At 71.3% G+C, this 56,174-nt stretch carries 50 protein-coding genes and 3 pseudogenes; 17 read left to right on the top strand and 36 right to left on the bottom strand.

Annotation, left to right across the window (positions count from 1 at the left end):
- The first annotated feature begins 212 nt into the window (after nt 1–212).
- Together AB8A24_RS07600 and AB8A24_RS07605 are read left to right on the top strand one after the other, a co-directional pair.
- Nucleotides 213–983, top strand: a complete 771-nt coding sequence (locus AB8A24_RS07600) for a DUF4239 domain-containing protein (RefSeq protein ID WP_266393074.1) — start codon at nt 213–215, stop codon at nt 981–983.
- Between the two features lie 198 nt (nt 984–1,181).
- Nucleotides 1,182–1,760 carry a hypothetical protein gene (locus AB8A24_RS07605; RefSeq protein ID WP_328960588.1) on the top strand — a complete coding sequence of 193 codons (579 nt, stop codon included), beginning with the start codon at nt 1,182–1,184 and terminating at the stop codon, nt 1,758–1,760.
- A 99-nt stretch (nt 1,761–1,859) separates the two neighbouring features.
- Here AB8A24_RS07605 and AB8A24_RS07610 read toward each other — a convergent pair whose 3' ends face one another.
- The gene (locus AB8A24_RS07610; protein WP_328960589.1) at nt 1,860–2,378 is read right to left on the bottom strand and encodes a hypothetical protein; all 519 of its coding nucleotides are present in this window, start codon (nt 2,376–2,378) and stop codon (nt 1,860–1,862) included.
- Nucleotides 2,379–2,742: 364 nt separating this feature from the next.
- On the opposite strand from AB8A24_RS07610, the gene AB8A24_RS07615 reads away from it, so the two are divergent.
- Nucleotides 2,743–3,405, top strand: a complete 663-nt coding sequence (locus tag AB8A24_RS07615) for a class F sortase (protein ID WP_030716444.1) — start codon at nt 2,743–2,745, stop codon at nt 3,403–3,405.
- A 58-nt stretch (nt 3,406–3,463) separates the two neighbouring features.
- Here AB8A24_RS07615 and AB8A24_RS07620 read toward each other — a convergent pair whose 3' ends face one another.
- Nucleotides 3,464–4,357 (bottom strand): polysaccharide deacetylase family protein, encoded by an 894-nt coding sequence (locus AB8A24_RS07620; protein ID WP_328960590.1) that lies wholly within the window; start codon nt 4,355–4,357, stop codon nt 3,464–3,466.
- A 141-nt stretch (nt 4,358–4,498) separates the two neighbouring features.
- Between AB8A24_RS07620 and AB8A24_RS07625 the strand changes: the two genes are divergently transcribed.
- Nucleotides 4,499–4,939 (top strand): DUF6086 family protein, encoded by a 441-nt coding sequence (locus tag AB8A24_RS07625; RefSeq protein WP_328960591.1) that lies wholly within the window; start codon nt 4,499–4,501, stop codon nt 4,937–4,939.
- Nucleotides 4,940–4,979: 40 nt separating this feature from the next.
- Here AB8A24_RS07625 and lysX read toward each other — a convergent pair whose 3' ends face one another.
- Entirely contained in the window at nt 4,980–8,300 is a 3,321-nt protein-coding gene (gene lysX, locus AB8A24_RS07630) for a bifunctional lysylphosphatidylglycerol synthetase/lysine--tRNA ligase LysX (RefSeq protein ID WP_369475198.1), read from the bottom strand.
- Nucleotides 8,301–8,415: 115 nt separating this feature from the next.
- Here lysX and AB8A24_RS07635 point away from each other — a divergent pair, with 115 nt between their 5' ends.
- A complete protein-coding gene (locus AB8A24_RS07635) occupies nt 8,416–8,877 on the top strand; it encodes a universal stress protein (protein ID WP_030716454.1) in 462 nt (153 codons plus the stop codon).
- A gap of 63 nt (nt 8,878–8,940) precedes the next feature.
- Here AB8A24_RS07635 and AB8A24_RS07640 read toward each other — a convergent pair whose 3' ends face one another.
- Nucleotides 8,941–10,140: a CapA family protein gene (locus AB8A24_RS07640; protein WP_369475199.1), complete on the bottom strand. Its 1,200-nt coding sequence runs from the start codon at nt 10,138–10,140 to the stop codon at nt 8,941–8,943.
- Between the two features lie 397 nt (nt 10,141–10,537).
- On the opposite strand from AB8A24_RS07640, the gene AB8A24_RS07645 reads away from it, so the two are divergent.
- From AB8A24_RS07645 to AB8A24_RS07655, 3 genes are all read left to right on the top strand, one after another.
- Nucleotides 10,538–11,077, top strand: a complete 540-nt coding sequence (locus tag AB8A24_RS07645; protein WP_030716460.1) for a sigma-70 family RNA polymerase sigma factor — start codon at nt 10,538–10,540, stop codon at nt 11,075–11,077.
- A gap of 228 nt (nt 11,078–11,305) precedes the next feature.
- Entirely contained in the window at nt 11,306–11,770 is a 465-nt protein-coding gene (locus AB8A24_RS07650) for a hypothetical protein (RefSeq protein ID WP_314246989.1), read from the top strand.
- A gap of 84 nt (nt 11,771–11,854) precedes the next feature.
- Complete coding sequence (locus AB8A24_RS07655; protein WP_369475200.1) at nt 11,855–12,559, top strand: DUF4913 domain-containing protein; 705 nt, start codon at nt 11,855–11,857, stop codon at nt 12,557–12,559.
- A gap of 149 nt (nt 12,560–12,708) precedes the next feature.
- Here the strand turns inward: AB8A24_RS07655 and AB8A24_RS07660 are convergent.
- Both AB8A24_RS07660 and AB8A24_RS07665 read right to left on the bottom strand, forming a co-directional pair.
- Nucleotides 12,709–12,798 (bottom strand): annotated as a pseudogene (locus AB8A24_RS07660) (IS5/IS1182 family transposase); the annotation flags it as partial.
- A gap of 61 nt (nt 12,799–12,859) precedes the next feature.
- Complete coding sequence (locus AB8A24_RS07665; protein WP_328960596.1) at nt 12,860–13,495, bottom strand: VOC family protein; 636 nt, start codon at nt 13,493–13,495, stop codon at nt 12,860–12,862.
- 320 nt (nt 13,496–13,815) lie between these two features.
- Between AB8A24_RS07665 and AB8A24_RS07670 the strand changes: the two genes are divergently transcribed.
- Nucleotides 13,816–14,226 carry a RidA family protein gene (locus tag AB8A24_RS07670; protein WP_229315252.1) on the top strand — a complete coding sequence of 137 codons (411 nt, stop codon included), beginning with the start codon at nt 13,816–13,818 and terminating at the stop codon, nt 14,224–14,226.
- A gap of 56 nt (nt 14,227–14,282) precedes the next feature.
- Here AB8A24_RS07670 and AB8A24_RS07675 read toward each other — a convergent pair.
- The 8 genes and pseudogenes from AB8A24_RS07675 to AB8A24_RS07710 all read right to left on the bottom strand — a co-directional run.
- A pseudogene (locus AB8A24_RS07675) lies at nt 14,283–14,580 on the bottom strand (IS5/IS1182 family transposase); the annotation flags it as partial.
- A 259-nt stretch (nt 14,581–14,839) separates the two neighbouring features.
- Complete coding sequence (locus AB8A24_RS07680; protein ID WP_328960597.1) at nt 14,840–15,319, bottom strand: hypothetical protein; 480 nt, start codon at nt 15,317–15,319, stop codon at nt 14,840–14,842.
- Between the two features lie 154 nt (nt 15,320–15,473).
- Entirely contained in the window at nt 15,474–15,887 is a 414-nt protein-coding gene (locus AB8A24_RS07685; protein WP_328960598.1) for a hypothetical protein, read from the bottom strand.
- Nucleotides 15,888–15,913: 26 nt separating this feature from the next.
- On the bottom strand, nt 15,914–16,774 hold the full coding sequence (locus tag AB8A24_RS07690; protein ID WP_328960599.1) for a DNA-formamidopyrimidine glycosylase family protein: 861 nt from the start codon (nt 16,772–16,774) through the stop codon (nt 15,914–15,916).
- Nucleotides 16,775–16,794: 20 nt separating this feature from the next.
- Nucleotides 16,795–18,048 carry a hypothetical protein gene (locus tag AB8A24_RS07695; RefSeq protein WP_369475201.1) on the bottom strand — a complete coding sequence of 418 codons (1,254 nt, stop codon included), beginning with the start codon at nt 18,046–18,048 and terminating at the stop codon, nt 16,795–16,797.
- Nucleotides 18,049–18,166: 118 nt separating this feature from the next.
- Nucleotides 18,167–18,823 carry a class I SAM-dependent methyltransferase gene (locus tag AB8A24_RS07700; RefSeq protein WP_328960601.1) on the bottom strand — a complete coding sequence of 219 codons (657 nt, stop codon included), beginning with the start codon at nt 18,821–18,823 and terminating at the stop codon, nt 18,167–18,169.
- Nucleotides 18,824–18,926: 103 nt separating this feature from the next.
- Nucleotides 18,927–20,990: a SpoIIE family protein phosphatase gene (locus AB8A24_RS07705; protein ID WP_328960602.1), complete on the bottom strand. Its 2,064-nt coding sequence runs from the start codon at nt 20,988–20,990 to the stop codon at nt 18,927–18,929.
- 7 nt (nt 20,991–20,997) lie between these two features.
- Entirely contained in the window at nt 20,998–22,308 is a 1,311-nt protein-coding gene (locus tag AB8A24_RS07710; RefSeq protein ID WP_369475202.1) for a DUF6777 domain-containing protein, read from the bottom strand.
- 162 nt (nt 22,309–22,470) lie between these two features.
- On the opposite strand from AB8A24_RS07710, the gene AB8A24_RS07715 reads away from it, so the two are divergent.
- From AB8A24_RS07715 to AB8A24_RS07725, 3 genes are read left to right on the top strand one after another with little or no spacing between them, the layout of a single operon-like run.
- On the top strand, nt 22,471–23,418 hold the full coding sequence (locus AB8A24_RS07715) for a YndJ family protein (protein WP_328960604.1): 948 nt from the start codon (nt 22,471–22,473) through the stop codon (nt 23,416–23,418).
- Nucleotides 23,415–23,948, top strand: coding sequence for a DUF1990 domain-containing protein (locus tag AB8A24_RS07720; protein ID WP_328960605.1), 534 nt, complete (start codon nt 23,415–23,417; stop codon nt 23,946–23,948). Before AB8A24_RS07715 ends, AB8A24_RS07720 begins: the two co-directional genes overlap by 4 nt.
- Nucleotides 23,949–23,968: 20 nt before the next feature.
- Nucleotides 23,969–25,408, top strand: coding sequence for a lipase maturation factor family protein (locus AB8A24_RS07725; RefSeq protein WP_328960606.1), 1,440 nt, complete (start codon nt 23,969–23,971; stop codon nt 25,406–25,408).
- Here the strand turns inward: AB8A24_RS07725 and AB8A24_RS07730 are convergent.
- Nucleotides 25,394–26,377, bottom strand: a complete 984-nt coding sequence (locus AB8A24_RS07730) for an NAD-dependent epimerase/dehydratase family protein (protein WP_328960607.1) — start codon at nt 26,375–26,377, stop codon at nt 25,394–25,396. The genes AB8A24_RS07725 and AB8A24_RS07730 overlap by 15 nt on opposite strands.
- Before the next feature lie 180 nt (nt 26,378–26,557).
- Entirely contained in the window at nt 26,558–26,731 is a 174-nt protein-coding gene (locus tag AB8A24_RS07735; RefSeq protein WP_162498480.1) for a hypothetical protein, read from the bottom strand.
- Nucleotides 26,732–27,060: 329 nt separating this feature from the next.
- Here AB8A24_RS07735 and AB8A24_RS07740 point away from each other — a divergent pair, with 329 nt between their 5' ends.
- A complete protein-coding gene (locus AB8A24_RS07740) occupies nt 27,061–27,543 on the top strand; it encodes a metal-dependent phosphohydrolase (protein ID WP_369475203.1) in 483 nt (160 codons plus the stop codon).
- 19 nt (nt 27,544–27,562) lie between these two features.
- Here AB8A24_RS07740 and AB8A24_RS07745 read toward each other — a convergent pair whose 3' ends face one another.
- Entirely contained in the window at nt 27,563–29,050 is a 1,488-nt protein-coding gene (locus AB8A24_RS07745; RefSeq protein ID WP_328960609.1) for an SDR family NAD(P)-dependent oxidoreductase, read from the bottom strand.
- A 290-nt stretch (nt 29,051–29,340) separates the two neighbouring features.
- Between AB8A24_RS07745 and AB8A24_RS07750 the strand changes: the two are divergent.
- Nucleotides 29,341–30,153: pseudogene (locus AB8A24_RS07750) on the top strand (DMT family transporter); the annotation flags it as partial.
- Nucleotides 30,154–30,177: 24 nt separating this feature from the next.
- Here AB8A24_RS07750 and AB8A24_RS07755 read toward each other — a convergent pair.
- Nucleotides 30,178–31,452, bottom strand: coding sequence for a transglycosylase family protein (locus AB8A24_RS07755; RefSeq protein WP_369475204.1), 1,275 nt, complete (start codon nt 31,450–31,452; stop codon nt 30,178–30,180).
- A 196-nt stretch (nt 31,453–31,648) separates the two neighbouring features.
- Between AB8A24_RS07755 and gndA the strand changes: the two genes are divergently transcribed.
- Nucleotides 31,649–33,094 (top strand): NADP-dependent phosphogluconate dehydrogenase, encoded by a 1,446-nt coding sequence (gene gndA, locus AB8A24_RS07760; protein ID WP_328960611.1) that lies wholly within the window; start codon nt 31,649–31,651, stop codon nt 33,092–33,094.
- 13 nt (nt 33,095–33,107) lie between these two features.
- On the opposite strand, the gene AB8A24_RS07765 is transcribed toward gndA, so the two are convergent.
- From AB8A24_RS07765 to AB8A24_RS07825, 13 genes are all read right to left on the bottom strand, one after another.
- On the bottom strand, nt 33,108–33,287 hold the full coding sequence (locus AB8A24_RS07765; RefSeq protein WP_266376544.1) for a hypothetical protein: 180 nt from the start codon (nt 33,285–33,287) through the stop codon (nt 33,108–33,110).
- Between the two features lie 48 nt (nt 33,288–33,335).
- A complete protein-coding gene (locus tag AB8A24_RS07770; RefSeq protein ID WP_328965791.1) occupies nt 33,336–33,965 on the bottom strand; it encodes an aspartate/glutamate racemase family protein in 630 nt (209 codons plus the stop codon).
- Nucleotides 33,959–34,300, bottom strand: coding sequence for a GNAT family N-acetyltransferase (locus AB8A24_RS07775; RefSeq protein ID WP_328960612.1), 342 nt, complete (start codon nt 34,298–34,300; stop codon nt 33,959–33,961). Before AB8A24_RS07775 ends, AB8A24_RS07770 begins: the two co-directional genes overlap by 7 nt.
- A gap of 15 nt (nt 34,301–34,315) precedes the next feature.
- Nucleotides 34,316–34,735, bottom strand: coding sequence for an aspartate 1-decarboxylase (gene panD / locus AB8A24_RS07780; RefSeq protein ID WP_369475205.1), 420 nt, complete (start codon nt 34,733–34,735; stop codon nt 34,316–34,318).
- A 297-nt stretch (nt 34,736–35,032) separates the two neighbouring features.
- Nucleotides 35,033–35,626, bottom strand: a complete 594-nt coding sequence (locus AB8A24_RS07785; RefSeq protein ID WP_328960623.1) for a sarcosine oxidase subunit gamma family protein — start codon at nt 35,624–35,626, stop codon at nt 35,033–35,035.
- The gene (locus tag AB8A24_RS07790; RefSeq protein WP_369475206.1) at nt 35,619–38,927 is read right to left on the bottom strand and encodes a sarcosine oxidase subunit delta family protein; all 3,309 of its coding nucleotides are present in this window, start codon (nt 38,925–38,927) and stop codon (nt 35,619–35,621) included. Before AB8A24_RS07790 ends, AB8A24_RS07785 begins: the two co-directional genes overlap by 8 nt.
- A gap of 12 nt (nt 38,928–38,939) precedes the next feature.
- Nucleotides 38,940–40,172, bottom strand: a complete 1,233-nt coding sequence (locus AB8A24_RS07795; protein ID WP_369475207.1) for a sarcosine oxidase subunit beta family protein — start codon at nt 40,170–40,172, stop codon at nt 38,940–38,942.
- A complete protein-coding gene (locus AB8A24_RS07800; protein ID WP_369475208.1) occupies nt 40,169–40,321 on the bottom strand; it encodes a hypothetical protein in 153 nt (50 codons plus the stop codon). Before AB8A24_RS07800 ends, AB8A24_RS07795 begins: the two co-directional genes overlap by 4 nt.
- 117 nt (nt 40,322–40,438) lie before the next feature.
- Complete coding sequence (locus AB8A24_RS07805; protein ID WP_369475209.1) at nt 40,439–42,877, bottom strand: FAD-dependent oxidoreductase; 2,439 nt, start codon at nt 42,875–42,877, stop codon at nt 40,439–40,441.
- Between the two features lie 221 nt (nt 42,878–43,098).
- On the bottom strand, nt 43,099–44,085 hold the full coding sequence (locus AB8A24_RS07810) for an ABC transporter substrate-binding protein (protein WP_328960628.1): 987 nt from the start codon (nt 44,083–44,085) through the stop codon (nt 43,099–43,101).
- A gap of 62 nt (nt 44,086–44,147) precedes the next feature.
- Nucleotides 44,148–46,139 carry an ABC transporter permease gene (locus tag AB8A24_RS07815; protein WP_369475210.1) on the bottom strand — a complete coding sequence of 664 codons (1,992 nt, stop codon included), beginning with the start codon at nt 46,137–46,139 and terminating at the stop codon, nt 44,148–44,150.
- Nucleotides 46,139–47,227 (bottom strand): glycine betaine/L-proline ABC transporter ATP-binding protein, encoded by a 1,089-nt coding sequence (locus AB8A24_RS07820; RefSeq protein ID WP_328960630.1) that lies wholly within the window; start codon nt 47,225–47,227, stop codon nt 46,139–46,141. Before AB8A24_RS07820 ends, AB8A24_RS07815 begins: the two co-directional genes overlap by 1 nt.
- A 20-nt stretch (nt 47,228–47,247) precedes the next feature.
- Entirely contained in the window at nt 47,248–48,717 is a 1,470-nt protein-coding gene (locus AB8A24_RS07825; RefSeq protein ID WP_328960631.1) for an aldehyde dehydrogenase family protein, read from the bottom strand.
- A gap of 219 nt (nt 48,718–48,936) precedes the next feature.
- Between AB8A24_RS07825 and purU the strand changes: the two genes are divergently transcribed.
- Complete coding sequence (purU, locus tag AB8A24_RS07830; protein WP_328960632.1) at nt 48,937–49,809, top strand: formyltetrahydrofolate deformylase; 873 nt, start codon at nt 48,937–48,939, stop codon at nt 49,807–49,809.
- A 112-nt stretch (nt 49,810–49,921) separates the two neighbouring features.
- On the opposite strand, the gene AB8A24_RS07835 is transcribed toward purU, so the two are convergent.
- Together AB8A24_RS07835 and betA are read right to left on the bottom strand one after the other, a co-directional pair.
- Nucleotides 49,922–50,746 (bottom strand): 5,10-methylenetetrahydrofolate reductase, encoded by an 825-nt coding sequence (locus tag AB8A24_RS07835; RefSeq protein ID WP_328960633.1) that lies wholly within the window; start codon nt 50,744–50,746, stop codon nt 49,922–49,924.
- Nucleotides 50,743–52,401, bottom strand: coding sequence for a choline dehydrogenase (betA, locus tag AB8A24_RS07840; protein WP_328960634.1), 1,659 nt, complete (start codon nt 52,399–52,401; stop codon nt 50,743–50,745). The genes AB8A24_RS07835 and betA overlap by 4 nt, the downstream gene beginning before the upstream one ends.
- A 153-nt stretch (nt 52,402–52,554) precedes the next feature.
- On the opposite strand from betA, the gene AB8A24_RS07845 reads away from it, so the two are divergent.
- Entirely contained in the window at nt 52,555–53,352 is a 798-nt protein-coding gene (locus tag AB8A24_RS07845; protein ID WP_328960635.1) for an IclR family transcriptional regulator, read from the top strand.
- 42 nt (nt 53,353–53,394) lie between these two features.
- Here AB8A24_RS07845 and AB8A24_RS07850 read toward each other — a convergent pair whose 3' ends face one another.
- From AB8A24_RS07850 to AB8A24_RS07860, 3 genes are all read right to left on the bottom strand, one after another.
- Nucleotides 53,395–54,528 (bottom strand): aromatic ring-hydroxylating dioxygenase subunit alpha, encoded by a 1,134-nt coding sequence (locus AB8A24_RS07850; RefSeq protein ID WP_328960636.1) that lies wholly within the window; start codon nt 54,526–54,528, stop codon nt 53,395–53,397.
- Between the two features lie 103 nt (nt 54,529–54,631).
- Complete coding sequence (locus AB8A24_RS07855) at nt 54,632–55,798, bottom strand: NAD(P)/FAD-dependent oxidoreductase (RefSeq protein WP_369475211.1); 1,167 nt, start codon at nt 55,796–55,798, stop codon at nt 54,632–54,634.
- The gene (locus AB8A24_RS07860; protein WP_328960638.1) at nt 55,795–56,154 is read right to left on the bottom strand and encodes a bifunctional 3-phenylpropionate/cinnamic acid dioxygenase ferredoxin subunit; all 360 of its coding nucleotides are present in this window, start codon (nt 56,152–56,154) and stop codon (nt 55,795–55,797) included. The genes AB8A24_RS07855 and AB8A24_RS07860 overlap by 4 nt, the downstream gene beginning before the upstream one ends.
- Nucleotides 56,155–56,174: the final 20 nt, after the last annotated feature.

A 56,174-nucleotide genomic window follows, 5' to 3' on the forward strand; every position in this document is an offset into this window, starting at 1 on the left:
CAGCGCCACCACCCGCCCCAGAGGTGAAACCCGCACCGCCGAAACCCGTGGCCCGACCCGCCTATCACGCGGCGGCCCGCAAACCCGCCGAGCACCACATCTCGCCGGTGACTTTCACCTTGATGACCGCCGCTCCCGCGGTGCTCGCGATCGTCGCGCTGCGCCCGCGCTAGCGCTTCTTCCGCCCCACCAGTAAACGATTGGGAGTCATCTTGTCGGAATGGCTCGTCCTGTCCATCGCGATGGCCGCGGCCTGTGCCGTGGTGCTGTCCATCGCCTTCCTCAACCACAGGAGGATCGGCGACGACGACGATCCGAACGAGACCCCGGACGTCATCGAGTACATGACGATGATGATCGGGGTGATCTACGCGATCGTGCTCGGCCTGGCGATCGCCGGCGTCTGGGAGGGCCGCGGGGCCGCCCAGGAATACGTGCGCCAGGAGGCCCAGGCCCTGCACGAGATCAGTGTCCGCTCCGAGGTCTACCCGGCCGAGGTGCGCAAGCGGATCCGCTCCGATGTCGACGCGTACGTGACCTACGTCGTGGACACGGAGTGGAAGCGGATGGCCGACCACGGCGAGCTCAGCGAGCACGGCGGGGAGCTGCTGGAACGTATCCGCCGGGACGTCACCGACTACGAGCCGCAGACCGACCACGAGGGGCAGGCCTACCAGCCGCTGGTCGACCAGGTCGCGGTGGTGGACGACGCCCGCAGCGCACGCGGTTCGAGTGCCGGGGCCACCATGCCGGGGGTGGTGTGGTTCGGGCTGATCGTCGGCGCCCTGGTGACCGTGGGGCTGATCTTCACCCTGCAGATCAGGCGGTCGTTCCGCGAGATGCTGCTGGCCGGCCTGTTCAGCGCCCTGATCGCGTTCCTGCTGTTCCTGATCTGGGACTTCGACGCGCCGTTCGGGCGAGGCATCTCCGCCACCGCCGAACCGTTCCTCGCCCAGTTCCCCCACCTGGACCTCGAGGGCTAGGGGATCTCGGGATCTCGCCGCTCGCAAACCGGGGACGGGCCTCCCGTCCCCGGTTCGGCCCATGGCCATGCCCCATTCGCCCGTTCCTGATCGCGGGTCACCGCACCCCGACCTAGCGTGTCGGACATCGAGGCGCACGACCCCCCACGTGCGGAAAACCGTTCCGCGGCTGCTCCTCGGGGATCCGGAGAACCAACCATGGGTGCGATACGTACCTCTGCCACCGCCCTGCTGAGCGCCGGCGCCACCGGCGCCGTACTCGCGCTCGGCGCCTTCGGCGTGCCCGCCGCGACCGCGGCCGAGGCCCGGCCCACGATCACCTCGTTCGGGTTCACCCTCACACCTTCGACCGTCGCCCCCGGGGGGCAGACGGTCCTCGCCGTCAGTCGATGCAACGCCGCCTACGCCACCGCCTCGTCCGGGGTCTTCGACACCGTGAGCATCGCGCGCGGTCAGACCGTACGGGTCACCGTGGACCGGGACGCCCGGCGCGGAGCCGTCTACTCCGTCTCCTTCACCTGCAACGGTGAGACCGGCTCGGCCGATCTGACGATCGCCGGCGGCAGCACCGGACCCACCACGAGCTCCACGCGGACCGGCACCGGCGCGACCCTCTACCCGACCCCGTCCTCCGCCCTCGGTGTCCGCGGCGGTCTGGGCGGCAGCATCGCCGGTATGGATCCCCTGGAGCTCGGCGCCGGCGCCGGACTGTTCCTCGCCGCCGCGGGCGGCACCGTGTTCGCCCTGCGCCGCCGGGGGTCCGACCGTAGCCACTGAATCCGCCGGACATCCCCCCGCTACCGCCGATCGCCCCGAGTCCTGACGAGGACTCGGGGCGATCGGCGGTAGCGGGGGATCTGCGTCCGGGGAGACCGGTCAGGCCCGGCTGCGGAGCGGACGGCGACGGCGCACCACGTGGGCGCCGGCCCCCAAGGCCGCGGCGCCGACGAGGCTCGCGCCGATGGCGGTCTCGGCGGTGGACGGACCGAACGATCCGCCGATGCCGCCCTGCGAGGGGTTGCCCTCGAGGATCGTGAAGCGGTGCGTGGCGACCAGATTGCTGTCGTTGCACTTGACCGACAGCGTGTGGTGACCGGGCGAGGCGTGGTTGAAGACCCGGACGGTCGCGAAGCCGATCGAGCCGGCGGACAGGTTGGCGGGCGGAAAGTTGCCGGGCGAGGCGACGGTACCGCCGTGTCCGCAGCCCGCCGCGCTCACCTGCATCGTGGATCCCTGGTGCACGGAGTACGGGTTGACGGAGATGTTGCTGGGGCCGTTCCCACCCCCGTTCCCACCCCGGCCCCCGGGATCCTGGTTCGCGGAGGCGAATGGGGCACTGAGGCCGATCGCGGCGCAGGCTGCCGCCGCCACGGTAAGAGCGCGCACAACACGCATGGTGGAACCTCCAGCGGAAAGCGCCCCGGAGCGTCGGCCCCGGATGATCGACGAGAACGCCTCCCACGTCGAACCCTCAGGTCGTCCCGCAACCTCCGCATTTCCGGCTTTGGGCCGCCCGGTTGAGCGACACGCCGAAGCGCGGACGACGCGGCTGACGGATCCGCAGGTCACGACCCGTCAGGCATTTATGTGACGATTACCTGGATGGGCGCACCCCTTCCGGCCCCCTCCGGGTGGCGGCCACCCGTTCGCCCTTTCCCCCTCGCCGTCCTGCCGGCTCGGCCTTAGCGTGCGTGAAGTAGGGCGTACAGGGGCGGGACAGGAACGCGGGTCGGGACCCCCGCGTCGGGAAGGGAGAACGATGGGCGAGGACGAGACCGGGCAGAAACGCAGATACTCGCCATGGGGCGTGCTCGCCCTGGTCATGCTCACCGGCCTCGCCATGGTGCGAAACGGTGTGAACGTCGGCGACGGGCCGCCACAGCCCACCGCGGCCTCGGCCGTCGCGGTGACGTCCGACCAGTTGCCGGCGAATCCGCCCACGCCCCCGGCGGACATGGAGGTGCTGGAGCACTCGTCGGTCCAGCGCATCCGGATCCCCACGATCAACGTGGACGCGCCGGTGATGACGGTCGGACTGGACGCGGAGGGCTGGATCGACGCGCCGCCCCCGCAGGACCGCAATCTCGCCGGCTGGTACCTCAACGGCATCTCGCCGGGCCAGCGGGGCTCGGCGGTGATCGTGGGCCACGTGGACAACGCGCAGGGCCCCGCGGTCTTCTACGGCCTGGGCTCGGTCAAGCCGGGCAACCACATCGAGGTGGAGCGGTACGACGGGCGCACGGCGGTGTTCGAGGTCTACGGCGTGGAGGTGTTCTCCAAGGAGGCCTTCCCCGGGGCCCGGGTGTACGGGGACACCGGGCACCCGGAGCTCCGGGTGATCACCTGCGGCGGCGGATACTCGAAGGCCCGCGGCTACGACGGCAACGTGGTCGTCTTCGCCCGCATGGTGGAGGCCCGCTGAGCCCGGGAGCGGCCGGGCCCGGGGGCGGCCGCCGCGGCCGCCGCGGCCGGGTCCCGGTTCAGCGGGGCGGCAGCACCGGGAGGGTCATCCGGTAGCCCCGGGCCAGCAGTTGGGGAAGGTACGAGGAGATCGCCTGGACGCTCTGCGACCGGTTGCCGCCGGCGTCGTGCGACAGGACGATCACGCCGGGGGCCGCGCCGCCCAGTACCCGGGAGATGATCGTCGGGGTCCCCGGTTCCTTCCAGTCCAAGGTGTCCACGGTCCAGGCGAGCGGCTCCATGCCGAGTTCCGCCCCGATCTCGAAGGCGGCCCGGTTCCAGGCTCCGTAGGGGGCCCGGAACCACAACGGCGCCTCACCGACGGTCTGCTGCACGACCTCGCTCGTGCGGCCGATCTCGGAGGCGAGGGCGGGCCGGCTGAGTTGCGGGATGAGCGGGTGGGTCCAGGTGTGGTTGCCGATGACGTGGCCCTCGTCGACCATCCGGCGCAGCAGGTTCCGGTTCTCGGTGGCCATCTCCCCGCAGACGAAGAACATGGCGCGCACGCCGTACCGGGCGAGGGTGTCGAGGATGGCGGGGGTGTAGCGGGGGTCCGGGCCGTCGTCGAAGGTGAGCACCATGCCGCCCGACGCGGCGGCGTCGGCGGGGAGTTCCAGGATGGGCCGGGTCCGTACGGCCGGCTTCGCGGCCGCCGCGCGCACCGGCGCGTCGGCGGTCATCGGTTGCAGCCGGTACGACTTCTCGGGCAGCGCCCGCGCTCGCAACCCCGGCGCACCCGCCGCGGGTGGCGCCCCCGGCCCTGCCGGTGCTCCGGACCCGCCCGGCCCCGGTCCGGGGGCTCCGCTGCCGCTCTCACCACTGACGCTGAGCAGTCCGGAGGCGGCCGCGACCCCGAGGAAGACGGCGGTACGCAGGACCGTGCGCCGCCCTACTGTCGGCTCGTCATTTTTCATTATTACTACGTATCAACGACATCGCCGAAGTTGTCGAGAGGCGCGGAGGCACCCTCTTCCCCTCACCCGGTCGGCGCACGCCCGCGGTGTTGATCATGCTGTCTACACTGGTCCGTCGGGATGAGCCGGAGGGGGCCGACGATGAGTCAGTACTTCGACATGGGCGATGTGACGCTGTGGAACCCGTCCAACGGGGCCTCCCGGATGTTCCGGCGCCAGGTGGCGGTCTTCGAGGCGGAGCTGGGGCTCGGTTCGGGCATCGGGCCGATGGAGAACGACGAGTGCCAGGTCGACCCGATCGCCTTCGCGGCCTTCGTCGACGCCCTGCTGGTCCAGCACCGCAGGACGAGCCACGCCATCGTGCTCGCGCTTTCGGAGGGCTTCACCGCCACCGTGGTCGTGCTCGCGGAGCGTGCCGGGATCCGGTTGGACCGGGAGCGGCTCGGCGCCGCCCCGGACGGCCCTCGCGAGGACGTACAGGTGTCCGCCGCGGGAATGGCCGCTCCGCCGCCCGGCCGTAGTTGGTCGACGGGGCTGCGCGAGCAGGCGGCGCGGCTGGAACGGCGTATGCCGAGGCAATGAGGGCCCGCCACGGCGACGACGAGGTGCCCCTTCGGGGCGGTCAGCCGCGGCGGACCAGGGGGAAGGGGAGGGTCTCGCGGATCGTCAGGCCCGTGAGGAACATGACCAGGCGGTCCACGCCGATGCCGAGGCCGCCGGTGGGCGGCATCGCGTACTCCAGGGCGTCCAGGAAGTCGTTGTCGAGCTCCATGGCCTCCGGGTCACCGCCCGCCGCGAGCAGGGACTGCGCGGTGAGCCGGCGGCGCTGTTCCACCGGGTCGGTCAGCTCCGAGTAGGCGGTGCCCAGTTCGGTGCCGAAGGCGACCAGGTCCCAGCGTTCGGCGAGCCGGGGGTCCCTGCGGTGCTGGCGGGTGAGCGGGGAGACGTCGGTGGGGAAGTCCTTGTAGAAGGTGGGCAGCTTGGTGCGCTCCTCGACGAGGCGCTCGTACATCTCCAGCACCACGTCGCCGCGGGTGTCCTCGGGGGCGTGCGGGACCGACGCCCGGTCGCACAGCCGGCGCAGCACCTGCTCCTCGGTGTCGGCGTCGACCTCCTCGCCGAGGGCCTCGCTGATGGCCCCGTACATGGTCTTGACCGGCCAGGTTCCGGAGATGTCGTGGACGACGAGCTTCCCGTCCGGGCCCGCCTTGTGGGCGATGGGCGAGCCGAAGGCGGCGGTGGCCGCGCCCTGGATCAGTTCGCGGGTGAGGTCGAGCATCACGTCGTAGTCGGCGAAGGCCTGGTAGGCCTCCAGCATCGTGAACTCGGGATTGTGCTTGTAGGAGACGCCCTCGTTGCGGAAGGTGCGGCCCATTTCGAAGACCTTCTCCATGCCGCCGACGCAGAGCCGCTTGAGGTACAGCTCGGGCGCGATGCGCAGGTACAGGTCGAGGTCGTAGGCGTTGATGTGGGTGCGGAAGGGCCGGGCGTTGGCGCCGCCGTGGATCTGCTGGAGCATCGGGGTCTCGACCTCCAGGTAGCCGCGGTCGAGGAGTCCCTGGCGCAGGGCCTGGACCGCGCTGGAGCGGGCCCGTACGACGTCCCGGGCCTCGGGGCTCGCGACGAGGTCGAGGTAGCGGCGCCGGACCCGGGCCTCGGGGTCGGCGAGGCCCTTGCGCTTGTCCGGGAGGGGGCGCAGGCACTTGCCGGTGAGCTGCCAGGAGCGGACCACGAGGGACGGTTCGCCGGCCTTGCTGGCGCCGACCTCGCCGCTGACCAGCACGTGGTCACCGAAGTCGACCTGGGAGGTGAAGGAGTCCAGCACCTCGGCCCCGGCCTCGTCGCGGGTGAGCATGAGCTGTATGTCCCCGGACCAGTCGCGCAGGACGGCGAAGACCACGCCGCCGAGGTCGCGTACGACCATCACGCGTCCGGCGAGGGTGGCCTCGGCGCCGGTCCGGGCGCCGGGCGGGTGGTCGGGGTGGGCCGCCTTCAGTTCCGCGACGGTGTGGGTGCGCGCGCGGATCCCCACGGGGTAGGGGTCGGTGCCGGCCGCCCGGATGCGGTCCAGTTTGGCGTGGCGGACGCGGACCTGTTCGGGCAGCCGCTCGGCCGGGGCACCCGCGTCCGCCTGCTCGACCGCGTCCAGGCCGAGGGAGTCGATGGCGGGCAGGCCCTCGGTGTTGACGGGGGCGGTGAGGCCCTTGGGATGGCCGTTGCCCCACAGGGTGCGCAGGCTGGGTACGGAGACGAAGCCCTCGGCGATGCCGGAGGCGAGGCTGACCCGGGCGAGCGAGCCGGCGTCCTGGTAGCAGAGGAAGCGCGGGTACCACTCGGGGCCGTACTTGACGTTCGAGCGGTACAGCGCCTCCAACTGCCACCAGCGGGAGAAGAAGAGGAGCAGTTTGCGCCACAGCTTCAGGACGGGGCCGGCGCCGATCCGGCCGCCCTCCTCGAAGGCGGAGCGGAAGACGGCGAAGTTGAGGGAGATCCGGCGTACGCCGAGACCGGGGGCGGCGGCGCAGAGCTGCGCGACCATGAACTCCATCACCCCGTTGGGGGCGGTGCGGTCGCGGCGCATCAGGTCGAGGGAGATGCCGTCCTTGCCCCAGGGGACGAAGGAGAGCAGGGCGATCAGCTCGCCCTGGTCGTCGAAGGCCTCGACCAGCAGGCAGTCCCCGTCCTCGCGGTCGCCGAGCCGGTCCAGGGCCATGGAGAAGCCGCGTTCGGTCTCGGTGTCGCGCCATTTGTCGGCGTTTTCCACGATCCTCTGCATCTCGTCCTGGGAGAGGGCGGAGTGGCGGCGGACGACGGTGGTGGCGCCGGTGCGCCGGACCCGGTTGACGGCTTGGCGGGTCACGCGCATGTCGCGGCCGTCGAGGTCGAAGTGGGCCACGTGCAGGATCGCCTCGTCGCCCAGTTGCAGGGCGCCGAGCCCGGAGCGGCCGTAGGCGGTGGCGCCGTCCTCGGAGGCTCCCATGACGGCGGGCTGCCAACCGTAGCGGCGGGCCACGGCCAACCAGGCGTCGATGGCGGCGGTCCAGGAGGCGGGGTCACCGACCGGGTCCCCGCTGGCGAGGCAGACGCCGGCCTCGACGCGGTAGGTGACGCCGGCCTTGCCGTTGGGGGCGAAGACGACGGCCTTGTCGCGCCGGGTGGCGAAGTAGCCGAGGGAGTCGTTGCGTCCGTAGGCGCCGAGGAGGGCGCGGATACGCGGCTCCTCGTCGCCGTGCAGGGCGGCGGTCAGGCGCTGGGAGCGGAAGAGGGTCATGGCCGCGTTCAGCAGGGCGGCGGCGCCGAAGAGGCCGAGCAGGAAGGACAGCGGGCGGGGTGGGTGGCCGTCGAACTCCCGGGCCGAGAAGAGGCCGCCGAAGACCTCTTTGGCGGCCCAGTCCAGCCACTGGCCCTTGGGCAGGGTGCCGGGGAAGAGGGCGACGAGCGCCCAGCCCGCGAGTACGGCGGCGAGCAGGCCGAGGCCGAGCACGAGCAGGGCGTGCCACAGGGCCCCGGGGCGCGAGGCGGCGTAGAACTCGTCGCGGGCGGCGATCAGTACGGCCATCGCGGCGACGGCGATGACCATGGAGGGGACGCCGATCCAGTACTCGCCGACGGCCATCTCCAGCACGTCGTCGACGATCAGCAGGGCCAAATAGGTGATGACGATCCACCAGGCGACCTTCTTGCGGGTGCCGAGGGCCGCGGCGAGGAGGAAGAGGAAGACGGCGTAGGCGAGGTTCGCGCTGACGGGGACGACGATCAGGTCGAGGAACCGCACGATGTGCCGTAGGAGCCGGCGCAGCGTGGGAGAGAGTGCGAGCAGGGCGCACAGCAGGCCGAGCGCTCCGAAGAACGCGCCGAACCCGTCGGGTACCCGGTTCAGGAAGCGGTTCCGGGTTCCGTGCTTCGCCTCCACGGTGGCACTGGTGGCACTGGTGGCACTCATGGTTCGCACTGTAGGGAGGGCGGCCCCGGTGCGCGCGCCGAACGGGAGGAGCGTTCCCCGGGCGCTCCCCGGGCCGGGCCCCGGGCGTCCCTGCGCACGGCCTATCCTCGGCAGGGTGACGGAGCACGTGAACACGGAATTCGAACGCGGTACCGACGGCCCGAAGGTGATCCTGGCCGGGGTCGACGGATCGGAGTCCTCGCTGCGGGCCGCGGCCTACGCGGCGGGACTGGCCCGGCGACAGAACGCCCTGCTGGCCCTGGTGTACGTCCAGCCGGTGATCCCGGCCGGCGCCGCGCTGGGCGCGCCGGTGGCGGACACCACCGGGGAGATCGCGGAGGGGCTGGTGGCCGAGATCCGCGCGTCGGCGGAGCGGCTCAAGGGGATCTACGAGGTGCGCTGGCAGTTCCACACCTTCCGCGGCGACCCGTACGCCGGGCTGGTGAGCGCGGCGGACGAGCTGATGGCGGACGCGGTGGTGGTCGGCGCCTCCGAGCAGGCGGGCCACCGCATCGTGGGGTCGGTGGCGATCCGCCTGGTCAAGGCGGGCCGCTGGCCCGTCACCGTGGTTCCGTAGGTTCTGCAGGTCCCGGATCGGTCCAGGGTCCTCGAGGTCGGGCGACCCCGAGGACGCCCCGGGCTACTTGCCCATGGTCAGGCCGTCCTTGGCGGCGCCGCGGCTGAGGACGGCCTCGCCGATGGCGTCCCGCGCGCTCTCGTAGTCCTCGCGGCCGGGGTTCTCGGCGAGGGCGTCGGGCAGGTGGACGACCCGGCCCACGGACAGGTCCATCATCTGCGGCACGAACTCGGCCTTGGTGACCTGCCAGCGTTGCCCGGCTGCGGCCGGCGGGGCGAAGGTGAAGCGGCCGATCGAGCCGTAGTTGCCCCGCATGTCGCGCGCGCCGGTGTGGTTGAACATCTCGCCGGCGACCTGGTCGCCCATGCCGTAGACGATCCAGGTCCCGTTGACCTTCTCGTAGGGCTGCGGGATGTGCGCGTGCGTGCCGAGGATCATGTCGATGTCGGGGCGGCCGCCGGTCTGCGAGGCGGTCAGCGCCTTGCCGAGCGAGAGCTGGGTGTCGTCCGGTTCGGTCTCCCATTCCGTACCCCAGTGCACGCTCACCAGCACCACGTCCGCGCCCGCCTTCCGGGCCGCCCGCGCATCCGCGATGATCTTGTCCTGCTTCATCAGGTTGACCGCCCACGGCTGACCCTCGGGCAGGGGGTAGCCGTTGGTGTCGTAGGTGTAGGCGAGGTGCGCCACCTTGGCGGAGCCCGCCGTGTACGTGGTCACCGCGGCCGCCTCGGCGGCCGTACGGGCCGAGCCGGCGTGCCGCAGGCCGACCTTGTCGAAGCGGTCCAGCGTACGGCGCAGGCCCGCTCCCCCGTCGTCGAGGGTGTGGTTCGAGGCCGTGGAGCAGCCGTCGTACCCGGTGTCCTTCAGCCCGTCCGCGACCTCCGGCGGGGACTTGAAGGCGGGATAGCCGGAGAAGGGGCCGCCTTCCTCCCCGTAGATGGTCTCCATGTGGCAGAGGGCGAGGTCGGCTCCGGAGACCACGGCCTTGACGCCGGAGAACATCGGCCTGAAGTCGTACCCGTCGCCGTCCGCGTCGTTCGCGGCGCGCTGGATGACGGAGGTGTGCGGCAGTACGTCGCCGCTCGCGACCAGGGTGAAGCCCTTGGCGGCGGGCGATCCGGCGGCACTGGAGGGGGTGGCCGGGGCGCCGGAGTCGCCGAGGCGGGCCGGTGCGGAGCTCCCGGTGGCCGAACATCCGGCGACGGCGGACAGCAGCACGGCCGACAGGAGGGCGAGCACCTGCGGCCGGATTCGCGTGGTCATGTGCCCTGCTCTCATTAATACGATTATCTGACGTGTGATCACATGCAATCCACATAACTACACGCCGTAAGTCAAGAGACGGGTCCGCCGCGCGGGCACACGCCCACCCGAACGGCGGACACGACCGACAGCGGGTGTGGGTGTGGGCGACGGCGGGTGTGGGTGTGGGCGACGGCGGGCGTGCGGGACGCCGGCCGCGGGGGCCGACCGCAGGGGGGCACCGTCTGCCGTTCGCCGCGCCGTTCGACCGTTCACCGACCGGCACGGCCGCCCGGCGGACGACCCGGGTGCTTGGGCGCACCACCGGGGCCGGACGGTTCCAGCTCGGCTCCGTGCAGGTCAGGGTGGACGTGTCGCCGCCTCCACGGCCCCCCGCGCACCCCGGAAGGAGCCCCTCGTGCCGCTCTCCCCCACCCTCCCGCGTACGGATCCCGAGGCACTCGCCGAACTCCAGCGTGACCACGGGCGGGCCCTGTTCGGATTCCTGCTCGGCCTGACGGCAGGAGACGCCCAGCGCGCCGAGGACCTCGTACAGGAGACCCTCGTGCGGGTCTGGCAACACCCGGAGGCCCTCTCCAGCGGGCACGACTCCATGCGGCCCTGGCTGTTCACGGTGGCCCGGCGCCTCGCGATCGACGCCCGCCGGGCCCGGCTGTCACGGCCCTTGGAGGTGGATCCGGAGGGACTGGAACACGCACCCGAGCCCCAGGACGCGGTGGCCGGATCGGTCACGGCGATCGACGTCCGGCGGGCCGTGGGATCCCTGGGACCGGAGCACCGCGAGGTGCTGATGCAGGTCTACTTCCGCGACCGCTCGGTGGCCGAGGCCGCCGCCGAGCTCGGAATCCCGGCCGGAACCGTCAAGTCCCGCACGTACTACGCCCTGCGCGCCCTGAAGAAGGGCCTCCAGGGGTACGGGTACGGCCTCGGCGCCTGAGTCGGCGGCACCGCGACGGATCGGGTAACGCCGTGAATGGATGCGGACCGGACATAAAACGCGTCGATTTCGGCACCAGAGCGTGCAAGTTGAGTAAACAACCCCCGCTCCGCGAGCCGCTCGGTGAAGGCTCAGGACTGACGACGGGACGCTCGAAGCGCGGGAGAAGGTGGAACGGTGCAGCCCGAGGGTAGTAACGGCACCAGTGACGGCGGGCTCGCGGTGCCCATGGCCTGGCTGTACGCCGAGTACATCGCGGACGAACTGCTGCGTACGGGCCGGCTCATCCCGGTCAGCACCCTGGAGTTCAGGGCCGGACGGGACACGCTCGCCCTGACGATCTACCTCTCGGACGCGGCCGGCGAGCTCTCCGGCATCCGGGTGGTCTCGCAGCTCGACGAGTGGTTGTCGCTCACGGCGTACGGACACCCGTGGCGCGACTGGGTGCACACGCGGTTCCTCGCACTCGGCGAGGAGGCCCGGGAGCGCGGCGACGGCGGGGACCCCGACCTGGAACTGGCCCGGGCGGCCTGGCGGTGGCTGGACGGCACCGAGCTGTTCGCCACCAACCTCGACCCCGGGCGGCCCGACCACACCGACATCCCGCCGGGACTGGACGAGAACGCGCGCGTATGGACCCCGGCCTGGCAACTCGGACTACCCCTGGGTCACTTGGCGATGCACCTGTTCTGACGAAGCCGCGAGCACGGGCACGGGACGCTGAACTCATATGATCAGCGCACTCCTTACCTGGCTCGAAAGGCGCTCATCAGTTCCATGGACAGCAAAGCGATCGAGAACGCGCAACGGGTGGCAGCGCGGGTGACGGCCGATGCCGATGGTGACGCCTGGAAGGAACACCAATGGGCGGTGGCGCGCTTCCTGTCCGGGTCCCGGACCGCCGTCGAGGAGGAGCGCTGGAGGAAGCGGCTGAACGAGTGGCGGGAGCGGATCGTCGCGTCCCTCGCGGCGGACGCCTACGCCGAGGTCGCCGAGTCCCAGGACCTCCTCCTGGGCTGGCTCCTGACGGAGCTTCGACGCGGCGACGACGCCCTCGGCACGCTGCTCGCGCTGTACCCGCTGCCCAGGCCGGAGCCGGAGCCGCTTTCCACCTCCGGCACACCGACGCAGCAAGCCACGGGCGAGTTGGCCGAGTTCTACTTCGCCGACGTCTTCACCTTCGTCACCGACTACCTGGCGGTCATGATCCGCCGACCCCTGGACGGTACGTCCGCGACCTGGTGTCCGGCCTGGTGGGAACACCCCGAGGCGGGGGCCCGACTGTCCGCGCTCTGGCTGGCCTGGGAGCACCTGCGGCACGATGCCGCCCTCGGCATGACGACGTGGTGGATCCAGCACGCCGATCCGCACCTCAAGGTCCTGATGGACCCCCGGCAGGGCCCGTTCGCCGCCTGCTCGCCCGAGGGCCACGCACAGGACCCGCTCGGCCCGCTCCCGGTGGAACCGTACGAGCCGACCTAGGTTCTGTCCCTTCGGTCAGCGTCGTGCCCGGATGGGGATGGCGTCGAGGTGGAGTGCTGCCTGGTAGGCGATGGCGAGTTCGTCGCATCGTGTGGCCAGGCCGCGCCACTGCTCGAGGCGGTCGATGCGGCGTTCGACGCTGTTCCGCTGCCCGCGGTGACGGTCAGGGCCAAGGGCCGTGCACGGTCGTCGGCGGCCAGGTGGACCTTGGTGCTCAGGCCGCCGCGTGAGCGTCCGAGGGCGTGGTCGGCGGGCTCGCTGCGGCCTTCGGCCCTTTCTTGCGGGGCAGCCGGGCCCTGGTCAGATCGTGACCGGGCCGTGGGCGGTGGCGAACTCGACCGAGACCAGGCCCGGCTCCTCATCCTCGACCCAGGTGACGTCGATCTGGTCGAGGGGGTGGTCGGCCGGTTCGCCGAGGAATTCGGCGATGGAGGCGGCGTCGCCGGCGATGGAGACCCCGTGGATGGTGCTGGAGGTGCGCGGGTCGGCGCTCGGGCGCTCCTCGGTGGGAACCAACCACTGAAGGAAGTAGGGCAGTTGTGGCTCCTCCAGCAGCTCCAGCAGGCCGATCTGCTTCCACCTCAGGTCGAACCCGTCGGGGCGGACACGGTGGCCCTCGGCCGAGGTGCGGCCGAGGCGGGCCTCGACCGGGGCGATGTCGTCGACGGAGACCACCCACCCGAGCCAGCCGCCGCCCTCGGCGGCGCGGCGCGCGACCGCCTGGCCGAAGGGTGCGCGGTCGGCGGCGGGGTGGTCGAGTGTGGTGACCACCTCGACGTAGGTGCCGCCGCTCAGCGGGAGAATGAAATTGCGGGTGCCGAATCGCGGGTGTACGCCCCCGTCGACGAACCCGCCGCCGAGGGCCGATCCGATCCACTGGACGGTCGAGACGAAGCTGTCGCGGGCCACCGCATAGGACACGTGATCAAGTCGCACCGCGCCATCATCACCCGACAACCCACACAAATCCCGACGCCACGCCCGCCGCCCCGGCCGCGTCCGCCCACGACCCGCCCGATCGCCCGCTGCGGGGCGAGCGCTGCTGCCACAGGATTTCGATCCGGCATGCAGCCCCATGGGCACCGCACTTCCAAGAGACGACCTGGGGGGGGTGTCTCTTCGATCACGTGAGATCCATTGGGCGGCTGACTGCAGTGGCCCATCACGGGAGTCGGCGGGCCAGGAAAATGTGTCGAACGCGGAGTCGACCTTTGAGAAGGTCCTGAGTGTCCCGGAACTGCTGCGAAAGGAAGCCCGTGCCGCGTGCTGTCACATTGATTCGCTCTGCCTCCCTGTCCGATGTTGCGGAGTACGCCTACGCGGCCACGGCCCCGGCCGAGTCGCGACTGATCTTCCTGGCCGGAGCGTGTCCTCTGAATGAGGATGGCTCCACTGCGGCGATCGGGGACGTCGCGGGGCAGGCGGCCAGGGCTGTGGAGAACATGCGGACTGCCCTGACGGACTCGGGCGCGTCACTGCACGATGTCATCAGCACCCGTGTTCTCGTTGCCTCTCACCGGCGGGAGGACCTGGTGACGGCGTGGGAGGTTGTCCGGGACGCGTTCGGTGACCACGACGTGCCCAGCACATTGATGGGTGTCACCGTGCTCGGCTATGACGGCCAGCTCGTAGAGATCGAAGCCGTCGCCGCCGTGCTTGATTCCTGAGCCGACGGGCCATCCCTGCCGAGGGACCAACCGCCCCGCCCGGGTTTTGGCTCCGGTCACGATCGGGGCCGAACGAGGAGGGCGGCAGCGGTGACGGTGCCGAGATGGACGTACCCGCGCTCGTCGTATCGCGTGGCGACGGCTCTGAACTGTTCGAGCTTTCCGATGGCCCGCTCCACCGTGTTGCGATCTTCGTACCGGTCCTTGTTGAAGCCCGGGGGTCATGTGGTCCTTCTTCTCCGGGATCACGTGCCGGATACCGCGCCTGCGGAGGTGGACGCGGATCTTGTCCATGACCGGCTCGAACTGGGTGTGGTCCGCCCGTTGTCCCGGGGTGACGAGCAGGGACAGCGGCCAGGGGTTTCACCTGGCGCACCGCCTCCTCCAGCGGGAGCCCCAGGGTGATGTGCGCACGCAGCAGAATTGATCTACGCAGAGCCTCTTCTGAGGAGCTGGGTGGTGCGGGCGGCGGGTTCTTGGGTGCGCCGGCGGCGTGCTGGTGAGCCCGGCAGGAGGTGGAGTCCACGCTCGCCATGCTCCGGTCGAGCCGTTCGGCCTCGTTCGTCACATCGCCCCGCCCCCTGCCGGGCACGACGGGCCCGACATGGAGAAGTCACATGATCCGCCGGACAGAACCCTGGCCGCTGGTCTCACCCTGCCGCACGGGGTGCAGGACGGGATCGATCGCCGCCAGGTCCGCGAGCAGCCGGCGGGCCCCCTCGGCGATACGCGCGTCGGCGTCCCGCGTCAGCCCCTCACAGACGCTCAGTGCCTCGTCCCGCTCCGTGGCGTAGATGCCGAAGACGTCGAGGACGGCCGTGTGGATCCAGTCGCTGTGCTGCGCGTCTGCCACCGCCGTCGCGGACGCGACGACCGACAGTCCGGCCCTGTCCATACGCCGCAACAGGCTCTGGACGGTGTGCCGGGTGATGAGGGTGTCGCCCGCCACGAGCTCGAGCAGCGGCCCGACCGCCTCCGGCATCTCGGCGAACGCCGCCAGGCCGTGCCCGGCATCCGCCCGGTCGCGCCAGTCGTCGCTGCGCGCGAGCGCGCCGAGCGCCCGCACCGCCGCGCGCCTCTGATCACTGCCCATGTCCCCGCCCGCCCCCTCGTTCTATCCGCGCTCATGAGCGTACGGGGCGGGACGCCGAGGAACGGCCCAGGTCGTCTCTTTCGGATCTTGCCGGTCGAGCCCGCGTCGTCCGGTGCCGTGCATCGCAAGGCGGAGGGGCGCCCGTGGGGGAGGATCAGGCAAGATCCGGAAGGGACGGCCTGGGGAGGGTGTCGGCCGGGTCCATCACCAGGCCGGTGAAATCGGCCTCGTTGCGCTCCGCCCGGGTCACATACCACCGGGCGATGAGCCACATCACCGGGTACACCAGTACGCCGAGCGCCACCCAGACCAGCGGCCCCGACGCGTCGCGCGAGAGCGCGAACACCAGCGGCAGGGTTCCGATCAGCGCCACGAGCCCAGCCAACGACCCGAGAGCCACGCGCAGTTGGCTGCGCATCAGGGCCCTGACGTAGGTGGCCCCGAGGGTGGTCTGCTCGGAGATCTCCGAGCGGGCCGGGGTGTGCGCGGGCGGCCGGCGACGGGCGCCCCGGGGGACCCCGGTGACGATCTCGCGCCGGGGCGGCGACTGCTGCTGCTCCTCGGCCATGGTGCCGGAGTCTATGCGGCGACCGGCTATTTGAGGAGGCGCGAGAGCCGCCGATCGGCGAGGGGCTTACCGCCGGTCTGGCAGGTGGGGCAGTACTCCAGCGAGGAGTCGGCGAAGGACACCGAGCGTACGGTGTCCCCGCACACCGGGCACGGTTCACCGGCCCGGCCGTGCACCCGCAGGCCGCTCTTCTTCTCCGCCTTGAGTTTTCCCGCGGCCACCCCGTGGGCCCGGCCGACGGCCTCGCCCAGGGTGCTCCGCACGGCCTCGTGGAGCTGGGTGACCTGCTCCTCCGTGAAGGAGGCGGCGAGCTTGAACGGCGAGACCTTGGCGGCGTGCAGGATCTCGTCGCTGTAGGCGTTGCCGATTCCCGCGATCACGCTCTGGTCCCGCAGCACGCCCTTGATCTGGCGCCGCTCCCCCGCGAGCAGCGCGGCGAAGGCGTCCCGGTCGAAGCCCTCGGCGAGCGGATCGGGGCCGAGGCGGGCGATGCCGGGTACCTCCTGCGGGTCGTGGACCACGTACACGGCGAGGCGTTTTTGCGTACCGGCCTCGGTGAGGTCGAAGCCTCCGCCGCCGACGAGGGAGACGCGCAGTGCGAGCGGGCCCTTGCCGGGGCGCGGCGGCTGCGCGGGCAGGGTGTCCTGCCAGCGCAGCCAACCGGCTCGGGCCAGGTGCGTGACGAGGTGGAGCTCGCCGACCGGCAGGGCCAGGAACTTGCCGTACCGGGCGGTGGCGCCGGCCCGCTGCCCTTCGAGGGCGGTCAGCGGCGGGTCGTAGGTCTTGAGCACGCTCACCGCGAGTGGGAGGACGCGCTCGACCACCCGCCCGGTGAGGTGCTCGTCGAGGTATTCCCGCAGGGCCTCGACCTCGGGCAGCTCCGGCATGGTCCCAGCCTGCCGCCGCCTCAGGCGAAGCGCGAGCTGGGCACCGGGCCTGGCGAGGCGACGCGGTCGCGGGGCGAGGTGAGCCAGCCGTCGCGGACGGCGGTCACGAAGGCCCGGAAGGCCTCGTCCGGATCGGGCGGGGTGGCACCGTCGCCCCCGTCCGGACCGGCGGCGGCCCGCGCGACGTCCTGGGCGATCTCCTCCTCGGGCCTCTCGTCGTCCTTCCACGGCGGGGCCACGAACTGGCACAGCAGCGTGCTGAAGTCCGCGCTCACCGCGGGCGGATCGGTCCAGCAGGTGGCGTGCTCGGACAGGATCTGGCCGTCGGCGCGCGCGTGCAGGGTACGCAGGAGGTCCGGGTCGGTCGCGTTCAGGTCGTAGGCGACGACGAGGGTGTCCGTGCGTGTCGGCTCGTACGGTACGGCGGGCAGCCCGAGCACCTGCGCGGCGGCGAGCCCGAGGATCCGGTCGGACCGGCCGGGCAGAGTTGAGACCGTGCCGGGGCGGCGCCCGGCGGCCTCCAGGGCGAGTGCCAGGCGGGCCAGGCCGCGGCGGCACGTCTCGTGGGTGTCCCCGAGGTAGGCGAACCGGCCGGTCATCCCGGCGTCCCAGCCGTACCCGGAGAGGGTGCCCAGGAGTCCGCCGGTCAGGCCGTAGTGCCAGCCGCGCAGGTCGGTGCGGCCCAGCGGATCGGCATGGCCGGTCGCGCTCTGGGCCCGGCGCGCCTGGCCGGTGCGGTGCAGCCGGAGCGTCTGGCGGGTGTGGGCGCCGGACCACTGCGGGTCGTCGGGGGCGGGGAGGGCGCCGCCGATGCGCGCGGCGGTGTCCAGGTCCCCGGCCAGCAGGGTGTGGTGCACGAGGAGGTACGTCTCGGGCCAGGCGGGCAGCCCCGGGCCGCGGCCCGAGAGCAGGTCGACCACTTCGGCGTGCCGGTTCTCGTCCTCCAGGGCGGACACCAGCTCGGCGAGGAGTGCCCGCGAGTCGGGGAGCAGCCGGAGTCCCTCGCGCAGGGGTGCGACGGCGAGGAAGGCTATGCCGCGCTCGACGCAGGCGTAGCCGAAGTCGTAGAGGGCCTGGGGCTCGCCGGGCCGCTTGGCGGCGGCCTTGGCGGCGCCGGCCAGGTCCTTGAACCCGGCGGCGTCGGCCAGGGCCCGGGTGGCCTTGGCGAGTTCGGCGATCGATGCCGTCTCGGCGTGCGGCCGCAGCGACCGTACCGCTCCGGGCAGATCGTCCTTCTTGAGGAATCGGCGTACTTCATCTATGGCGTTGGTCATCGCCCCCGATCCTCACGGAGCCGCGCCGGTCCCGCAACGGACTTTCCCGGGCCGGTGACCGCGGGGCCGGTCCGCCGGCCCCGCGGCCCGACCCCGCCGCCCGACCCCGCCGCCCGGGTCAGGTCCGGGCGATCAGCGCGTAGCGCTCGTCGCCGACGGGGCCGCCCCACAACTCGGCTTCGCCGCTGAGCGGTTCGATGCGCAGGTCGGACACCAGGGGCCGGACCGCTGCGGCCAGGTCCTCGGCGGTGATCCCGCCGTACCAGGGGAGCGATTCGGCTCCGGCGACATAGGGGACGCCGCTCTCGCCGGCTTCCCGCCACCGCCCCTCGACGAGAACCAGCCGTCCTGCCGGGCCGAGCCGCGCGACCCAGGCGCGGAGCGCGGCCCCGGGATCGGGCAGGGTCCACAACAGGTGGCGGCAGAGCAGGACGTCGTACCGCTCCTGCCCGGTCGGCGGGTCCGCGGCGTCGCCGACGAGGAACCGTCCCGCCAGGCCCGCGGCCGCGAGTTTGGCCTCGGCCCGCTCCACCATCCGGGGCGCGAGGTCCACCCCGGTGACCCGGTGCCCGGCCTCGGCCAGCAGCAGGGACAGCGAGCCGGTGCCGCAGCCGACGTCGAGGACGTCGGCGGGCCCGCCGGGCAGCCAGGATCTCAGCAGCCGGGACCACGCGGCACGGGTGTGCTCCTGGCGTAGGCCGTGGTCCGGCTCGTCGTCGAACGCGGCCGCGGCGGCGTCCCAGTACTCGGTGATGGCGTGGGTGGGTTCGGACATGACGGTGATCCTGCCGGAGGCCACCGACAACGGGCCGGACAGGGCGGGGTGGGGCCGGGCGGGACCGGGCGGGGCCGGGCGGGGCCGGGTGGGGCCGGACGGCTCAGCCCATCACGAACTCGCACCACACGCATTTGCCGCCGCCCCGCGGCTCCACGCCCCAGACGTCCGCCAAGCGGTCCACCAGCATCAGGCCCCGCCCCGAGACGCCCGACTCCCCCGCCTCGCGGCGCCGCGGCAGTGCGCTGGAGCGGTCCTCGACCTCCACCCGGAGGCGACGCTGGGGGCCCGCCAGGACCCGTAGGGTCACGATCGCCGGGCCGTCCGTGTGCATCAGGGCGTTCACGATCAGCTCGTCCGCGACCAGTTCGATCTCGTCGGCGCGCTCCCGCGCGCCCCAGGCCCGTACCGCCGCCCCGATCATGTGCCGGGCGGCCACCAGGGCCTCCGGGTCGCCCGGTGCCACGTGCTGCTGGAGGCGGCCGCCGCCTTCCTGGGCGGCGACCACGTGGCGGCGCAGCAGGAGCAGCGCCATGTCGTCGTCCCCGCCCCGTTCGTCGACGATCTCGCACAGCAGGTCCGCCAGGAGCGGCAGGTCGGCCGGTCCGCGGCGGATGTGGGAGGTCAGGAGCTGGATTCCGTCGTCGAGGTCGGCGCCAGGCTGTTCCACGAGGCCGTCGGTGCACAGCAGGATCGTTTCTCCCGGGTCCAGCTCCACCGTGGTCACCGGGTACTCCAGGCGGCCGAACTCCGCCGAGAGGCCCAGCGGCATCCCGCCCGCCACCGGGAGCCGGTGGCAGTCCCCGTCGCGGGTCCGCAGCAGTGGGTCGATGTGGCCCGCCCGGACCACCTGGAGGACGCCCGTAGCGAGGTCGGCCTCCACGTACGTGCAGGTCGCGAACCTGTCGGTGTCCAGCTCGTGCAGGAAGACGGAGGCGCGGGCCATGACCGTGCCCGGCGAGTGGCCCTCGGCGGCGTACGCGCGCAGCACGATCCGCAGTTGGCCCATGACGGCCGCCGCGTGCGTGTCGTGGCCCTGGACGTCGCCGATGACCGCGCCGACCCGGCCGCCCGGCAGCGGGATGACGTCGTACCAGTCGCCGCCGATGTCCTGGCCCATCCGGGCGGAGCGGTAGCGTACGGCGATCTCCCCACCGGCCACCGAGGGGATCCGCCGCGGCAGCATGGCCTGCTGGAGGCCCTCGGCCAGGTCGTGCTCCTGCTCCAGCAGCATGGCCCGCTGGAGGCTCTGCGCGATGCTGCTGCCGAGGGCGACGAGCAGGTTGCGCTCCTCCTGGGTGAAGCCGTCCTTGTCCTGGTAGAGCAGTCCGATCGCGCCGATCGGCCGGGCCTGGGCGATGAGCGGCAGGTAGGCGGCGGCCGAGATCCGCATGTACGAGATCCTCGCCCAGAGCCCGGGGTAGTCCCGGGCGAATTCCTGCGCCGAGTCGAGGAAGCGCGGCTCCAGCGAGCGGACGACCTCGCTCATCGGGTACTGCTCGTCGATCCGGGTGTAGCGGGTGCCGGGGACGAAACTGTCCTCCGGGCCCTCGGCGACCAGGTGGATCCGGCCGGCTTCGACGAGGCCCATCACCATGCCCATCGAGCCGAGCCGTTCCAGTCCGTGGGCGTCGCCGATGACGTCGATGACGTCCCGCACGGTGCGGGCGTGCGCGAGGGCGGCGGTGGTGGACTCGACCACCGAGGTCTGGCGGCGCCGCTCCTCGTCCAGGCCGAGCCGCTCCGCCGAGTGGCTGAGCTCGTCGGTGGCGTCCCGGACGATGCCGATGATCCGGTACGGGCGGCCGTCCTGGTTGCGCATGACGCGGCCCTGGGTGTGCGTCCAGCGCAGCCGCCCGTCGTGGCAGCGGATACGGAAGTAGGCGCCGTAGCTGTCCTCGCGGCTCTTCAGGGCGGAGGAGACGAGGGCGTCCAGCCGGGTCGCCTCGGTGGCGGGAACGCGCGGGTCGAGCGACTCCGGCCGGCCGTCGTACTCGTCGGGAGTCGTGTCGAAGACGTCGAGGGCGGCTTCGTCCATGTGCATGAGACCGGTGACCAGGTCCCAGTCGAAACTGCCCATGCGGTTCAGCGAGAGCGACCGGTCCGGGTGTGCGGGCCAGTCGTCCGGCAGCGATACGGTGGTCGGCACCGATCCACCATGACACACGGGCCGGTCAGGCGCTCTCCAGCGGAGAGCTCCCGTCGGAGGACTGCGGCCGCAGGGCCGGGTCCGGGACCGCGTGGGGATCGCTCGCGTTCGGGTCGTAAGGAGCGTTGGGGTCGGACCCGCTGTTCGGGTCGTACGGATCCACGAGGTCACCGGGCAGCGCGGCCGATCCGTCGGGATCCAGGGGAAGCGTCTGCTCGCCGGGGGCCGGCGGCGGCATGTCGGTGGTGCCGTCCCAGGGATTGGCGGACGGCGGCTGCTGCGGCTGTTCCGGCTGCCGCGGCCGGGTGGACGGGTTCGACTGCGTGCCCGGGTTCTGGGGCTGGTTCCCGCCGGGCGCGTTCTGCGCGGCCTGCGGGTCCTGTGCGCAGTCCGTCGCCCCGGGCGTCGGCGCCGCCGGGGCGTTCGGCGAGGCCGGGGCGGCCGGTGCGACTGGTGCGGCCTGGTTCGGCGGGCAGGGGTCGCCGGACGCGGCCCCGGGCGGGGTGACGGGCCCGTCCGGGATACCGGCGGACGGGTCGTACGGGGGCAGCGCCTTCGGGGGCCGGTCCTGCGCTCCGTCGTCACCCCGCTTGCGCTCGATCCAGGTGTTGTCGGCGATGTTGACGATCACCAAACTGTTGATCACGTGGGCGGTGGGTTCGATGACGACGACCTGGTTGGCCTGGTAGCCGCTCCACGGGTCGCCCTTGTGCTGCGGCGACCCCTTGGCGGTGCGCGGGGAGGCCAGCGGGTTTCCGCAGCCGCAGCGGACCCGGGGCATGCCGTGCTCGTCCACGAGGACGGCGGTGCCGGCCTGGAGGACGGACTGGAAGCCGTCGGCGGCGCCGTCGCGGAAGGCGTGGTTGGTGACCCGGGTGTCGGCGCGCAGGACGACGGGCGTCAGGCCGCGCAGGAAGTCGGGGATCTTCTCCTCTTCGATGTTCGAGGCCTCGGCGAAGGCGCGGGACTTGTCCTTGTCCGCGGTCAGGAAGGCGACCTGCTGTTCCACGTCGCAGCTGCCGAGCCGCTGGGTGCCTCCGTACAGGCCGGGGGTGGCCGCGTTGACGGTGCGGATGCCCTGGCCGGTCGCGTTGGGCAGCGGGGGCTGTACGGGGGCGGACTCGGCGGTGGCCGAGGAGGCGGTGAAGGGGTCGGGGCCGGCGGAGGCCACGGGCTGGAGGTAGACCTCCTGGCTCTCGGCTCCGGGTGCGCCCTTCGGCTCCTCCGCGCTGCCGCACGCCGCGGCGAGCAGGCCGAGGAGGGCGAAGAGGGCGGCTCCGGCGGGTGCATGACGACGCGACGCCTGACGTGGTGTCGGAAGTGACGATCCGTTCACTTGAATCTCCCTGTTCGCCCCGATTGCTCCCTCCTGTCTGCCGCATCCGCGCAGGAGCCGCAACCGGAGCGTTCCTTGAACATGTTCAAGGAACGTCGTAGGCTCACCACCGTGAGTTGAACGCGTTCAAGGCGTTGACCGCAGCGTTGGGGGGAGTCCAGGGTGACGGCACTGGTGAACGTGATCGTCACCCTGGGCATGCTCTACGTCGTCCCGGCCGGCCTGCGGCTCATCGACCCGGTCCACCTCCTGCGCACGGCCCGCCTCTGGCCGCTCGCGGCCGTACCCGGTGCGCTGTGCCTGTGGCTGCCCCGCGGACTGCCCGCCACCGCGCTCGCCGCGCTGTATGCGGCGGCCTGCCTGACGCTCGCCGCCCGGGCCCCGATCCGGCTGCTGCGCGCCCGTTCCCTCACCCCGCCCGCGATCGCCGTCGCCACCGCGCTGGTCTCGCCGTCGATCGCCGCCACCGCCCTGGTCTGCGAGCGTGCCGGGTACCGGCTCTTCGGCTTCGACCTCGACATCCTGGCGCTGACCGTGCCCCACTTCCACTTCGCCGGGTTCACCGCGGCCCTGGTCGCCGGGCTGGTGTGCCGCGCCGTGGACGGCCGCGCCGGGACCGGCGGCCTCGCGCGCCGGGCCGCCTGCAGCGTCCCCGCGGGCACCCTGCTCGTCCTCCTCGGCTACTTCGTCGACGACTGGGCCGAGCTGCTGGGCGCGGTGGTCCTGACCGGCGGAATGTGGGCGGTGGCCCTGCTCACCTGGCGGGAGATCCGGCCCGCCGGCCCGGACCGGACCACGCGGACCCTGCTCGCCACCTCGGCGGCCGTGCTCGTGGCCACCATGCTGCTCGCCCTGTGGTGGGCGGCCGGCGAGGCCGCCGGGATCACGCACCCCACCCTGACCTGGATGGCCGCCACCCACGGCCTCGGCAACGCCCTCGGGTTCGCCCTGTGCTCGGTACTCGCCTGGCGCCGGCTGACCGCCGAAACCCGCACCGCCGAAGCCCGCACCGCCCAGGTCCGAACGGCGGACCGTCCGGACCGCCGACCCGGCGACCGCCCCGCGCCTCGACCACGTACCACCTCCGACCGAGTGGAGCTCTCGCCATGACCCGCCTCATCAGCGCCGGCCGGGACACCGTCAACTACCCCGACCGGGGCGCGACGGCCCACCGGCCGCTGCCCGCCGGCTACAACCACCTGCACCACCGCACCCGGCTCGGACACGGCCGGGCCGTCTTCGAGGCCGCCGGAACCGCGGTCACCACCTTCCACGCCCACCGCACCTCGGGCATGCGGGTACGGGCCGATGACGGCGCGGTCCGGCCCGGCGGCCGGGTGACCGTGGGGATCGGCCTCGGGCCGCTGCGCGTCGACGCTCCGTGCGAGGTGATCTGGACCGCGTACGAGCCCGCCCGCATCGGTTTCGCCTACGGAACCCTGGCCGGGCACCCGGAGTGCGGCGAGGAGTCCTTCATCGTGGACATGGACCCGGACGGCACGGTGTGGTTCACGGTCACCGCCTTCAGCCGCCCGAACGCCTGGTACACCCGCCTCGCCGGGCCGGTGGTCCCCTTCCTCCAGCTGAGCTACGCCCGCCTGCTCGGTCACCACCTGCGCAAGCTGGCCGCCACCGGCTGACCGGTCCGATACTGGAGGCGATGGACTGGTTCACGGCGCCCGGGTACTGGCTCGCCCGGCTGGTCTTCCAGCGGGCCCTGGCCGGGGTCTACCTCGTCGCCTTCCTCGGGGCCGCCCTGCAGTTCAAGGCTCTGATCGGGGCGCACGGCATGACGCCCGTACCGCGCTACGTACGGTACGTGCCCTTCCGGCGCGCCCCGAGCCTGTTCCAACTGCGCTACTCCGACCGGCTCTTCGCAGGCTGCGCCGGGGTCGGCGCGGCGCTCGCCGCGGCACTGGCCGCGGGGGCCGGCGACGAGGTGCCCCTGGCCGCGGCCATGGCGATGTGGGCCGTGCTGTGGTTGCTCTACCTCTCGATCGTGAACGTGGGGCAGACCTGGTACTCCTTCGGCTGGGAGTCGCTGCTGCTGGAGGTGGGCTTCCTCGCCGTCTTCCTCGGCAACGCGCGCGCCGGTCCGCCCGTGCTGGTGCTGTGGCTGCTGCGCTGGGTCCTCTTCCGCGTGGAATTCGGGGCCGGGCTGATCAAGATGCGTGGGGACCCCTGCTGGCGCAAGCTGACCTGCCTGTACTTCCACCACGAGACGCAGCCGATGGCCGGGCCGCTGAGCTGGTTCTTCCACCATCTGCCGAAACCGCTGCACCGGGTGGAGTGCGCGGCCAACCACGTGACCCAACTGATCGTCCCGGTGCTGCTGTTCACCCCGCAGCCGGTGGCCTCGTACGCCGCCGGGATCATCATCGCCACGCAGCTGTGGCTGGTGCTCTCGGGCAATTTCGCCTGGCTGAACTGGCTGACGATCACCCTGGCCGTGTCGGCCGTGGACTTCTCCGGCCTCGTGGGCGCGCCCCCGGCGGCCGCCTCGCGTACCGGTCCGGTGTGGTTCGTGGTCCTGGTGTGCGCGGTGACCGTGCTCGTCCTGTTCCTCAGCCGGCACCCGGTGCTCAACATGGTCTCGCGCCGCCAGGTGATGAACCGCTCCTTCGACGCGCTGCACCTGGTCAACACCTACGGGGCCTTCGGCTCGGTCGGCCGGGTCCGGATGGAGGTGGCGGTGGAGGGCACCGCGGACCGGGTGCCGCGCGCGGACGGGGACTGGCGCGAGTACGGCTTCAAGGGCAAGCCGGGTGAACCGAACCGGATCCCGCGCCAGTTCGCCCCCTACCACCTGCGGCTGGACTGGCTGATGTGGTTCGCCGCGATCTCCCCCGACTACGCGCGGGACTGGTTCGGGCCGTTCGTGGAGCGGCTGCTGGCGGGTGACCGGGACACGCTGCGGCTGCTGCGCGCCAACCCCTTCCCGGACGCCCCGCCCGTTCATGTCCGTGCCCTGCTCTACCGCTACCGGTTCACCACCCGGCGGGAGCGGCGCGAGACGGGGGCCTGGTGGCACCGCACGCTCGTGCGCGAGTACCTCCCGCCGACCCGCCTCGCGGACGCGCACCGCTCAGAGCCCGAGTAGCGCGGCCTCCCGCTCCGCGGAGATGCCCTTGGCCGGTACGTCGGGGCGCAACGGGGCGGCCCCGCCGAGGCTGCGCAGCCAGCTCCAGGTGTCGGCCACGGTCTCCTCGACGGGCCGGCACGTCAGGCCGGCGGCCAGCGCCTTGGAGACGTCCCCGCGGTGCATGTGGTCGTGGGCCTCGCCCTCGGGAACCCAGACGGGGAGCTCGGTCCAGGGCTCCACGCCCGCCGCCAGGAGCCGGTCCGGGTCGGTCCAGCGCAGTTCGGCGCCGCCCCCGGTGGTGGCGGCGCAGGCTTCGAGGAGCCCTCCCATCGTGGTGTGTCCGGACGGGGAGACCAGGTTGTAGGCGCCCGCGCGCCCCGCCTCGGCCGCGTCCAGGGTCCAGCGGGCGAGGTCGCGTACGTCGATGTATTGGATCGGGAGTTCGCGCGGTCCCGGGGCGAGCACCGGGCCGCCGCGGGCGGTGCGCTCCAGCCACCACGGCAGGCGGCCGACGTTCTCGTAGGGGCCGAGGATCAGCCCGGCGCGTGCGAGCAGGGCGCGGTCCCCGAAGGCGTCGAGGGCGGCGAGTTCGCCGCCCCGCTTGTCCTCGGCGTAGTCGGTCGACCCGGCGTCCGGCGAGCCCTCGACCAGGGTTGCGTCCTCGGCGAGGCCGGCCGGGGCGGGGTACGCGTAGACCGAGCGGCTGGAGACGTACGCGTACCGCGCTGCCCGGTCGCGCAGCAGGCGGCTGCTGTCGCGTACGGCCGTGGGGGCGCCGCCCCAGGTGTCGACGACCAGGTCCCACTCCCCCGTGCCGAGGGCCGCCAGCCCACTCGGGGCGGTGCGGTCCCCGTGGAGGGCGGAGGTGCCCGGCGGGGGCGTGTGGTGTCCGCGGTGGAAGACGGTCACCTCCCAGCCCCGGGTCAGGGCGTCCTCGGTGATCGCGCGTCCGACGAATTCGGTACCACCCAGCATCAGCAGCTTCATGCCCGCCAGCCTGCCGGGGCGGGCGGGGCTGCGGAAGCGGTGATCGCCGTGGGCGATGACGCTCAGGGCGTAGCCGGGCGGGGAACCTCACCGGGGCCGGCCGTGGTGGCCTTACGTCCGGGCAGGGCAGCGCCCCCGGTGCCCGTGGGCACGAGGGGGCGCTTGGCACCGCTGTGGGGACTAGTCGATACCGGGCAGGATGTGCGCCTCCGCCAGATCGTCCTCGTACCCGGCCAGCCGGATCGGGGCGGATCGGGCCCAGACCTCAAGGCTTCCGAGTTCGTCGGTTCGGGGCTTCGCCCGCGTTCCCGTCCGCTCCATCGCCGTCGGTTCGGGCTTCGTCTTCTCAGTCACCGCGCACTCCTTTGTGTCGCGTAACCCGGCAAGCGGACCGCGCGCCGGGCAAGGGATGAAAGGTTTCCGGACGCGGTGGCGCCTTAGTGGAGCGCGGCCCGGATGGGGGCCGTCTTGATGCCCCAGAGTACACATATGAGCGGACCTCCGCTCGATAGGAAGGCAAAATCCGCTGCGCCCTCTTACTTTCGCTCCCAGTTCAGCAAGTCGTAGGTCTGCGGGTACGTGACGGGTGATCTGCTCGACCCCGGACGCGCGGGGTGTGACGGAGGGGGTCGGCGGTGGCGAGGTCCGAAGTGCCCGAGGCTCAAGTCCCTTACGTCACAAGCGTGCTGGAGCTGATGGAGCTGTTGCGCGCCGACCTCGACGACCGGGGCCTGCGCACCGCGGCCCTGTTGCGCCGCTCACACCCCTTCGACAAGGAACTGCAGATCGCGGGCTTGTTGCACTGCCTGGGAAGTTTGCTCCGTCTGAGTGACGGAGCGGTTACGGTGGGAGTGGCGGCGGAGTCGATCCGCCCGTTGCTGGGCGAGCGGGTGGCCCGGCTGGTACGGCTGCAGGCGCCGCACCGGCCCACCGACGCGCACGCCGGCCGCCGCGCCGGCGACGACGCCGAGGCCGAGGCGGTGGCCACCCTGTGTCAGGCCCGGGACTCGGCCGCCGCGGCCGGCCTGGACGCGGGCGTGCTGGAGGACTGGCGGCCGCTGCTGGAGCTGGTCGCGGCCGGTGCCTGCCGGGCCGGGTCCCCCGGGAACGCACGCGACCCCCTCGGTTCGCCGAGGGGGTCGAGCGGGCCGTACAGGACCTCGTAGGAGCCGGGCTCCGGGCTGGTTACCAGTTCGCCGGGGCGTAGTCCTTGAGGAAGACGCCGAACAGGTCCTCGCCGGTCTCGCCGCGGACGATCGGGTCGTAGACCCGGGCCGCGCCGTCGACCAGGTCGAGCGGGGCGTGGAAGCCCTCCTCGGCCAGGCGCAGCTTGTCGAAGTGAGGACGCTCGTCGGTGATCCAGCCGGTGTCGACCGAGGTCATCAGGATGCGGTCGGTCTGGAACATCTCCTGGCCGCTGGTCCGCGTCACCATGTTCATCGCGGCCTTGGCGGCGTTGGTGTTCGGGTGCCCCGCGCCCTTGTAGCCGCGGCTGAAGACGCCCTCCATCGCGGAGACGTTGACGATGTAGGCCCGACCGTTGGCCGCCTTGCGGGCGGCCTCCGCCATGGCGGGCCGGAGCGCGCTGATCAGGATGAACGGCGAGGTGTAGTTGCACAGCTGGGTCTCGAGCAGCTCCACCGGGGAGATCTGGTCGATGGTCTGCACCCAGGTGTTGCTCTCGACGACGTCGGGCAGCAGGCCGCCCGCGTCGATGGCGGTGCCGGCGAGGTGCCGCTCCAGGCTGGCGTTGCCCGCGACGAGGGCGAGGTCGGCGACCTTCTGCGCCTCGAGCCCGCTCACGCCGACGGGCAGCGCCGCCAGGCCGTCGACCGCGCCGGAGTTGAAGGCGCCGATGACGTGGTGGGCGGGGAGCTCACCGGCGGGCAGCGGGGCGCCCTCCCCCTCGACCAGCGCCGCGTAGGCGCTGGGGAGGCGGCGCACGGTCTGCGTGGCGTTGTTGATCAGGATGTCGAGCGGACCGGCCCCGGCCACCTGCTCGGCGAGGGCCACGGACTGGGCCGGGTCGCGCAGGTCGATGCCGACGACCTCCAGGCGGTGCATCCACTCCGCGGAGTCCTCCATCGCCTTGAAGCGGCGGATGGCGTCCTTGGGGAAGCGCGTGGTGATCGTGGTGTGGGCGCCGTCGCGCAGCAGCCTCAGCGCGATGTACATGCCGATCTTGGCCCGGCCGCCGGTGAGCAGCGCGCGCTTGCCGGTCAGGTCGGCGCGGGCCTCGCGCCTGGTCCGGTTCTCGACGGCGCAGGGCGGGCAGAGCTGGTGGTAGAAGTAGTCGACCTCGACGTAGCGCGTCTTGCAGATGTAGCAGGAGCGCGGGCGCTGGAGTATCCCGGCGATCCGGCCGGCCTCCGTGACCGAGGAGGGCAGGATGCCCTCGGTCTCGTCGTCGATGCGCTCGGCGGAGCCGGTGGCGGTGGCCTCGGTGACGGCCTTGTCGTTGGCGGTCTTGGCGGCGCGGCGCTCCTGGCGGCGGCGCTGCTTGACCGTGCGGTAGAGGCCGGCGGTGGCGCGGCGTACGGTGATCGCGTCGGGGTGGTCGACGTCGAGCTTGTCCAGCTCGTCGAGCACGCTGAGGCAAAGGGCCAGCCGGTCGGGGTCGATACCGGGCCCGAAGGCGTGTCCGTAGTCCTGGCTGTCTTCGGTCACCGTCATCGCCGCTGCCGTTCCTTGATCACTCGTCCGCATCCGCCTGCTGCGGAAGTCCTCAAAAGGGCAACTGTACGGATGCCACGCGCCCGGAGCCAAACCCGCTCCCGCCGCCCTCACACATCGCACGCGCAGCGTCACCGTGCGCGGTGGATCGGTGACGTCGGGGCACGACGGAGGTCGCCTTCCGCTGCCCGAGGGGCCACGGTGCGTACTCCCGTACTACGCCGGGAGTATGACTGATCACCACCTGTGGACGGAGGAATAGCGCAGGTGGGTCGGGCATTGTGGAGCTTATGAGTGCACTGGCGCCGGCGGTCCTGCTCTGCCTCGTGTCCGCCTTGGCGTACGCGGGTGGCGCGATCGTCCAGGAACGGGTCGCGGCGACCACGCCGGACAGTCGATACGCCCCGCTGCGCCGGGGTGGCTGGTGGGTGGCGGTGGGGTTGAACGGCCTCGGTGCGCTGCTGCACGTGGTGGCCCTCGCGTACGGGCCGCTGAGCCTGGTCCAACCGCTGGGCGCCCTGACCATCGTCTTCGCCCTGCCGATGGCCGCCGTCTTCGTACGGCGCCGGGCGGGCGCGGCCGCCTGGCGCGGGGCGGTGCTGGCCACGGTCGGTCTGGCCGGGCTGCTGGCGCTGACCGGCGGGAACGGGCGGGCGGAGCACGCGCTGACGCAGGACGAGCGGCACATGCTGCTGATCGTGACCGCGGCGCTGGTGCCGGCGCTGTTCCTGGCGGCGCACCGGATGCACCGGGCGGTGCTGCACAGTGTGCTGCTGGCCGCGGCCGCCGGTACGGCCTTCGGCATGGCTTCGGTGTTCACCAAGTCGGTGGCCGGGGACTTCGGGCCGGGTGCGCTGTCCGGCCTGTGGCCCGACCTCGTGGCGATCGTGGCCCTGGCGGCGGGCGGGCTGCTGCTGTCGCAGGCGGCCTACCGGGGGGCGGGACTGACCGCGCCGCTGGCCACGGTGACGGTGATCAACCCGCTGGTGGCGGCGACGGTCGGCATCACGCTGTTCGACGAGGGCTTCCGGTACGGGGCCGCGGGCGCGACGGCGGCGGTGGCCAGCGCGGCGCTCGCCGCGGCCGGCCTGATCCTGCTCACCGTCGTGCCCGCGCACGCGCGCGGGTCAGATGCGGACCCCGTGGCCTCGGAGGTACTTGAGCGGGTCGATGTCGGAGCCGTATCCGGGTCCCGTGCGCATCTCGAAGTGCAGGTGCGGTCCCGTGGTGTTGCCGGTCGAGCCGGAGCGGCCGATGCGCTGCCCTCCGGAGACCTGCTGGCCGGCCTTGACGCCGAGCGCGGAGAGGTGGGCGTACTGGGAGTACCGGCCGTCGGTGTGCCGGATGACGACCTGGTAGCCGTAGGCCCCGGCCCAGCCGGCGGAGACGACCGAGCCGGGTCCCACCGACTTGACGGTGGTGCCGGTCGCCACCGGGAAGTCGACACCCGTGTGGTAGCCGCTGGACCAGGAGGATCCCGAGACGCGGTACGCGGTGCCGAGGGACGCGTCGACGGGGGCGGAGAAGCCGCCCGCGGCCGGATTCTGCTGCGCTGAGGCGGGCTCCGGCGCCGGCTTCTCGGCGGGCTTCTCGACCGGCTTCTCGACCGGCTTGGGTGCGGGCTTCTCGGCCGGCTTCTCGGCGGCCGGCTCCACGGGCGTGACCGGATCGGCGGTCCTCGGCGGCTTCTCGGGGTCCTGCCTGGGCGGCGGCGGTAAGGCCGGCGCCGTGGTGACCCGCAGGGTGAGCCGCTGGCCCGGGAAGATCAGGTTCGGGTTGCCGCCGATGGTGGTCCGGTTGGTCTCGTACAGCGCCTGCCAGCCGCCCTCGACGTGCTGGCCGGTGGCGATCGCGGAGAGCGAGTCGCCGGGTGCGACGACGTACGGGTTCGGCAGGACGGTGGTTCCCGTCGGGACCGGTCCGCCGCCCTGCGCCGGGGCCGTCCGCACCACGGGCGTCGCCGGCGCCGCGGGCGTCACCGGGGACTGTCCCTGCGTCTGCGGGGCGACGGCGGGCGCCGGGCCGCTGCGTGTGAGTCCGGCCCGCTTCCCGCAGTCGGGCCAGGCGCCGGGCCCCTGGCCCTTCAGCACCTTCTCCGCGACCGCTATCTGCTGGTCCTTGGTGGCCAGGTCGGCGCGCGGGGCGTAGGCGGTACCGCCAAAGGCCCGCCAGGTGCTCTGGCTGAACTGGAGGCCGCCGTAGTAGCCGTTGCCGGTGTTGATGCGCCAGTTGTTCGTCGACTCGCAGGACGCGACCTTGTTCCAGGTGTCCACGGAGGCCGCGTGGGCGACTCCGGCCCCGATGAGCGGGAGCGCGATCCCGGCGCCACCGGCGGTGACGGCCAGTGAGGCCCGGTTGATGCTGCTCGGCTGATACCGGCGGTGCCGGCCCCGTACACCCATGGGAGCCCCCATCGAAGACATCAGGAACCGCACAACTTAACGGTGCGATCAGAGCGTGACAAGAGGCGCAACGGGGCGCATGCCAACGGAACTTGACTGTATCTCGATGAGTAAAAGATCCCCCGGGGCCCGTGTGGGGGTAGCTTCGGTGATCCCCGCCCACCGAAGGCACACCGAAGCAAGCAGGAGCGCACCGATGAGCACCAGCACAGCCCAGATCGGCGTCACCGGACTCGCTGTCATGGGCAGCAACCTCGCCCGTAACTTCGCCCGCAACGGATTCACCGTGGCCGTCCACAACCGGACGGCGGCCAGGACCACCGCGCTGGTCGAGGAGTTCGGGCACGAGGGCGCCTTCGTGGCGGCCGGGTCGGCGAAGGAGTTCGTCGACGCGCTGGAGCGCCCCCGGCGCATCGTCGTCATGGTGAAGGCCGGGGAGCCGACCGATGCCGTGATCCGCGAGTTCGCCCCGCTCCTGGAGGAGGGCGACGTCATCATCGACGGCGGCAACGCGCACTTCGAGGACACCCGGCGTCGCGAGCGGGAACTGCGGGAGCAGGGCCTGCACTTCGTGGGTGTGGGCATCTCCGGAGGCGAGGAGGGCGCGCTGCTCGGCCCGAGCATCATGCCGGGCGGCTCGACGCAGTCGTACGCCTCCCTCGGACCGCTGCTGGAGAAGATCTCCGCGAAGGCCGCCGACGGCACGCCCTGCACCTCGCACGTGGGACCCGACGGCGCCGGACACTTCGTCAAGATGGTGCACAACGGCATCGAGTACGCCGACATGCAGCTCATCGCCGAGGCCTACCACCTGCTGCGCGAGGTCGCGGGCTACTCCCCCGCGAAGATCGCGGAGACCTTCCGGGCGTGGAACCGGGGGCGCCTGGACTCGTACCTGATCGAGATCACGGCGGAGGTGCTCGCGCACACGGACGCCGCGACCGGGCGCCCGTACGTCGACGTCGTGGCCGACGCCGCCGAGCAGAAGGGCACCGGTCGCTGGACGGTGCAGATCGCCCTCGACCTCGGGGTACCGGTGTCGGGGATCGCCGAGGCGGTCTTCGCCCGCGCGGTCTCCGGTCACGCGGACCTGCGTACGGCCGCGCGCGGGCTCGCGGGCCCGGCGGCCACCGCGCTCGGGCCGGAAGCGGCGGAGGCCTTCGCCGCCCAGGTGGAGCAGGCGCTGTACGCGTCGAAGATCGTCTCCTACACCCAGGGCTTCCACCAGATCCGGGCCGGCAGCGAGGAGTACGGCTGGAACGTGGACCTGGGCGCCGTGGCCTCCCTGTGGCGCGGTGGCTGCATCATCCGGGCGGCGTTCCTGGACCGGATTCGGGCGGCGTACGACGCCCGGCCGGAGCTGCCGAGCCTGCTGGCGGACGCGCACTTCGCCGAGGAGATCGCGGCCGCCCAGGACGGGTGGCGGTCCGTCCTGGTGGCGGCGGTGCGCCAGGGCATCCCGGTGCCCGCCTTCGCGGCCTCACTGGCCTACTACGACGCCCTGCGCACGGAGCGGCTGCCCGCGGCCCTCACCCAGGGGCAGCGGGACTTCTTCGGGGCGCACACCTACCGGCGGACGGACCGCGAGGGCTCGTTCCACACCCTCTGGAGCGGCGACCGCTCCGAGGTCCGCACGTCGTAGGCGGCTCGTCGTACTAGCTCAGGGGCCCGGGCTGCGGGATCGGCGCGGGCCCCGGGGGCGGTGGGATCGGGTCCGGCTCGGGCACGGGGCCGGGCACGGGTGGCACGGGCCGCGGCATGGGCTCGGGGTCGGGGAAGGGGTCCGGTCCCGGGACGGGCGGCTGCGTCTCTTCTGCATCTCGCTTTCGCACCATATGGGCCACCTTCCCGCGATTGCGGCCGGTATGCCTGCACGACACCCGCTACAGGGCCGAACCCATCGCCAGGCCCGCAGCGAGGCCAGGAGCGGGGCTGGAAAGCACCGGAACCGGGCCCGTGACCAGGTCCGCGGCCCCGGCCATGGAGGCCTGGGCCAGCACGATGACGTCCGCGCCGGCGACGCGGTCGGCCGCCTCGGCGATCCGGGCGAGGTAACCGTCCGTGTCCCCGGCCTCGAAGCGGTCCCAGGCCCCGGCGACCAGGTGCGTGACGATCGACACGGGCCACTCACCGGCCTCCTCGGCCAGCAGCTCCCCGGTCGGGGCGAGGGTGGACTCCAGGGCGGCCAGTACGGCGATCCGCGCCCCCGTCCGTACCGCGACGGCGGCCATCGGCCGGTCCACCCGGAGCACCGGGACGCCGAGCTCCGGAGCCAGGGACTCCGCGGTCGCCCCGATGGTCGAGCAGGTGACCAGCACGGGCGTCCCGGCCTCCGCGAGCAGCTCCCGAAGGGCCGAAGTCACCGACGCCGACCCTTCGGCACGGGCCCGGTCCAGCAGCTCCGGGACCACCCGGTGCCGAAGGACGGCCCCCGGATGGTTCCGGTCGCGCAGCGCGTCGAAGACCGGGACGTGCACGGGCGAGGTGTGCAGCAGGAGCAGATCGGTCACCAGCGGTCGGGGGCCGCGGCGAGCTGCGCCTTGGCCGCGAGTGCGACCTCGGCGGCCGGCTCGGGCGCCTCGTCGGGATGTTTGGCGGCCCAGCTCGCCGCGTAGGGGCAGAGCGGCACCACGGGTACTCCCTCGGCGGCGGCGATCCCGTAGAAGGTCTTCACCAGCCCGCCCGCGATACCGCGGCCCTCGTGGCCCTGCTCGACGACGGTGTGCACCGCGACCAAGGCGTGGGGCGCGTCGGCGAGCACGAAGTACGCGATGTGGCCGACCACCGCCCCGTCCTCGACGGCGAGCAGCCGTCCGGCCTCACGGTCGTCCTGGAACTCGATCGGCATGATCCCCGACTCCCCTCAGACGGCCACGGCGTGCGGGCTGCGCCGCTGGTCCGTACCCGGCACCGGGGCGGAAGGGTCCGCACCCAGCTCGACGATCCGGTTGTCGGCGTCCACGTGCACGACGCGGGGCTCCAGCACCCGGGCCTCGGCGTCCTCGACCTGCGCGTAGCTGATGAGAATGACCAGGTCCCCGGGGTGCACCAGATGCGCGGCGGCGCCGTTGATCCCGATGACCCCGGATCCGCGCTCGCCCTCGATGACGTAGGTCTCGAGCCGCGCCCCGTTGGTGATGTCCACGATGTGGACGAGCTCGCCGGGCAGCAGATCGGCCGCGTCGAGCAGGTCGGCGTCGACGGTCACGGAGCCGACGTAGTGCAGGTCGGCCTGGGTGACGGTAGCCCGGTGGATCTTGGACTTGAACATGGTACGAAGCATGCGAATACTCCCGATATCTCTGCTCCCTGCCTGCTTCACGCAGGTCAAGGGCGGTCTCCGGAGCCTACAACGATTCGCGTGTTCGGTCAGCTGCCCCCAGGTCTTTCAGGACTGAGGCTGACCGAACGCTGGCTTTTCTGACGCACCTTCAGTCCGGTCCAGCGGCTCGAGCCGCACTGCCCGAGCGTCGTCGATCGCCCGGCGCAGCAGCGCCCGGCGAACGCGGCGCTGACCGGAACCCCCACCGCATCGCTGAAGAGGTCCATCTGCCCGGGGGCCATGAGTGGACGCTACGTGTCACACGTACTCCGACGCTGCGTCCAGCAACCAGTCCGCCAGGTATCCGGCGAAGGACGACCGGACCAGCAGCCAGAACCCCGCTCTGGGCTCGCCCCGTGGGACCAGCACCACCTGCGCGCGGGCCAGGGTGGTCTGGGCGCAGCGCCCGGGGCCGAAGGGACGCGGGTGCAGGTCCAACGGGCAGCCGTGCGCAAGCAGGTCGCGAGCGCGGCGGCCCGTAACGAGCACGGTGGTGCGCTGTGCGGAGACGTCCGTGACGGCGGCGTGCCCCTCGCCCGCGGCGTCGCGAATCCGGTGAGCCAGGTCGGCGCTGCTGCCGGGCGGGCCCACGACGAGCCATTCGTCGGGGCCGAGCCAGAGAGCGGAGCGGTCACCGGCGTGCACGACGGTGTTGGGCTCGAGGGGCAGTCGGAGCCCCAGAGCAAGCTCGACGGCGTCGGCAGCCGGGCCCTTGGGGTCGAGCCGGACGTTCACCTGGACGAGGAAGGGCAGTTCTGCCAGGCGCAGGTCGCCGCCCGAGGCACGGGTGGCAGCGGCGAAGCGGTCGGCGGCGTGTCCCAGGGGACTGTGGCGGATTGCGGTGTCAGCCATCGCGGCGGGCTCCCTCGGGGTCGTAGAGGACGGGACTCGCGACCGTCACCGGAACAAGACGGTCGCCCACCGGCGCGTACAGCCGCTCGCCGATGCGGTCCCGGCCCCCCTTGATCAGGGCGAGTGCGAAGGTCCGGCCGAGCGCCGCGCTGTGGTAGCTGGAGGTGACGTGGCCGAGCATCGGCACCGGCGGAGCGGGGAGCACACTGTCGGCGACCAGGTGGGTGCCCTCGGGGAGGAAGGCGTCCGGGTCTTCGGGGAGCAGGCCGACGAGGTGCTTGCGGTCGGGACGTGTGCTGTCGGCGCGTGCGTGGGAGCGCTTGCCCACGAAATCGGGCTTCTTCTTGGACACCGCCCAGCTCATGCCGAGATCCTGCGGGGTGACCGTGCCGTCGGTGTCCTGGCCGATGATCGGATAGCCCTTCTCTGCGCGCAGGACGTGCATGGTCTCGGTGCCGTACGGGGTGATGCCCAACGGGCACCCTGCCTCGTACAGCGCCTCCCACAGCGCGCGGGCGTCCCACGGCGACACGTTGATCTCGTAGGCCAGTTCGCCGGAGAAGCTGATCCGGCAGACCCGGGCCGGGACGTCCGCAACAGTTGTGTCTCGCCACGCCATGAAGGGGAAGTCGCCGTTCGCGACGGCCAGTTCAGGGGCGAGGGAGGCCAGAAGCTCGCGGGAGCGGGGGCCGACGAGGGCCACTGTGGCCCACTGCTCCGTAACGGAGGTGCAGTGGACGCGCAGATCGGGCCACTCGGTCTGCAGCCATTCCTCCATCCAGTCCAGCACAGCGGCCGCGTTGCCGGTCGTGGTCGTGACCAGGAAACGCTCCTCGGCAAGGCGGATGACGGTACCGTCGTCGAAGACCATGCCGTCGAGGCGGCACATGACGCCGTAGCGGATCATGCCGACTTTGAGGGTGCTCATCATGTTGGTGTAGAGCCGGTCGATGAAGACGGCGGCGTCCGGCCCCTGCACGTCGATCTTGCCCAGGGTGGAGGCGTCCATGAACGCGACACCCTCGCGGGCGGCGCGGCACTCACGGAGCACGGCGGCCTTCATGTCCTCGCCGTCCTGAGGGTAGTACCAGGGTCGCTTCCACTGACCGACGTTCTCGAAAAGGGCACCGTTGTCGGCGTGCCAGTCGTGCAGGGCGGTGACGCGGACGGGGTCGTGGAGCGCGCCGCGGTCGCGACCGGCGAGGGCGGCGAAGGAGACGGGGGTGTAGGGAGGGCGGAAGGTCGTCGTGCCGAGGGCGGAGATGTCCACGCCCAGCAGGTGGGCGACGGTGCCGCTGGCCAGGACCCCGGAGGTCTTGCCCTGATCGCTGGCGGTGCCGGCGGTGGTGTAGCGCTTGGTGTGCTCGACCGAGCGCATACCGGCACCGGTCGCACGGGCGAGGTCTTCGACGGTGACATCACGCTGGAGGTCGACGAAACGGGGCGCGCCGAGGACGCCGGGGACGACGAAGACCTGCATGGCCGGGGAGTGCGGTCCGTCGGCGGCGGCAGGGAGTCGGGGCGTGCCAGCCGCGTAGCCCTCGGCCTCGATCGCGCGGCCACCGGCGGCGGCGCCCTCGGCGAGGACGCCGGGCAGGTCCAGGACACCGTTCGCCGAGCCTGCGACCTCGACGGCCTGCCGGCAGCTGTCGGGCACGAACGAGCCGAGTGCCTCGTCGTATCGCAGCTTGCCGCCCGCCTGGCTGAACAGGTGCGCCACCGGGTTCCAGCCGCCCGAGACGAGCAACAGGTCGGCAGCGAATTCGCGGCGCCCCGTCACTTCTCCGTACGGGGCGACAGTCACCGCCGTGAGGCGCGTGCCGCCCTTGGTGCCCACCACTGCGTGGCCGGTCAGCACCTCGATCCCGGCGTCCTGGGCACGGCGCGCCCACTCCCCGGGCTCGGGGCGGGTGTCGACGACCGCCGCGATGTCCACGCCCACCGCCGCCAGGTCGAGCGCGGCCGCGTAGGCGCTGTCGTTGGTGGTGAAGACGACGGCGCGGCGGCCGGGCAGAACGGCGTAGCGCTGGGCGTACGTACGGGCCGAGGCCGCCAGCATCACGCCGGGGCGGTCGTTGTCGGCGAACGCCAGCGAGCGCTCGTGCGCTCCGGTGGCCAGGACGACTCGACGGGCGCGGATGCGCCAGACACGCTCGCGGGAGACATGCCCGGGGGCTGCGCCGCCGAGGTGGTTGGTGCGGCGCTCGACGGCGAGGACGTGGTTGTCGTCGTAGTAGCCGAAGACGGTGGTGCGGCGCAGTACGCGCACCTCGGGCTCGGCCTCGAGCCGCGCGACTGTCTCGCCTGCCCAGTCCAGGAGCTGTCCTGTCCCGAGGAGACTGCCGCCCGGTTCGGGCTGGTCGTCGGCGAGGATGACGCGCGCCCCGCTGCCTGCGGCGGCGGACGCGGCCGCGAGTCCGGCCGGTCCCGCGCCGACGACGAGCAGGTCGCAGTGGGCGTGGACGGCGTCGTAGCGCGCGGGGTCGGACGCGGTGGCAAGCCGTCCCTGCCCGGGCAGGCTGCTCGCGACGAGCCCGTCGTACAGTTCCACTGCCGTCGCCGGCAGCATGGGCTCCGGGAAGGGCTCCTCGATCTGTACGACGGCGTTGGGTTCCTCGACTCCGGCGGAGAAGATGCCGCGCGGGCGGCCGAGCTTGATGCCGGTGCCGGTCTGGATGACGCCGTTGGCGAGGAGGGCGGAGGCGAGGGTGTCGCCACGCAAGCCCTCGTATGTGGTGCCGTCGAAGACGAAGCCGAGCCGCTGATCGCGGCGGATGCGGCCGCCGGTGCTCAGGCGGAACGGCTGGGGGCCGCGCTGGGACTCGGGGTACGTGCTCGTCTGCGGATCGGTGGCCGCAGGGCTCTCCGCCACCCCGCCCCTTCCCGGGACCGGGGGCTCGACCCCGGCCTCGGGCTCCCTCGCCGGGTGCGGCACGGTGGGCGGATTGTGCCCGCCTACCCCCGCAGCTCCGCGTGGAGGCACCCCCATGTCGCTGCGCTCGCCCTCGCGGAACGACTGCCCACGACCCAGGTCCGGGCGTGGTTCGTCCGTTCGGTACACCGCCAGGATCTCGTTCGTCGCCGTGTCGCGCACCGCGTTGAACCACCGGCGGCAGCCGGTGGTGTGGCTCCAGCGCTCCGCGAACGGGCCCTTGGGGTTGTCGCGGAAGAACAGGTAGCGGGACCACTCCTGGTCGGTCAGGGCGGCGGGGTTCTCGGGATAGGGCACGTGGGCCTGACCGCCGTAGTGGAACTCGGCCTCGTCACGGGGCCCGCACCAGGGGCATGGGATGAGCAGCATCGATTCGGCTCCTCAGTGGGCGACCGCGGCCGCGCCGTGCTCGTCGACGAGCGCGCCGGTGGTGAATCGGTCGAGCGAGAAAGGGGCGTTGAGGGGGTGGGGGGTGTCGTGGGCGATGGTGTGGGCGTAGACCCAGCCGACGCCGGGGGTGGCCTTGAAGCCGCCGGTGCCCCAGCCGCAGTTGAGGTACAGGTTGTCGACCGGGGTGAGCCCGATGATCGGCGAGGCGTCGGGGCTGACGTCGACGATGCCGCCCCAGGTGCGCAGCACATGGGCGCGGGCGAAGACCGGGAAGAGTTCCAGGGCGGCGGACATCTGGTGCTCGATGATGTGGAAGGCGCCGCGCTGCGTGTAGGCGTTGTACGAGTCGATGCCTGCGCCCATCACCAGCTCGCCCTTGTGGGCCTGGCTGACGTACACATGCACGGCGTTGGACATGACCACGGTGGGGTGCACCGGCTCCAGCAGCTCGGAGACCAGGGCCTGCAGCGGGTGGCTCTGCAGCGGCAGCTCGAAGCCCGCCATGGCCGTGAGCACCGAGGTGTGTCCGGCCGAGCAGAGCGCGACCTTGCCAGCGGCGATGGGGCCGAGCGTGGTCTGTACGCCGACGACCCGTCCGCCCTGGATGTCGATGCCGGTGACTTCGCAGTTCTGGATGATGTCGACGCCGGCGGCGTCGGCGGAGCGGGCCAGCCCCCACGCGACGTGGTCGTGCTTGGCGATTCCGGCCCGCGGCTGGTACGTGCCGCCCATCACCGGATACCGCACGTCGGGAGAGATGTTGACGATCGGGCAGGCGTCCTTGACCTGATCCGGGTCCAGCCATTCGGCGTCGACGCCGTTGAGCCGGTTGGCCTCGACGCGGCGCACGCTTTCGCGGACGTCCTGCAGGCTGTGGGCGAGGTTGAGCACACCGCGCTGGGAGAAGAGGATGGGGTAGTCGAGTTCGTCCGCCATCCCCTCCCACAGTTTGAGGGCGTGCTCGTAGATTCCGGCGCTCTCGTCCCATAGATAGTTGGAACGGATGATCGTGGTGTTGCGGGCCATGTTGCCGCCCGCGAGCCAGCCCTTCTCCAGGACGGCCACGTTGGTGATGCCGTGGTTCTTCGCCAGGTAGTGGGCGGTCGCGAGACCGTGGCCGCCGCCGCCCACGATCACCACGTCGTACGACCGCTTCGGCTCGGGTGTGCGCCACAGCTGGTCGGGGTGCTCGGGGAGGTCGGCGCCCGGGGTGCGGGGGGTCATCGGGCGTCTCCTGAAAGGTGCGGATACAGCGGGTGCTTGGCGGCCTGCGCCTCCGTACGGGCGCGGAGCCCGGCGACGTCCGGCTGGCGGTCCGGCTCGGCGCGGGCCGCCGCGGCGATGCGGCGCCCCTCGAGGACCAGTGCGCTCACGATGCTCCTCTCGTAGCGTTGTCGTCCGGGTGCGGCCCGGTGGGCGGTTGTGCCATCCTGTTACTCCCCCGGAGCTCCTCCTGAGAGGGCCCCCAGCGGAACGTTTGCCCACAACCGCTAGCCGCGCAGGCGGGACATGGAGGGGTCGAACAGCGGCTCTTCGGCGACGACCGCTGCCACGCGCTGGTCGAAGTAGCCGATGTGCACGGTGCGGCCGTTCGTGGCGAGCTCGGCGGGCAGCCAGGCGTACGCGACCCCCTTGCCGATCGTGTAGCCGTACGCGGCGCTGGTGACGTAGCCGACGGGGCGGTCGCCGTCGTAGACCGGCTCCTTGCCCATGACCACGGCCAGCGGGTCGTCGATGGTCAGACAGGTCAGTCGGCGCCGTACGTCCGCCTTGCGCCGCACCAGCGCGGCCTTGCCGATGAAGTCTTCCTTGTCGAGTCTGACGGCGAAGCCGAGCCCCGCCTCGTAGGGGTCGTGCTCATAGGTCATGTCGGTGCCGAAGGAACGGTATCCCTTCTCCAGGCGGAGGCTGTTGAAGGCGCCGCGGCCGGCCGCGATGCCGCCGAGGGGTTGCGCGGCCTGCCACAGGGTGTCCCACAGTTTCAGCCCCATGTCGGCGGTGGTGTACAGCTCCCAGCCTCGTTCGCCGACGTACGACAGGCGCATCGCTGTGACGGGGACGGAGCCGATGTGGGCGCGCTTGGCGCGGAAGTACTTCAGACCGTCGTTGGAGAAGTCCGCGTCGGCGAGCGGCTGGAGGACCTCGCGGGCCAGCGGGCCCCACAGGCCGATGCAGCAGGTGCCGGCCGTGATGTCACGTACGGCGACCGATCCGTCCGCCGGCAGGTGTCGGCCGAACCAGTCGAGGTCGAGGCTGCCGTTGGCGCCGACCTGGAAGTGGTCGCGGCCGAGACGGGCGACGGTGATGTCACTGCGGATGCCGCCGTCCTCGTCGAGGAGCAGGGTGTATGTCACCGAGCCCACCGACTTGTCGACGTTGCCGCTGGACAGCCGCTGGAGGAAGGCGGCGGCGCCGCGACCGGTCACTTCCAGGCGCTTGAGTGCCGTCATGTCGTACATCGCGACGGTCTCGCGGGTGGTCTGGGCCTCGGCGCCGACGACGGGCGACCAGTAGCGCGCCGCCCACTCGTTGGGGACGGGGATGGAACGACCTTCGACGAGCGGGGCGTTGGCCTCGTACCACTGGGGCCGCTCCCAGCCGGTGGCCTCCAGGAAGAAGGCGCCAAGTTCCTGCTGGCGGGCGTAGAAGGGGCTGGTGCGCAGGGGCCGAGGCGCGCCGGCCGGCTGGAGGGGATGGAGGATGTCGTAGACCTCGACGAAGTTCTGGCAGTTGCGGGCCAGGACGTACTCCGTGGAGAGCTGGTGCGGCTCGAAGCGGTTCACGTCGCACTCGTGCAGATCGAAGGACGAGCAGTGACCGTCCACGAGCCATTCGGCCACCGCGCGGGCTACGCCCGCGGAGTGGGTGACCCATACCGCCTCGGCGACCCAGAAGCCCTTGACCTCAGGTGATTCACCGAGCAGCGGCAGTCCGTCGGTGGTGAAGGAGAAGAGGCCGTTGATGCCCTCTTCGATCTTGGCATCGCGTGTCGCGGGCAGCAGCGCCCGAGTCTCGGCCCAGGCGTCGGCGAAGTCGTCCTCGGTGAACTTCAGGACGGAGGGCATCTGTTCGGACTCGTTCACCGGGGTGATGTCGTCCGGGGCGATGGGCATGGGCCGGTGACCGTAGTAGCCGATGCCGATGCGGTCGAAACGGTCGCGGTAGTAGAGGTCCCCGTCCTGGTGGCGCAGGATGGGACGGACGGCCTCCTCGGCCTGGCCTTCCAGCGCGGGGACGGGGCCGGTCCAGGCGAGCTGGTGGGCGAGCGGGGTCAGCGGCAGGTTCATGCCGACCATGCGGGCGATCTTCGGGCCCCAGATGCCGGCGCAGCACACGACGATGTCGGCGGGGATCTCTCCCTGGTCCGTGAGGACTGCGCTGACCTTGCCCTCGCTGTGTACGACGTCGAGGACTTCGTGGCGGGCGAGGAAGCGGACGCCGCGCTCGGTGGCCCGCCGGATCTGAGCCTCGACGGCAAGCACCGCCTTGGCCAGTCCGTCGGTGGGGACCAGCAGTCCGCCGAGGACGCGCCGGCGATCCACCAGCGGGTGCAGTTCGACGCACTCTTCGGGGCCGAGCAACCGTCCTTCGATGCCCCAGGCGGTGGCCCAGCCATGGCGGCGGCGCAGCTCGGTCAGCCGTTCGGGGGTGGTGGCCACCTCAAGACCCCCGACCTGCAGGAAGCAGGACTGCCCGTCCACGTCGAGGCTGCGGAACTTCTCGACGGTGTAGCGGGCGAGCTCGGTCATGGTCTTCGAGGAGTTCGTCTGGAAGACCAGCCCCGGCGCATGGGACGAGGACCCGCCGGTGGCGGGGAGGGGCCCCTGGTCGACGACCGTGATGTCGGTCCAGCCCGCGAAGGACAGTTCGTCGGCGAGCGCCGCTCCCACGACGCCCGCTCCGATGATGACCACTCGGGGTCCCGCCATCGCCGCACCTCCACCTTCAAGCAGTTCAGTTGCTGTCAGCGCAACAAGCTTCAGGTTGCGCAACTCACGATGCCGGTCGCCGAGATGGGTGTCAAGGGGTCCTGGACGGCCGTGACCGGGGCGGAAAACAGCCGTGCCCGGCGGGCTGTCACGGCAGCCCGCCGGGCACGGCTGTGCTTGTTCGCCCGTCCCGCAGACGGGCTTGTCGGCCGTCCCGGGGATCAGCTCTTCTTGAGCCAGGCGTCGACCTTGTCGCGGTTGGCGTCCACCCACTTCTTGGCCGCCGCCTCCGGCGACATCTTGTCCTCGGCGATGTACTTCGCCACGAGATTCTGGTCCTCGTTGGTCCAGGTGAAGTTCTTCACGAGGTCGTAGGCGGGGCTCCCCGAGTCGGCGAACTTCTTGCCGACAATCTTGTCCAGCCGGTATTCGGGATAGTCGCAGGCGATCTTCTCCGCCACGGCGTCACAGCCGTCCGTGTACTCCGGCAGATTCACCTTGACCAGGTCGATCTCCGAGAGGAACCACTGCGGTTCGTAGAAGTACCCGATCACCCAGGTCTTCTTGGCCTCGGCCTGCCGGAACGCCTGGATGAGCGCCGCCTCGCTGCCGCCGTAGACAACCTTGTAGTCGAGCCCCAGATTCTTCACCAGTGCGGCGTCGTTCGTGACGAACGACGGGTCGCCGTCGAGGAACTGTCCCTTGTCGCCCGACTCCGACGTCTTGAACTGGGCGGCGTATTTGTTGAGGTTCTTCCAGTCGGTGATGTCCGGGTGTTCCTTGGCCAGCCACGGCGGCACGAACCAGCCGATGACTCCCTTGTTGCCGGTCGTGCCGGCCGTCACAGCGGTCTTCTGGTCGGTGATGTACTTCTTCTTCAGATCGTCGTGGCCCCAGTTCTCGACGATGGCGTCCACCTCGCCGGTGCCGAACCCCTGCCAGGCGACCTCTTCCTTGAGGTCCTTCTTGGTGACCTGGCACCCGAGGTCCTTCTCTGCGACATACGCGATGACCGCCGCGTTGGCCTCGTATCCGACCCAGGGGTTGATCGCGAGGTTGAACGTACCGCACTTGCCGGAAACGCCGCCCGACGCACCCGATCCCGACTCGCCCACCTTGGCGCCGCCGCAACCGGTGACGACGGCCAGGCCCAGCGCCGCGAGACCGGCCATGGCGGCCCGCCGTCTCGCGGGACGCGATGGCGTCATGAAGTTGCCCATCTTGTGCTGCCTCCTGTGCTTGTTCCTGTGAGCGCCGGGATATGGGCGGCCTAGCGGGCGCCGGGCGTCCTCGCCCTCCGCCGTGCCGCTGCCTGGGTGATGCGGTCGAACATGACCCCGAGCAGAACGATGGCCAGGCCTGCCGCCAGGCCCTTGCCGTACAACTCGCCCTGGGAGAAACCGGCTACGACGTCGTAGCCCAGGGCGCCCGCACCGACCAGTCCGCCCACGACCACCATGGACAGGACATAGATCAGGCCCTGGTTGGTCGCGAGCGTCAGGGCGCCGCGGGACATGGGGAGCTGGACCTTTGTGATGATCTGCCAGGTACTCGAGCCGGCTGCGGTGGCGGCCTCCACCGTGCTCTGCGGCACCGCTCGCACACCGTCTGCGATGATCTTGATCGTCACCGGGGCGGCGAAGACGACCGCGGCGGTGATCGCCGTGAAGCGCGTGGCGCCGAACAGCGCCAGGAACGGCACCAGATACACGAACGAGGGCATGGTCTGGCCCGCGTCGAGGCTGGGTCTGATCAGCCTGTCGGCCAGGGAACTGCGCCCCATCCACACGCCGACCACGACACCCAGCAGCAGGACGATCAGGGTCGCCACCGCCGTGGAGGCCAGCGTCGTCATGCTGTCCGACCACACGCCGGTCGCGACGAGCGAGGCTACGCAGGCCACGGCCGTGACACCCGCGCGCCACCCGCCGAGCACGGCACCGACGGCGACGAGGACCGCGCCGACCAGCCACCACGGGGACTCGGTGAGCAGCGTCTCGAAAGGGTTGAGCAGCGCTGTGGTGATCAGATCCCTGGCTCCGTTGGTCAGTCCGCCGAAGGTGTCCTGCGTCCACAGGCTGACCGAGTCCGCCGTACGCGCGATGGCGCCGCCGGCCGCGGCGTCGCCGGGAAACTCGGCCGCCCACACATAGGTGTGGGACAGCCATACGCACACCGCGGCCGCCGCGCCGCCGGCCGACAGCAGGGGCTGGCGCCACTTCCCGAAGCGGCCGGCGCCGCGCTTCCTGGCGGCCTCCACCCGGTCGCCCGCCGCGGTCGTCACCCGGTCCAGCACGATGGCCATGACGACGATGGCGAGGCCGGCGTTGAAGGCGACGCCCACGTCGAGGGTCTGCAGCGCCTTGACGACGGTCTTGCCCAGGCCGGGCGCGTCGATCAGAGCGGCGACGGTGACCATGGACAGCGCGGCCATGATGGTCTGGTTCACGCCCATGACGACGGTCCGCTTGGACATGGGCAGCAGCACCTTGGTGAGCGTCTGCCGCCGGGTGGATCCCAGCGACTCGGCGGCCTCGACCGTGGTGGCGGGCACCTCGCGGATGGCATGCGCGGTGATGCGGATCGCGGGAGGCGCCGCGTAGATGAGCGTGGCGATCGTGGCGGATGCCGGGCCGATGAGGAAGAACAGCGTCAGCGGGGCCAGGTAGACGAAGGTCGGCATCGTCTGCATGAAGTCGAGGAAGGGTGCGATGGCGCGGTTCACCCGGTCGGAGAGCCCCGCCCAGATACCGAGCGGGATCCCGATGAGCAGGGAGACGAAGACCGCCGACAGGGTCAGGGCCAGGGTGTCCATGCTCTCCTGCCACAGTCCCTGCAGCCCGAAGAAGACGAACCCGGCCACGGCCAGGGCAGCGACGCGGATGTTCCCGAAGGCCCAGGAGATGTACCCGACCAGGGCGACGACGCCCAGCCAGCCGATGACAGGGACCGGACGCCCGGCCGACGGCTCGGAGATCAGTGACTGGATGAAGGTCACGAGCGTGTCTATGACCAGCCGGATCTCATTGAAGAAGTAGAGGAAGACCGGATTGCTGTTGCGGTTCGCCCCGATGGTGTCGTTGACCGAGTTGAACCAGCGGTGCAGGTCCGTCAGGTCGGCCGCCCCCAGCGCCAGAGTCTGTCGCCCGCGCAGAACGGCGAACAGCACCAGCCAGGCGACCAGGATCGCGGCCACCACGGTGCGGCGGCGGACCCCGCGTACGGACGCGACCCGCACGGCCGGTTCGGCAACGACGGCCATCACGCGCCGCCTTCCTGCCCCGCCACGACCGCGAGGATCTCCTCGTCCCCGACGATGCCCAACAGCCGCCCGTCCTCGACGACCTTGACCGGCTTGTCGGCGGCGAGCACCGCCCGCGTCGCCTCACGCACCACGACGTCCGGGCCCAGCTCCGGGCCGTCGAGGGGGTCGCCGGGCTCGGGGGCCCGCATGATCCAGCGCAGGGTCAGGACCTCGGCGCGGGGCACGTCCCGGACGAATTCCCGGACGTAGTCGTCGGCGGGCGCGCCGACCAGTTCGTCACCCGTGCCGCACTGAACCATCTTGCCGTCGCGCATGATGAGGATGCGGTCGCCGAGCTTGAGCGCCTCGGACAGGTCATGGGTGATGAACACCATGGTCTTGCCGACCTCGTGGTGCAGCCGGATGACCTCGTTCTGCATCTCGCGGCGGATCAGCGGGTCGAGCGCCGAGAACGGCTCGTCGAAGAAGAGCACGTCCGGATCGCCGGCCAGCGCCCGGGCGAGACCCACTCGCTGCTGCATGCCTCCGGATAGCTGCTCGGGATAGGAGTTCTCATATCCGGCCAGGCCTACGAGTTCGACCACCTCCTGGGCGCGCCGGTTACGCTCGGCCTTGCCCATCCCACGTATCTCCAGTCCGTACGCGACGTTGTCGACGACCCGGCGGTGGGGCAGCAGTCCGAAGTGCTGGAAGACCATGGAGAACTTGCGCCGCCGCAGCTCGCGCAGCCGTCTGGCGTCGGCGCCACGGATGTCCTCACCCTCGAAGTCGACTTCCCCCGCGGTGGGTTCGATCAGCCGGGTGAGACATCGCACCAGCGTGGACTTCCCGGAGCCGGACAGGCCCATGACGACGAAGACCTCGCCCGGCGACACCTCGAAGTTCACATCCCGTACGGCGGCGGTGCATCCCGTACGGTCCATGAGCTCACGGCGCGTGAGCCCGCACAGCTCCTCGGAATCCGGCACCTGGTCGGCCTTGGGCCCGAACACCTTCCACAACCCGCGCACGGAAATGACCGGGGCAGCGTCCTGGTCCTTGGACGTACCGCGCCGCTGCGGCAGTTCAGTCTGCTTGGGGGTCATGATCGACCTCTCTTCGGCGTTCAGCCGCGGAACCAGTGCTGCGGCCGGGGTTGGATGTTCTGCCAGATGTGCTTGGGCTCGCGGTATTCGTCCAGACCGGTCGGTCCCAGTTCCCGGCCCACGCCCGAGTGTCCGAAGCCACCCCATTCCGCTTGCGGCACATAGGGGTGGTAGTCGTTGATCCACACCGTGCCGTGGCGCAGCCGTCGCGCGACCCGCTGGGCCTTGCCCGCGTCCTGCGTCCATACGGCTCCGGCGAGTCCGTACTCGGTGTCGTTGGCGATGCGTACGGCGTCGTCCTCGCCGCTGAAGCGCTCCACGGTCAGCACGGGTCCGAAGGACTCCTCGTGCACCACGCGCATGTCCTGCCGGCACTCGTCGAGCACGGTCGGCGGGTAGTAGTAGCCTTCCGCGAGCGCGGGGTCCTCCGGGCGGCTGCCGCCGCATCGCAGTACGGCGCCCTCGGCGAGGCCGGCCGCGACATACGCCTCGACCCTCTCCCGGTGCTGTGCGGAGATCAGCGGTCCCGTATCGGCCTCGGGATCGAAGGGGCCGCCCAGACGGATGCGCCCGGCGCGGCGCACGACCTCGTCGACGAAGGCGTCGTGCAGCGAGTCCTCCACGATCAGGCGGGCACCGGCTGAGCAGACCTGCCCGGAATGCAGGAAGACGGCCGTGAGGGCGAAGTCCACAGCGGTATCGAAATCGGCGTCGGCAAAGACGACATTGGGGTTCTTGCCGCCCAGTTCGAGGGCGACCTTCTTCACGGTCGCGGCGGCCGTGGCCATGATCCTTCGGCCGGTGTCCAGGCCGCCGGTGAAGGAGATCATGTCGACGGCGGGGTCTTCGGACAGCGATGCGCCCACCTCGGGGCCGGTGCCCAGCAGGAGGTTGGCGGCGCCGGCCGGCAGGCCGGCCTCCTCAAGTACCCGCATCAGCAGGATCGATGTGGAGGGAGTGAGTTCACTCGGCTTGAGAACGATCGTGTTTCCGGCCAGAAGCGCGGGGGCGACCTTCCACGACGCCTGGAGCAGCGGGTAGTTCCACGGAGTGATCAACCCACAGACACCGACCGGCTCGTAGGTGACGCGGCTGACGGCGTCGTCGCGCCCGGTGTCGATCACCCGGCCGGCGCTGGTACCCGCGATCCCGCCGTAGTAGCGGAAACAGGAGACCACATCGGCGATGTCGTACTCGCTCTCCACCAGCCGCTTGCCGGTGTCCAGCGATTCGGCGCGGGCGAACTCCTTGGCGTCGCGCGCGATCAGATCGGCGGTGCGCAACAGCAGCGCGCCGCGCTCCCGCTCTGGGGTGCGCGGCCAGGGGCCCTCGTCGAATGCCCGGCGGGCCGCGGCGATCGCGGCCCCGCTGTCGGACCGCGTCCCTTCGGACACGACCGCGGCCAGCGTGCCGTCTGCGGGGCAGCGGATCTCCCGGTGACCTCCGGCAACCGGATCGCACCATTCTCCGTCCAGATACAGATCTGCCACGAGCGCAGCCCTTCGAGCGAAGTTCCGTTGCGCATGATGCACCGCATTGCTTGTGATGGAACACCCTGGCCGAACGTGTGACCTTCGTCAAGAGGGTGCGGCGGGCGGATCCGCCCCCTGGGCCCGCTGCCCCGACTCCCTTGACCAAGGGCCACGTCAGGCCGACCATGTTGCGCATCACTCATCCTGTTGTGCAATACGCACCAACGGAGGCCGTGCATGTCCCCTCGACCGCAACCTGGCCGTGAATACGTCCTCACGCTCTCGTGCCCGGACCAGGCCGGACTGGTTCACGCCGTGAGCGGCTATTTGGTCAGGAACTCCGGCAACATCCTGGAGAGCCAGCAGTTCGACGAGCGGCTTCAGGGCCGTTTCTTCATGAGGGTCCACTTCGATGTGTCGGACCCGGACACAGACGTGAAGAATCTGCGTGACCGATTCGGCCCCGTCGCCGAGGCATTTCGGATCTCGTGGACTCTTCGGGACGCCTCTACCCCGACCCGTACGCTCATCATGGTCTCGAAGTTCGGCCACTGCCTGAACGACCTGCTGTTCCGCTGGCGCACCGGCGCGCTCAACATAGAAATCCCGGCCATCGTCTCCAACCACCGGGAGTTCGAGGAACTGGCCGGGACCTACGGCATCCCCTTCCACCACATCCCGGTGACCAAGGACACCAAGGCCGACACCGAGGCACGCCTCATGGAGCTGGTCCGCGAGCTGGACATCGACCTGGTGGTGCTCGCCCGCTACATGCAGATCCTCTCCGACGACCTGTGCAAACAACTCGAGGGCCTGGCCATCAACATCCACCATTCTTTCCTGCCCAGTTTCAAGGGCGCACGCCCGTATCAGCAGGCGTACGAGCGCGGTGTGAAACTGGTGGGCGCCACGGCGCACTATGTGACGCCGGACCTGGACGAAGGGCAGATCATCGAGCAGGACGTGGTCCGTGTGGATCATTCGCTCGACCCGGACGAGCTGGTCACGGTCGGGCGGGACGTGGAGGCGCAGGTGCTGGCGCACGCGGTCAAGTGGCACAGCGAGAGCCGCGTCATGGTGGACGGAAACCGCACGGTGGTCTTCCGCTGAACGGTACGCGATCGCCGGACAGGATTGTTTCCCCCACCCCGCCCCCGTCCTGACTGGGACTACGCCCCGGGTCCGGCCCGGACGAGCTCCATGGGAGCCCGTCCGGCAGGTGCTAGCAACCGTCGAGGCGCTCCAGCATGCCGCGTCGCCAGCGCTCGGTCTCGGCGATCTGGTTGAAGGTGAACAGGTGCAGGCCCGCGACCGCCGCCGAAGGCGCTGTCAGCACGGGCGCGCCGCGCCGCAGCAGCCGCTCCGGCGCATAGCCGCCCGGCGCCGCGAAGCGCACGAACCAGGAAGCGTGCCGGGCCAGGAAGCGCGTCGACTCCCCCACACCGATCTTCGCCGCCATCGCCAGGAGCTTCGTACGTTCGACGGGTCCGGCCACGCCCACGTGCACCGGGAGGGTGACATCCCGGCGGCGGACCCGCGTCACCCACTCGCCCAGCACGCGGGGGTCGAAGCACAGGTTGCTCACGATGTACGTGGCGTGGGCACGCTTGTCCCACATCGCCTGGATGGTGGTGTCGTCGTCGATGAGCGGATGGCTCTCCGGGTAGCCGGTGATGCCAACCCTGCTGAAGGGACTGCCCAGCTCGCCCAGCCGCCGCAGCACGGGCAGCGCCCCCTCGTACGGTCCGGCGGGCGGATCCGCGTCCCCGGCCGGTACGAAGACGTCGTCCACGCCCGCCTCCCGCAGCCGTGCGACGACCTCCGCCACATGGGCGCCGTCCCTGAGGAGCCGGGCGGGCACATGCGGCACGACGCCGTACCCCTCCACCGCCAGCAGGGTCGCGAGATCCAGCGTCGGCTCCAGGCCCTTCACCGGCGACGCCGTGACCGTCACCACCACATCGCGCGGCACATGGGCGAGAACCTTGTCCTGCGTGGACTTCGCCGGCAGGACCTCGTAGCGGACGTTCTTCAGCAGCTCTCTCACCGCGGGTCGCGGTGCCGGTAGTACGAGGCCTTGGAGGGCGGCAGCGGCTCCTTGCCGAGGATGAGGTCGGCGGCCTTCTCCGCGATCATCATCACGGGTGCGTAGATGTTGCCGTTGGTGACGTACGGCATCACGGAGGCATCCACGACGCGCAGCCCCTCCACGCCGTGCACCCGCATGCTCTCCGGGTCTACGACGGCCATCTCGTCCGTGCCCATCTTGCAGGTACAGGAGGGGTGCAGGGCGGTCTCACCCTCCTTCGCGACCCAGGCGAGGATCTCCTCGTCGCTCTGCACGGAGGGTCCGGGCGAGATCTCCCCGTCGTTGTACGGGGCGAGCGCGGGCTGGTTGAGGAGCTTGCGGGTCACCCGGATCGCCTCGACCCACTCACGTCGGTCCTGTTCGGTGGACAAGTAGTTGAAGCGCAGCGCCGGATGCTCGCGCGGGTCCTTGCTCTTGATCTTCACGGAGCCGAGGGCGTCGGAGTACATGGGTCCGACGTGCACCTGGTAGCCGTGCCCGCCGGCGGGCGAGGACCCGTCGTAGCGGACCGCGATGGGCAGGAAGTGGAACATCAGGTTGGGGTAGTCCACATCCTCGTTGCTGCGGACGAAGCCCCCCGCCTCGAAGTGATTGGTCGCGGCCGGGCCCTTGCGCAAGAGCCACTGGAGGCCGATGAAAGGAGCACGCCACTTGGCGAGGTACGGCTGCATGGACACCGGCTGCTTGCAGGCGTGCTGGACGTAGACCTCCAGATGGTCCTGCAGGTTCTCACCCACCCCCGGCAGGTGGTGGACGACGTCGATGCCGAGCGGCTCGAGTTCCTCGGCGTTTCCGACGCCGGAGAGCTGCAGCAGCTGTGGGGAGTTGATTGCACCGCCGCACAGGATGACCTCACGGGCGCGCACCTGCTGGACCTTGCCGCGGCGTCGCCGGTACTCGACGCCGACTGCGCGCTTGCCCTCGAAGAGCACGCGAGTGGCCAGGGCACGTGTCCTGACGTCAAGGTTCGGCCGCCTCTTCACGGGCCCCAGGTACGCCTTCGAGGCCGACAGGCGGCGGCCGCGGTGGACGTTGCGGTCGAAGGGCGCGAAGCCTTCCTGCCGATAGCCGTTGACGTCGTCGGTGCGGGGGTGGCCAGCTTCCTGGACGGCCTGGAGGAAGGCGGGGAAGAGCGGGCTGGAGGCCGGGCCGCGTTCGAGGACGAGGGGGCCCTCGTGGCCGCGGAACTCGTCGTCGGGGTCCGCCGCCAAGCAGTTCTCCATCCGCTTGAAGTACGGCAGACAGTGGGCGTAGTCCCAGGTTTCCATCCCCGGGTTGGCCGCCCACCGCTCGTAGTCCATCGGGTTGCCGCGCTGGAAGATCATGCCGTTGATGCTGCTGGAACCGCCGAGCACCTTGCCGCGGGCATGGTAGACGCGCCGACCGCCCATGTGGGGCTCGGGCTCGGATTCGTACTTCCAGTCGTAGAAGCGACTGCCGATGGGGAAGGTCAGCGCCGCGGGCATGTGTATGAAGACATCCCAGGGGTAGTCGGACCGGCCGGCCTCCAGCACCAGCACGCGGTTGCCCGGCTCGGCGGAGAGCCGGTTGGCCAGGGCACTGCCGGCCGAACCGCCGCCGACGATGACGAAGTCATACTGCAAGGGGGCCATGGTCTGCCTCGTCTCGCTCGCGTCGTCGATATGCGCGGCATGGTAGTACGGGTAGCGCTATACGCACTAGGTTGCAAGCCGCGCAACTTGATTCGCTTGAGACTCCTTCCCGCTTCCGTCCGTGCCGTTGTTTACCGCGCGTATAGTTGCACCATGAGCAACTTCACCGCAGATAGCGAGACCCCGGGACCGCAGGGCGGTGGCGTGCAGTCCGTCGACCGCGCCATCAGCGTGCTGGAGATCCTGGCCCAGCGCGGCGAGGCCGGCGTCAGCGAAGTGGCCGCGGAGCTCGACGTCCACAAGTCCACCGCCTTCCGGCTGCTCGGCGCCCTGGAGGCACGCGGGCTGGTGGAACAGGCGGGCGAGCGCGGCAAGTACTGCCTCGGCTTCGGCATCGTACGGTTGGCCGGTGCGGTCACCGGTCGTATCGACATCACACAGCAGGGCCGCCCGGTCTGCGAGCGACTCGCCGAGGAAATCGGCGAGACCGTGAACATCGCCATCTTGGAGAAGCAGTTCGCGATCAACCTCTGCCAGGTGCGCGGCCCCGGCGCCATCACCGCACACAACTGGGTCGGCCAGCTCACCCCGTTGCACGCCACCTCCAGCGGCAAGATCCTTCTGGCCCACCTCCCCGCGAAGCAGCGCGCCGAACTCCTCGCGGACGCGGGCCTGGAGAAGCTCACGCCACACACCCTGACCTCGAAGACGAAGCTCGAGAAGAACCTCGCCGAGGCCAGGGAGCGCGGCTATGCCTGGACGCTGGAGGAGCTGGAGATCGGCCTGCATGCCATGGCCTCTCCGGTCCGCTCCCGGGACGGCGAGGTCATCGCCGCGGTCAGCGCCTCCGGACCCTCCTACCGATTCACCGAGGAGCGGATGCACGAGCTCGCACCGGTACTGGTCAAGGGCGCAGAGGAGATCAGCCACCGGATGGGCTACCTGGGCTGACCGCACGCCGCACGCCTGGCACCCTGGGCGCCCGGGCCGCCGTTACTCCGGCTGCCGGGCGCCGAGGCGTTCGCGTACCCAGTCGTGGAAGGCGCCGATGTGGTGCTCGCTGGGCACCAGGACACCGCCCTTGGCGTACAGGCGCGAGCTCATCGCTGGCTGACAGCGCTCGCAGGCGTCGAAGTCCTGCCGGTTGACCCGATCGAAGAGCTCGACGGAGCGGCTGACGTCCTTGCCGCCGCGCACGACGTCCTTCAGATACAGCCAGTCGCACTCGACGATCGTACGGTCCGCGGCCACCGGGTACATCCGATGGAAGATCACATGGTCGGGCACGAGGTTGATGAAGACCTGGGGCTTGATGGTGATCGCGTAGTAGCGGCGGTCCTGGTCCTCGGTGACGGTCGGGATACGATCGAGCCCCTCCGAGCCGTCGACCGTGAAGCCCTTGATGTCCGTGCCGAATTCGGCGCCGTGACCGACGTAGTACTGCGCGGCGTAGCCGTCCGCGAATTCGGGGAGCACCTCGGTGAGTTCGGGGTGGATGGTGGCGCAGTGGTAGCACTCCATGAAGTTCTCGATGATGAGCTTCCAGTTCGCCTTGACGTCGTAGACGATCCGCCTGCCGACCTCGAGGTTCGCCATGTCGTAGTGCTCGATGGACTCCACGTCGCCCAGCCGGGTGCGGACCGCGCCGATGACCTGGTCCTCGAAGGAAGGCGGATTCTCAGCCAGGCAGACCCAGACGTACCCGAGCCATTCGCGTACCCGCACGCCCACCAGGCCGTACTCGGTACGGCCGACGTCCGGCATCCTGGTGAGGTTGGGCGCGGCGACCAGCTTGCCGTTCAGGTCGTACGTCCAGGCGTGGTACGGGCACTGGAAGGCCCGCTTGACCTCGCCGGTCTCCTCGATACAGAGCTTCGCGCCGCGGTGCCTGCAGACGTTGAAGAAGGCGCGAATGGATTCGTCGCGCGAGCGGGTGACGAGGATGCTCTCGCGGCCCACGTCCACGGTCTTGAAGGCACCCGGCTTGGCAAGCTCCGAGGAGCGCGCGACGCAGAACCACATCGTCTCGAAGATGCGCTCCTGCTCCTGGGCGAAGATCCCGGGATCGGTGTAGTAGGAGCCGGGGAGAGTGGCGATCAGGCTGTCCGGCAGGCTGGTCGAGGTCACAGGGCACTCCTCGCGGGAAAAACGTCGTTGTGTGACAAGCAACGGAATGTGCAATACGCAACCGCAGGCAACGCCCGCAGCATGCGGTGCGAGACCGGCGGCGTCAAGACCTCGCCGTGGCGAGCTGCTTGCGCCAGCGCGTGAACAGCCGCGGCTGGTCCATCCCGAGCACGGCGACCGGGTGTCCGGCACTCCGATAGACGGCGAGGAAGCTGCGGTCGTCCGTAGCTCCCTCCTCGACAGTGACGCTGTCGAACCCTGCGACGTGCCCGGCGAACTGGATGCGCACGCCGTACTGGTCGGACCAGAAGTACGGTGGCCTGGGCGCCGCCGGTGCCGCCGTGCCCCCGGAGAGCAGCGTCGCGACGGCCGCGGTCGGCCGTTCCTGGGCGCCGGTCCAGTGCTCGACCCTGCGGTGGGCCCCGGAGGCCGGGTCGTACCAGGAGGCGCAGTCGCCGACCGCGACGACACCGGCCAGGCTGGTGCGGCCGTCGACGCCGCACCGGACACCGTTCTCCAGCACGATGCCGGAGCCTTCGAGCCATTCGACACACGGGCGGGCACCCACGCCGACGACGACCGTGTCCGCCGGAAGCCGGCGGCCGTCCGCCAGCAGGACTGCGTCAACTCGGCCGCCGGCCCCGCTGAGCTGTTCGACCCCTTTGCCGCAGAGCAGCCGTACGCCATGGTCCGCGTGGAGCAAGGAGACGATGCCGCCCATGGTCTCACCGAGCGGTCCGGCAAGCGGGGTCGGCGCCACTTCGACGACCGTCACATCGAGACCGAGCCGGTACGCGGTCGAGGCCACCTCGGCGCCGATGAATCCGCCGCCGATGACGACCAGCCGCCCGCCGCGGGCGAGGTCGGTCCGTAGGGCCTGAGCGTCGTCCAGGGTTCGCAGTGTATGAACACCGGCCAGACCGTCGCTCCCGGGCAGGGTGCGGGCCGCCGCTCCGGTGGCGATGACGATGCCGTCGGCCCGTACCGCACGGCCGTCGGCAAGCCGCACCGAGCGGTCGCCGCGGTCAAGCCCGGTGGCCCGTACGCCGAGCAGCCACTCGGCGCCGAGATCCTCGCCGTCCGCCTCCAGCGAGAGGTCCGCCTCACCCATGCCACCGGCGAGGTATTCCTTCGACAGAGGCGGCCTGTCGTACGGCCGGTGCGGCTCGTCGCCGATCAGGACCAGCCGCCCACCGTACCCCTGCTTCCGCAGTGAACGCGCCGCCGACAGTCCGGCCAGCGAGGCGCCCACCACGGCCACGGTCCTCACGCGGGACCTCCGGCGAGCCGTGCCGTGACACAGGGAGGCAGGTTGGGCGCGGCCTCGGACGGCTGTACGTAGATCATTCCACCCTCGACGACCACATGGTGGGTCCGGACGGGCAGCCTGGCCGGCGGAGCGTCGACGGCCCCGGTCCGCAGGTCGAACTTGGAGGCGTGCAGCGGGCATTCGACCTCGCACCCTTCCAACCAGCCGTCCGCGAGCGAGGCGTCCTGGTGCGTGCAGGTGTCGTCGATGGCCAGCACCTCGCCGTCTTCGGTGTGGAACACCGCGACGGGCGGGTCGATTTCGAGCCGATGGGCCTCGCCTCGCGGCAGATCCGCGAGGCGGCACACGGGAATCATCAAGGGACACCTCGGTGCGT

This window comes from Streptomyces sp. BF23-19 (assembly GCF_041106355.1).
Taxonomy (GTDB): Bacteria; Actinomycetota; Actinomycetes; order Streptomycetales; family Streptomycetaceae; genus Streptomyces; species Streptomyces virginiae_A.

What these genes read in the sequence shown, in the direction of transcription:
- AB8A24_RS07605 (WP_328960588.1), top strand. Translation starts at nt 1,182, where the DNA reads ATGGGTGCGATACGTACCTCTGCCACCGCCCTGCTGAGCGCCGGCGCC.
- AB8A24_RS07610 (WP_328960589.1), bottom strand. Translation starts at nt 2,378, where the DNA reads ATGCGTGTTGTGCGCGCTCTTACCGTGGCGGCGGCAGCCTGCGCCGCG.
- AB8A24_RS07615 (WP_030716444.1), top strand. Translation starts at nt 2,743, where the DNA reads ATGGGCGAGGACGAGACCGGGCAGAAACGCAGATACTCGCCATGGGGC.
- AB8A24_RS07620 (WP_328960590.1), bottom strand. Translation starts at nt 4,357, where the DNA reads ATGAAAAATGACGAGCCGACAGTAGGGCGGCGCACGGTCCTGCGTACC.
- AB8A24_RS07625 (WP_328960591.1), top strand. Translation starts at nt 4,499, where the DNA reads ATGAGTCAGTACTTCGACATGGGCGATGTGACGCTGTGGAACCCGTCC.
- lysX (WP_369475198.1), bottom strand. Translation starts at nt 8,300, where the DNA reads ATGAGTGCCACCAGTGCCACCAGTGCCACCGTGGAGGCGAAGCACGGA.
- AB8A24_RS07640 (WP_369475199.1), bottom strand. Translation starts at nt 10,140, where the DNA reads ATGACCACGCGAATCCGGCCGCAGGTGCTCGCCCTCCTGTCGGCCGTG.
- AB8A24_RS07650 (WP_314246989.1), top strand. Translation starts at nt 11,306, where the DNA reads ATGGCCTGGCTGTACGCCGAGTACATCGCGGACGAACTGCTGCGTACG.
- AB8A24_RS07655 (WP_369475200.1), top strand. Translation starts at nt 11,855, where the DNA reads ATGGACAGCAAAGCGATCGAGAACGCGCAACGGGTGGCAGCGCGGGTG.
- AB8A24_RS07680 (WP_328960597.1), bottom strand. Translation starts at nt 15,319, where the DNA reads ATGGGCAGTGATCAGAGGCGCGCGGCGGTGCGGGCGCTCGGCGCGCTC.
- AB8A24_RS07685 (WP_328960598.1), bottom strand. Translation starts at nt 15,887, where the DNA reads ATGGCCGAGGAGCAGCAGCAGTCGCCGCCCCGGCGCGAGATCGTCACC.
- AB8A24_RS07690 (WP_328960599.1), bottom strand. Translation starts at nt 16,774, where the DNA reads ATGCCGGAGCTGCCCGAGGTCGAGGCCCTGCGGGAATACCTCGACGAG.
- AB8A24_RS07695 (WP_369475201.1), bottom strand. Translation starts at nt 18,048, where the DNA reads ATGACCAACGCCATAGATGAAGTACGCCGATTCCTCAAGAAGGACGAT.
- AB8A24_RS07700 (WP_328960601.1), bottom strand. Translation starts at nt 18,823, where the DNA reads ATGTCCGAACCCACCCACGCCATCACCGAGTACTGGGACGCCGCCGCG.
- AB8A24_RS07720 (WP_328960605.1), top strand. Translation starts at nt 23,415, where the DNA reads ATGACCCGCCTCATCAGCGCCGGCCGGGACACCGTCAACTACCCCGAC.
- AB8A24_RS07725 (WP_328960606.1), top strand. Translation starts at nt 23,969, where the DNA reads ATGGACTGGTTCACGGCGCCCGGGTACTGGCTCGCCCGGCTGGTCTTC.
- AB8A24_RS07730 (WP_328960607.1), bottom strand. Translation starts at nt 26,377, where the DNA reads ATGAAGCTGCTGATGCTGGGTGGTACCGAATTCGTCGGACGCGCGATC.
- AB8A24_RS07745 (WP_328960609.1), bottom strand. Translation starts at nt 29,050, where the DNA reads ATGACGGTGACCGAAGACAGCCAGGACTACGGACACGCCTTCGGGCCC.
- AB8A24_RS07755 (WP_369475204.1), bottom strand. Translation starts at nt 31,452, where the DNA reads ATGGGTGTACGGGGCCGGCACCGCCGGTATCAGCCGAGCAGCATCAAC.
- gndA (WP_328960611.1), top strand. Translation starts at nt 31,649, where the DNA reads ATGAGCACCAGCACAGCCCAGATCGGCGTCACCGGACTCGCTGTCATG.
- AB8A24_RS07765 (WP_266376544.1), bottom strand. Translation starts at nt 33,287, where the DNA reads ATGGTGCGAAAGCGAGATGCAGAAGAGACGCAGCCGCCCGTCCCGGGA.
- AB8A24_RS07775 (WP_328960612.1), bottom strand. Translation starts at nt 34,300, where the DNA reads ATGCCGATCGAGTTCCAGGACGACCGTGAGGCCGGACGGCTGCTCGCC.
- panD (WP_369475205.1), bottom strand. Translation starts at nt 34,735, where the DNA reads ATGCTTCGTACCATGTTCAAGTCCAAGATCCACCGGGCTACCGTCACC.
- AB8A24_RS07785 (WP_328960623.1), bottom strand. Translation starts at nt 35,626, where the DNA reads ATGGCTGACACCGCAATCCGCCACAGTCCCCTGGGACACGCCGCCGAC.
- AB8A24_RS07790 (WP_369475206.1), bottom strand. Translation starts at nt 38,927, where the DNA reads ATGCTGCTCATCCCATGCCCCTGGTGCGGGCCCCGTGACGAGGCCGAG.
- AB8A24_RS07795 (WP_369475207.1), bottom strand. Translation starts at nt 40,172, where the DNA reads ATGACCCCCCGCACCCCGGGCGCCGACCTCCCCGAGCACCCCGACCAG.
- AB8A24_RS07805 (WP_369475209.1), bottom strand. Translation starts at nt 42,877, where the DNA reads ATGGCGGGACCCCGAGTGGTCATCATCGGAGCGGGCGTCGTGGGAGCG.
- AB8A24_RS07810 (WP_328960628.1), bottom strand. Translation starts at nt 44,085, where the DNA reads ATGACGCCATCGCGTCCCGCGAGACGGCGGGCCGCCATGGCCGGTCTC.
- AB8A24_RS07815 (WP_369475210.1), bottom strand. Translation starts at nt 46,139, where the DNA reads ATGGCCGTCGTTGCCGAACCGGCCGTGCGGGTCGCGTCCGTACGCGGG.
- AB8A24_RS07820 (WP_328960630.1), bottom strand. Translation starts at nt 47,227, where the DNA reads ATGACCCCCAAGCAGACTGAACTGCCGCAGCGGCGCGGTACGTCCAAG.
- purU (WP_328960632.1), top strand. Translation starts at nt 48,937, where the DNA reads ATGTCCCCTCGACCGCAACCTGGCCGTGAATACGTCCTCACGCTCTCG.
- betA (WP_328960634.1), bottom strand. Translation starts at nt 52,401, where the DNA reads ATGGCCCCCTTGCAGTATGACTTCGTCATCGTCGGCGGCGGTTCGGCC.
- AB8A24_RS07845 (WP_328960635.1), top strand. Translation starts at nt 52,555, where the DNA reads ATGAGCAACTTCACCGCAGATAGCGAGACCCCGGGACCGCAGGGCGGT.
- AB8A24_RS07860 (WP_328960638.1), bottom strand. Translation starts at nt 56,154, where the DNA reads ATGATTCCCGTGTGCCGCCTCGCGGATCTGCCGCGAGGCGAGGCCCAT.